Annotated in this window: 51 protein-coding genes (1 of these 51 running past the window's edge); 33 read left to right on the top strand and 18 right to left on the bottom strand. The window is 70.8% G+C overall.

Annotated elements, in window-relative coordinates:
- The 3 genes in view from KY469_08425 to KY469_08415 are tightly spaced (at most 40 nt apart) and all read left to right on the top strand, a layout consistent with a single transcriptional unit that may run on beyond the window.
- On the top strand, positions 1-327 hold the 3' portion of the coding sequence (locus tag KY469_08425; GenBank protein MBW3663110.1) for a VOC family protein. It extends 75 nt beyond the left edge of the window; 327 of the gene's 402 nt are visible here — the last part of the coding sequence; the start codon falls outside the window, past its left edge; it ends in the stop codon at positions 325-327.
- Positions 328-367: 40 nt separating this feature from the next.
- Entirely contained in the window at positions 368-610 is a 243-nt protein-coding gene (locus tag KY469_08420) for a DUF2007 domain-containing protein (protein MBW3663109.1), read from the top strand.
- Positions 607-891, top strand: a complete 285-nt coding sequence (locus tag KY469_08415) for a hypothetical protein (protein MBW3663108.1) — start codon at positions 607-609, stop codon at positions 889-891. Before KY469_08420 ends, KY469_08415 begins: the two co-directional genes overlap by 4 nt.
- Before the next feature lie 143 nt (positions 892-1,034).
- Here KY469_08415 and KY469_08410 read toward each other — a convergent pair whose 3' ends face one another.
- The 5 genes from KY469_08410 to KY469_08390 form a co-directional block, all read right to left on the bottom strand.
- Positions 1,035-2,636, bottom strand: coding sequence for a hydantoinase B/oxoprolinase family protein (locus KY469_08410; protein ID MBW3663107.1), 1,602 nt, complete (start codon positions 2,634-2,636; stop codon positions 1,035-1,037).
- The gene (locus KY469_08405) at positions 2,636-4,615 is read right to left on the bottom strand and encodes a hydantoinase/oxoprolinase family protein (GenBank protein ID MBW3663106.1); all 1,980 of its coding nucleotides are present in this window, start codon (positions 4,613-4,615) and stop codon (positions 2,636-2,638) included. Before KY469_08405 ends, KY469_08410 begins: the two co-directional genes overlap by 1 nt.
- Before the next feature lie 47 nt (positions 4,616-4,662).
- Complete coding sequence (locus KY469_08400; protein MBW3663105.1) at positions 4,663-5,133, bottom strand: DoxX family protein; 471 nt, start codon at positions 5,131-5,133, stop codon at positions 4,663-4,665.
- 395 nt (positions 5,134-5,528) lie between these two features.
- Positions 5,529-6,056: a hypothetical protein gene (locus KY469_08395; GenBank protein ID MBW3663104.1), complete on the bottom strand. Its 528-nt coding sequence runs from the start codon at positions 6,054-6,056 to the stop codon at positions 5,529-5,531.
- A 7-nt stretch (positions 6,057-6,063) separates the two neighbouring features.
- Positions 6,064-8,370: a cell wall-binding repeat-containing protein gene (locus tag KY469_08390; protein ID MBW3663103.1), complete on the bottom strand. Its 2,307-nt coding sequence runs from the start codon at positions 8,368-8,370 to the stop codon at positions 6,064-6,066.
- A gap of 127 nt (positions 8,371-8,497) precedes the next feature.
- Between KY469_08390 and purN the strand changes: the two genes are divergently transcribed.
- From purN to KY469_08375, 3 genes are all read left to right on the top strand, one after another.
- Positions 8,498-9,115 carry a phosphoribosylglycinamide formyltransferase gene (gene purN, locus KY469_08385; protein ID MBW3663102.1) on the top strand — a complete coding sequence of 206 codons (618 nt, stop codon included), beginning with the start codon at positions 8,498-8,500 and terminating at the stop codon, positions 9,113-9,115.
- Positions 9,112-10,650: a bifunctional phosphoribosylaminoimidazolecarboxamide formyltransferase/IMP cyclohydrolase gene (purH, locus tag KY469_08380; protein ID MBW3663101.1), complete on the top strand. Its 1,539-nt coding sequence runs from the start codon at positions 9,112-9,114 to the stop codon at positions 10,648-10,650. Before purN ends, purH begins: the two co-directional genes overlap by 4 nt.
- Positions 10,651-10,797: 147 nt before the next feature.
- On the top strand, positions 10,798-11,010 hold the full coding sequence (locus KY469_08375; protein MBW3663100.1) for a hypothetical protein: 213 nt from the start codon (positions 10,798-10,800) through the stop codon (positions 11,008-11,010).
- A 291-nt stretch (positions 11,011-11,301) separates the two neighbouring features.
- On the opposite strand, the gene KY469_08370 is transcribed toward KY469_08375, so the two are convergent.
- Positions 11,302-11,712, bottom strand: a complete 411-nt coding sequence (locus tag KY469_08370; GenBank protein MBW3663099.1) for an HIT family protein — start codon at positions 11,710-11,712, stop codon at positions 11,302-11,304.
- Positions 11,713-11,871: 159 nt separating this feature from the next.
- On the opposite strand from KY469_08370, the gene folD reads away from it, so the two are divergent.
- From folD to KY469_08350, 4 genes are all read left to right on the top strand, one after another.
- A complete protein-coding gene (gene folD / locus KY469_08365; protein ID MBW3663098.1) occupies positions 11,872-12,744 on the top strand; it encodes a bifunctional methylenetetrahydrofolate dehydrogenase/methenyltetrahydrofolate cyclohydrolase FolD in 873 nt (290 codons plus the stop codon).
- Positions 12,745-12,807: 63 nt separating this feature from the next.
- A complete protein-coding gene (locus KY469_08360) occupies positions 12,808-13,287 on the top strand; it encodes a hypothetical protein (protein ID MBW3663097.1) in 480 nt (159 codons plus the stop codon).
- Positions 13,288-13,759: 472 nt separating this feature from the next.
- Positions 13,760-14,749 (top strand): malate dehydrogenase, encoded by a 990-nt coding sequence (locus KY469_08355; protein MBW3663096.1) that lies wholly within the window; start codon positions 13,760-13,762, stop codon positions 14,747-14,749.
- Between the two features lie 22 nt (positions 14,750-14,771).
- A complete protein-coding gene (locus KY469_08350; protein MBW3663095.1) occupies positions 14,772-16,586 on the top strand; it encodes a DUF2071 domain-containing protein in 1,815 nt (604 codons plus the stop codon).
- Positions 16,587-16,648: 62 nt separating this feature from the next.
- Here the strand turns inward: KY469_08350 and KY469_08345 are convergent, their stop codons facing one another.
- Positions 16,649-17,209 (bottom strand): GNAT family N-acetyltransferase, encoded by a 561-nt coding sequence (locus KY469_08345; GenBank protein MBW3663094.1) that lies wholly within the window; start codon positions 17,207-17,209, stop codon positions 16,649-16,651.
- Positions 17,210-17,296: 87 nt separating this feature from the next.
- Here KY469_08345 and trpS point away from each other — a divergent pair, with 87 nt between their 5' ends.
- Positions 17,297-18,292, top strand: a complete 996-nt coding sequence (gene trpS / locus KY469_08340; protein ID MBW3663093.1) for a tryptophan--tRNA ligase — start codon at positions 17,297-17,299, stop codon at positions 18,290-18,292.
- Here trpS and KY469_08335 read toward each other — a convergent pair.
- Positions 18,283-19,521: a glutamate dehydrogenase gene (locus KY469_08335; GenBank protein ID MBW3663092.1), complete on the bottom strand. Its 1,239-nt coding sequence runs from the start codon at positions 19,519-19,521 to the stop codon at positions 18,283-18,285. The genes trpS and KY469_08335 overlap by 10 nt on opposite strands.
- A gap of 171 nt (positions 19,522-19,692) precedes the next feature.
- On the opposite strand from KY469_08335, the gene KY469_08330 reads away from it, so the two are divergent.
- The 5 genes from KY469_08330 (at position 19,693) to KY469_08310 (ending at position 26,531) form a co-directional block, all read left to right on the top strand.
- Positions 19,693-20,463, top strand: coding sequence for a succinate dehydrogenase cytochrome b subunit (locus tag KY469_08330; protein ID MBW3663091.1), 771 nt, complete (start codon positions 19,693-19,695; stop codon positions 20,461-20,463).
- A gap of 11 nt (positions 20,464-20,474) precedes the next feature.
- Positions 20,475-22,499 carry a fumarate reductase/succinate dehydrogenase flavoprotein subunit gene (locus tag KY469_08325; protein ID MBW3663090.1) on the top strand — a complete coding sequence of 675 codons (2,025 nt, stop codon included), beginning with the start codon at positions 20,475-20,477 and terminating at the stop codon, positions 22,497-22,499.
- Positions 22,500-22,512: 13 nt separating this feature from the next.
- Complete coding sequence (locus KY469_08320; GenBank protein MBW3663089.1) at positions 22,513-23,265, top strand: succinate dehydrogenase/fumarate reductase iron-sulfur subunit; 753 nt, start codon at positions 22,513-22,515, stop codon at positions 23,263-23,265.
- A gap of 130 nt (positions 23,266-23,395) precedes the next feature.
- The gene (locus KY469_08315) at positions 23,396-24,982 is read left to right on the top strand and encodes a methylmalonyl-CoA mutase (GenBank protein ID MBW3663088.1); all 1,587 of its coding nucleotides are present in this window, start codon (positions 23,396-23,398) and stop codon (positions 24,980-24,982) included.
- A gap of 85 nt (positions 24,983-25,067) precedes the next feature.
- Positions 25,068-26,531 carry an NAD(P)H-quinone dehydrogenase gene (locus tag KY469_08310; GenBank protein ID MBW3663087.1) on the top strand — a complete coding sequence of 488 codons (1,464 nt, stop codon included), beginning with the start codon at positions 25,068-25,070 and terminating at the stop codon, positions 26,529-26,531.
- Positions 26,532-26,585: 54 nt separating this feature from the next.
- Here the strand turns inward: KY469_08310 and accC are convergent, their stop codons facing one another.
- Positions 26,586-28,367 (bottom strand): acetyl-CoA carboxylase biotin carboxylase subunit, encoded by a 1,782-nt coding sequence (gene accC, locus KY469_08305; GenBank protein ID MBW3663086.1) that lies wholly within the window; start codon positions 28,365-28,367, stop codon positions 26,586-26,588.
- Between the two features lie 185 nt (positions 28,368-28,552).
- Between accC and KY469_08300 the strand changes: the two genes are divergently transcribed.
- Complete coding sequence (locus tag KY469_08300; protein MBW3663085.1) at positions 28,553-29,098, top strand: hypothetical protein; 546 nt, start codon at positions 28,553-28,555, stop codon at positions 29,096-29,098.
- Between the two features lie 127 nt (positions 29,099-29,225).
- Here KY469_08300 and KY469_08295 read toward each other — a convergent pair whose 3' ends face one another.
- On the bottom strand, positions 29,226-29,438 hold the full coding sequence (locus KY469_08295; protein ID MBW3663084.1) for a hypothetical protein: 213 nt from the start codon (positions 29,436-29,438) through the stop codon (positions 29,226-29,228).
- The gene (locus tag KY469_08290; GenBank protein MBW3663083.1) at positions 29,435-30,994 is read right to left on the bottom strand and encodes an acyl-CoA carboxylase subunit beta; all 1,560 of its coding nucleotides are present in this window, start codon (positions 30,992-30,994) and stop codon (positions 29,435-29,437) included. Before KY469_08290 ends, KY469_08295 begins: the two co-directional genes overlap by 4 nt.
- Before the next feature lie 112 nt (positions 30,995-31,106).
- Between KY469_08290 and KY469_08285 the strand changes: the two genes are divergently transcribed.
- The 6 genes from KY469_08285 (at position 31,107) to KY469_08260 (ending at position 36,670) form a co-directional block, all read left to right on the top strand.
- Positions 31,107-31,847: a biotin--[acetyl-CoA-carboxylase] ligase gene (locus tag KY469_08285; protein MBW3663082.1), complete on the top strand. Its 741-nt coding sequence runs from the start codon at positions 31,107-31,109 to the stop codon at positions 31,845-31,847.
- A 135-nt stretch (positions 31,848-31,982) separates the two neighbouring features.
- The gene (locus tag KY469_08280; protein MBW3663081.1) at positions 31,983-33,131 is read left to right on the top strand and encodes an acyl-CoA dehydrogenase family protein; all 1,149 of its coding nucleotides are present in this window, start codon (positions 31,983-31,985) and stop codon (positions 33,129-33,131) included.
- A gap of 1 nt (position 33,132) precedes the next feature.
- Positions 33,133-33,921, top strand: a complete 789-nt coding sequence (locus KY469_08275) for a hypothetical protein (GenBank protein ID MBW3663080.1) — start codon at positions 33,133-33,135, stop codon at positions 33,919-33,921.
- Positions 33,922-34,032: 111 nt separating this feature from the next.
- Entirely contained in the window at positions 34,033-34,962 is a 930-nt protein-coding gene (locus KY469_08270; GenBank protein ID MBW3663079.1) for a hypothetical protein, read from the top strand.
- Positions 34,959-35,945: a hypothetical protein gene (locus tag KY469_08265; protein MBW3663078.1), complete on the top strand. Its 987-nt coding sequence runs from the start codon at positions 34,959-34,961 to the stop codon at positions 35,943-35,945. The genes KY469_08270 and KY469_08265 overlap by 4 nt, the downstream gene beginning before the upstream one ends.
- The gene (locus tag KY469_08260) at positions 35,942-36,670 is read left to right on the top strand and encodes a hypothetical protein (protein MBW3663077.1); all 729 of its coding nucleotides are present in this window, start codon (positions 35,942-35,944) and stop codon (positions 36,668-36,670) included. Before KY469_08265 ends, KY469_08260 begins: the two co-directional genes overlap by 4 nt.
- An 8-nt stretch (positions 36,671-36,678) precedes the next feature.
- Here KY469_08260 and KY469_08255 read toward each other — a convergent pair whose 3' ends face one another.
- The 3 genes from KY469_08255 to KY469_08245 are packed head-to-tail and all read right to left on the bottom strand — an operon-like array spanning position 36,679 to position 39,936.
- Positions 36,679-37,896, bottom strand: a complete 1,218-nt coding sequence (locus KY469_08255) for a potassium channel protein (GenBank protein MBW3663076.1) — start codon at positions 37,894-37,896, stop codon at positions 36,679-36,681.
- 2 nt (positions 37,897-37,898) lie between these two features.
- Positions 37,899-39,176: a magnesium transporter gene (locus tag KY469_08250; GenBank protein ID MBW3663075.1), complete on the bottom strand. Its 1,278-nt coding sequence runs from the start codon at positions 39,174-39,176 to the stop codon at positions 37,899-37,901.
- 43 nt (positions 39,177-39,219) lie between these two features.
- A complete protein-coding gene (locus tag KY469_08245; protein MBW3663074.1) occupies positions 39,220-39,936 on the bottom strand; it encodes a hypothetical protein in 717 nt (238 codons plus the stop codon).
- Between the two features lie 193 nt (positions 39,937-40,129).
- On the opposite strand from KY469_08245, the gene KY469_08240 reads away from it, so the two are divergent.
- From KY469_08240 to KY469_08200, 9 genes are all read left to right on the top strand, one after another.
- Positions 40,130-41,518 (top strand): LCP family protein, encoded by a 1,389-nt coding sequence (locus tag KY469_08240; protein ID MBW3663073.1) that lies wholly within the window; start codon positions 40,130-40,132, stop codon positions 41,516-41,518.
- Positions 41,519-41,536: 18 nt separating this feature from the next.
- A complete protein-coding gene (locus tag KY469_08235; GenBank protein MBW3663072.1) occupies positions 41,537-42,610 on the top strand; it encodes a glucose-1-phosphate thymidylyltransferase in 1,074 nt (357 codons plus the stop codon).
- A gap of 9 nt (positions 42,611-42,619) precedes the next feature.
- On the top strand, positions 42,620-43,633 hold the full coding sequence (rfbB, locus tag KY469_08230; GenBank protein ID MBW3663071.1) for a dTDP-glucose 4,6-dehydratase: 1,014 nt from the start codon (positions 42,620-42,622) through the stop codon (positions 43,631-43,633).
- Positions 43,630-44,475 (top strand): dTDP-4-dehydrorhamnose reductase, encoded by an 846-nt coding sequence (gene rfbD / locus KY469_08225; GenBank protein MBW3663070.1) that lies wholly within the window; start codon positions 43,630-43,632, stop codon positions 44,473-44,475. The genes rfbB and rfbD overlap by 4 nt, the downstream gene beginning before the upstream one ends.
- Positions 44,475-44,849: an EamA family transporter gene (locus KY469_08220; protein ID MBW3663069.1), complete on the top strand. Its 375-nt coding sequence runs from the start codon at positions 44,475-44,477 to the stop codon at positions 44,847-44,849. Before rfbD ends, KY469_08220 begins: the two co-directional genes overlap by 1 nt.
- Entirely contained in the window at positions 44,849-45,736 is an 888-nt protein-coding gene (locus KY469_08215) for a glycosyltransferase family 2 protein (protein MBW3663068.1), read from the top strand. Before KY469_08220 ends, KY469_08215 begins: the two co-directional genes overlap by 1 nt.
- A complete protein-coding gene (locus tag KY469_08210) occupies positions 45,729-46,850 on the top strand; it encodes an NDP-sugar synthase (protein ID MBW3663067.1) in 1,122 nt (373 codons plus the stop codon). The genes KY469_08215 and KY469_08210 overlap by 8 nt, the downstream gene beginning before the upstream one ends.
- Before the next feature lie 84 nt (positions 46,851-46,934).
- Positions 46,935-49,427 (top strand): cell wall-binding repeat-containing protein, encoded by a 2,493-nt coding sequence (locus tag KY469_08205; protein ID MBW3663066.1) that lies wholly within the window; start codon positions 46,935-46,937, stop codon positions 49,425-49,427.
- Positions 49,414-50,835 (top strand): hypothetical protein, encoded by a 1,422-nt coding sequence (locus tag KY469_08200; GenBank protein ID MBW3663065.1) that lies wholly within the window; start codon positions 49,414-49,416, stop codon positions 50,833-50,835. Before KY469_08205 ends, KY469_08200 begins: the two co-directional genes overlap by 14 nt.
- Here the strand turns inward: KY469_08200 and KY469_08195 are convergent.
- Genes KY469_08195 through KY469_08180 form a run of 4 tightly spaced genes read right to left on the bottom strand, consistent with a single transcriptional unit; the run spans position 50,783 to position 56,174 of the window.
- Positions 50,783-52,408 carry a hypothetical protein gene (locus tag KY469_08195; GenBank protein ID MBW3663064.1) on the bottom strand — a complete coding sequence of 542 codons (1,626 nt, stop codon included), beginning with the start codon at positions 52,406-52,408 and terminating at the stop codon, positions 50,783-50,785. The genes KY469_08200 and KY469_08195 overlap by 53 nt on opposite strands.
- Positions 52,405-53,586, bottom strand: a complete 1,182-nt coding sequence (locus KY469_08190; protein ID MBW3663063.1) for a glycosyltransferase — start codon at positions 53,584-53,586, stop codon at positions 52,405-52,407. Before KY469_08190 ends, KY469_08195 begins: the two co-directional genes overlap by 4 nt.
- Positions 53,579-55,210, bottom strand: coding sequence for a hypothetical protein (locus KY469_08185; protein MBW3663062.1), 1,632 nt, complete (start codon positions 55,208-55,210; stop codon positions 53,579-53,581). Before KY469_08185 ends, KY469_08190 begins: the two co-directional genes overlap by 8 nt.
- Entirely contained in the window at positions 55,197-56,174 is a 978-nt protein-coding gene (locus KY469_08180; protein ID MBW3663061.1) for a glycosyltransferase family 2 protein, read from the bottom strand. Before KY469_08180 ends, KY469_08185 begins: the two co-directional genes overlap by 14 nt.
- Before the next feature lie 83 nt (positions 56,175-56,257).
- Between KY469_08180 and KY469_08175 the strand changes: the two genes are divergently transcribed.
- A complete protein-coding gene (locus tag KY469_08175; GenBank protein ID MBW3663060.1) occupies positions 56,258-57,496 on the top strand; it encodes a hypothetical protein in 1,239 nt (412 codons plus the stop codon).
- Positions 57,497-57,671 lie beyond the last annotated feature (175 nt).

The following is a 57,671-nucleotide window of genomic DNA, read 5'->3' as shown; positions in this document are numbered from 1 at the left end:
GCGCAGCCCGCCAAGCGCCGCCCCGGCTACGCCAACTTCGCCATCACCGACCCGCCGCTCAAGCTGGTGCTCATCGAGAAGCCCGATGCCGACGAGCGCCTGAACCACCTCGGTGTGGAGGTCGAGGACACCGACCTCGTTCGGGCGGCGACCGATCGGCTCGCCCAGAAGGGGCTGCCCACGCTGGTCGAGGACCAGGTCTCGTGCTGCTACGCCTTCCAGGACAAGGTCTGGGTCAACGACCCCGACGGAGCCGAGTGGGAGGTCTACACGGTGACCGGCGACGTCCCCGCCGAGGCCGGCACGTCCGTGGCCGCCTGCTGCTGAGCACGCATCTGGCATCCTCGTCCTCGGACCGGGAGCCACCGTGACCGCACCACGCAGCACCTACCTCGGCCAGTACGAGCACGCCAACGCCGAGCGCATCGCCGAGGAGCTCGAGAAGGCCGGCATCGGCTGGTACTACAAGCAGTCGGGGCGGCTGGCACAGTTCCTGTTCGCTGGCGACTGGGGAGTGCGGCTGTTCGTCGAGGAGCTCCGCCTCGACGACGCGAAGCAGATCGCCGAGCGGGTGACGGCCGTTGACGACGCGGGATCGGAGGGGGAGTGACGAGCGGGTCGGTCGGGCAGCACGAGCAGGTCGAGGTGGCGCTGATCGAGGAACGTGCGAACGCGCTGGGGCGCGTGGGAGACCGGCTCGAGGAGGCGCTCTCCGCCTGGCGCGTCGCGGTCGACGGCGACCCGGCGGAGCGTGAGGCCGCGCTCGTGCGGGTCCGCGATGCCGCGTGGGCGCTCATCGTCCAGCGTGAGTGCGTCGGCTTCCGCTGCGACAACCTCCGCTGGATCCGCCGCCACTACGACATCCCCCCCGAGGCCTTCCGCATGATCTGATGGCGGCGTCACGACGTCGGCGGTAGCGCTGGCCGTCTCTCAGAAACCCGCGTGACGCGGTGGTTTCCGGAAGTCGCGGAAACCACCGCCCGCACGCGGGTTTCTGAAGAACCCTCGGCGCAACCGCAGACGCCGGTCACCTGTTACGGCGCCCCGAAGCCGCCGCCGCCGGGGGTCTCGACGACGATCCGATCGCCCCGCTGCAGCCGCAGCGTGACCTTGCCCGGCAGCTCGCGTTCCTCGCCGTCGCGGATGAGCGCGTTACGACCCGGCGCCCCATCCTGCCCACCCTCGCGACCCCACGGTCCGCGCCGGCGCCGTTCGGTCAGCAGCGACAGGGTGGCGCGGTCGGCGAGCACCTCGAGCACCCGACGGATCCCGTCACCGCCCCGGTGCGCCCCGACCCCACCGGAGCCGTCGCGGAGCCGGTACTCGAGCACGCGCATCGGGTAAGCGAGCTCGAACGCCTCGACCGGCGTGTTCTTGGTGTTGGTCATGTGGGTGTGCACCCCGTTCATCCCGGGCGCGTCGGGGCGTGCACCCTGGCCACCGGCGAGCGTCTCGTAGTAGCTGAAGGGCTCCGCGGTCTGCGGATCGATCCCGCCGATCAGGGTGTTGTTCATCGTTCCCTGGGACGCCGCGGGGACGCGGTCGGGGAGCGCCTGCGCGAACGCCCCGAGGAGCACGTCGACGATGCGCTGTGACGTCTCGACGTTGCCGGCCGCGACCGCGGCGGGCGCCACGGGGCTGACGACGCAACCGGCTGGCGCGACCACCTCCAGCGGCCGGTACGCCCCGGCGTTCGCGGGGATCGTGGGGTCGGTCACGGCGCGGAGGACGAAGTAGCAGCACGACAGCGTCACGGCGAACGGGGCGTTCACGCTGCCCTCGACCTGGGGGGCGGAGCCGGCGAAGTCGATGTGCAGCGTGTCGGAGTCGACCGTGATGCTCACCCGGATCGGTACCGGCTCGTCCGTGAAGCCGTCGCCGTCGAGGAAGTCCTCGAAGCTGTAGCGGCCATCGGGGATGCCGAGGATGGCGGCGCGCACGGCTCGCTCGGCGTGATCCTGCGTCGCGGCCATCACCTCCGCGAGGCGATCAGCTCCCAACCGGTCACACAGCTCCGTCAGGCGCCGCTGTGCGAGGTGGTTGGCGCCGGCCTGAGCCCGCAGATCACCGATGCGTTCGCGAGGCGTACGCGTGTTGTGCATCAACATGCGCAGGAGGTCGGGATCCTCGCTGCCGTCGCGCCACAGCCGAACCGGGGGGATGCGCAGTCCCTCGGCGAAGATCTCGGTCGCATCGGCGGGCATCGAGCCGGGGGCGGATCCGCCCACGTCGGCGTGGTGGGCGCGGTTGGCGGCGTAGCCGACGAGCGCCCCGTCGAGGTGGACCGGTGCGACCAGGGTCCAGTCCGGTAGGTGCGTTCCACCGGCGTACGGGTCGGACACGAGCACCTGGTCGCCAGGTGCCAGCGCGCCGAACACGTCCAACGCGGCAGCCACCGACGCGGGCATCGATCCCAGGTGCACCGGGATGTGCTCGGCCTGAGCCACCAGCTGCGCATCGGCATCGAACAGCGCGGTCGAGCAGTCGATGCGCTCCTTGATGTTGGGTGAGTACGCCGTGCGGCGCAGCGCTGCCCCGGCCTCCTCCGCGATGCCGACCAGGGCGTTCCTGGTCACCTCGAGCGTGATGGGGTCGACACCGCGCACATCGAGGTCAGGATCGCCGCGCGGGTCCATCACTGCTCCTCGATGAGCAGGCTGCCGAGGTCGTCCACCGTCGCGGCCTGTCCCGGTGCGATCAGCACGGTCGCATCGATCCCCTCGACGACGGCAGGACCTTCGATGGCGTCGCCCGCGCCGAGCCGGTCGCGTCGGTAGCGCGCGGCATCCACCGCACCGTCATCCTCCCAGAGACGGACCGTCCCCGTCCGAGCCTCCGCGGCGCCCCGCCCCGGCGCTACAGGAGGCAGGACGACGTCGGGGCGGGGGCCCTCGCCCCGTGCGCGCAGGTTGACGATCTCGACCTCCTCGCCGGGTTGGTCGTACCCGTAGCGCTCGCGGTGCGCCTCGTGGAACAACGCGGAGAGGTGATCGGGACTGGCGTCCTCAGCTGGGATCTCGAGTTCGAACGCCTGTCCGCGGTACCGCAGGTCCGCCGTGCGCGTGATGGTGGGGTCAGCCACGCCCTGTTCCGCCAGCAGCCGCTGGCACTCGTCGGCCAGCTCGCTCCACATCTTCTCGATCTCGGACCTCGCGACGCTCGCGGCGTCCACGAGGTGGGTCCGCACCGCGTCGACCGTGAGCGGCGCGGTGAGCAGACCCAGAGCGGACAACACGCCGGGGTTCGGCGGCACGAGCACCCGACGACAGCCCAGTTGCCGGGCGAGAGCCGCCTGGTGCAGCGCCCCGGCTCCGCCGAAGGGGACGAGCGTGAAGTCGCGCGGATCCTTGCCGCGCTCGACCGACACGACCCGCAGCGCCTTCACCATGTGCGCCTCGACGACCTGCACGATCCCGAGAGCGGTCTGCGTGAGCCCGAGACCCACGTCGTCGGCCAGCCGTCCGACCGCATCCGTGCCGGCCTGATGATCGAGCGCGAGGTGACCGCCGAGGAGCACGTCCGACGGCAGACGCCCCAGCACGACGTTGGCATCCGTGACCGTGGGCTCCGTACCGCCCCGGCCGTAGCAAGCCGGCCCCGGATCGGCCCCGGCCGAGCGCGGGCCCACCCGTAGCGCCCCGCCCGCGTCGCGCCACGCGATGCTGCCGCCGCCGGCACCGACCGTGTGGATGTCGGTGGTCCGGACCGCGAACGGCAGTCCGTCGATCGTGCCCTCGGCCGTGGTCGCGGGCACGCCGCCCTCCACGAGGGTGACGTCGGTGGAGGTGCCCCCCATGTCGAAGGCGATGACGTCGTCGAACCCCGTAGCGCGTCCCACCGCCGCTGCGCCCCAGGCCCCGGCTGCAGGTCCCGACAGCAGCGTGTGGACCGGGTAGCGCGCCCCGACCTGGCCGGTGAACGTGCCGCCACCCGAGCGCATCACCTCCACCGGGACCGACAGTCCGATGTCGTGGAGACGGCCGTCGAGGCTGCCGAGGTAGCGGCGCATCTCGGGTGCCAGTGCGGCGTTGAGCGTGGTGGTCGAGGCGCGTTCGTACTCGCGGAAGACCGGCAGCACGTCGCTCGAGCGCGATACCGGGACGTCGTCGAGCAGATCCGCGATGGCGCGCTCGTGGCGGTCGTCGACGAACGCGAACAGCAGGCAGATCGCGACCGCTTCCGGCCGCAGGTCCCGGACCGCCGCGGCGACGGCTCCGGGGTCATCGAGCGCGACGAGCACGGTCCCGTCGGCGCTGATCCGTTCTTGCACCTCGACCACGAGGTCGCGGGTGACGAGCGGGGCGGGGCGGTCGACGGTCAGGTCGTAGAGGTCGGGGCGATCCTGCCGACCGATCTCGAGCAGGTCACGGAAGCCTCGGGTCGTGACGAGGACCGTCCGGGCGAGACGCCGTTCGAGCACCGCGTTGGTGGCGGCGGTCGTGCCGTGCGCGAAGCGCGTGATGGCCGCGGCATCGACGTCGAGCCGCGCCAGGCCCGCGAGGACGCCCTCCGACTGGTTCCCCGGCGTGGAGGGCACCTTGGCGACGCGGACCTCGTCGCCATCGATCAGCACGAGGTCGGTGAAGGTGCCGCCGACGTCGCAACCGAGCCGTATGGCGCCGCCTTCCCTCGAGCCGCGACGACCCTAACCGCGGGACGGCGCTAGTCCTCGGCTGCCTCCGGCTCCGGGGGGCGCCAGAAGACCAGGAGCAGCCCGGCAGCCCCGCCGACCCCGACCACGAGGAAGATCACCGCGCCGACCCAGCCGCTGAGGTCCCCGCCGAGGTCGAGCGCCCGGTCCAGCGACCACTCGCCCGCACCGAGCACGGCTCCGACGAAGGTCATCGCGATCAGCGACATCACGTACTCGTAGCCCTCGGTGGGCCGGTTGTAGACGAAGAACCCCGCGTCCCGGTGGTTGGTGATCCACGCGACGATGAGCAGCCCCGCGGTGGCTGCCATCGCGACCGGCGTCAGCAACCCCAGCGCGAGGAGTGGCGCCACGCCGACCTCGGTGAGGCTCGCGAGCCACGCGTGGAGCCGGCCGGGCCGCATGCCGAGGCTCTCGAACCACTTGGCGACGCCCGGGATGCGTCCCCCGCTGAAGAGGTGCGCCCAGCCGTGCGCGAACATCACGACGGCGAGCGTCAGGCGCAGGACGAGCAGCGCGAGGTTGACGGCGTCGGTGTCCCCCACGGTCGATCCCTCCCCATCGATCGGGTCGCCAGCGGCGCCAACCCTAGGACGCCGGCGCGCCCCGACGGGAACGCGCGTCCACGCGCGTCTCCGTCACGGGCGACGCGAGCGGAGCTGCCGGCCTGACCACAACGCGCGTCCACGCGCGTTTCCGTCACGGGCGACGCGGAGCGGAGCTGCCGGCCTGACCACAACGCGCGTCCACGCGCGTTTCCGTCACGGGCGACGCGAGCGGAGCTGCCGGCCTGACCACAACACGCGTCCACGCGCGTTTCCGTCACCGGTGCCCGCCTCGGGGATGCGAGGACCACGGTCGTCGCGCGAGGCGCTGATCACAGCTGGCGTTCAGCCAGCCCCGAGGCCACGAGCAGCGCGGCTGCGGCGAGCATGACCCACAGCCCGGCGGCGGTGGTCGTCGTGAACGTCATCTCGACGTCGCTGGGCAGCCGCTCCGCGAGGCCGGCGAGCTCCCGTAACCGGCTCCCGGCCACGTCGAAGCGGGAGACCGGCGGGAGCACGAGCGCCCCGAGCGCCGCGATCAGGGCCAGGACGCTGCCGCACGCGAGCTGGATGCGTCCTGCCGAGCGTGCGGGGCGGTCGATGGCGACCCCGATCGCGGCGATGATCGCCACGATCGAGACGGCCGGGGCGAGCCAGCCCCAGGGGTGCGCCTGCCAGCCGGCGAGCGATGCCACCGCGGTGTCCTGGCTCGAGCCCAGCATGGCGACATCGGCCCGGACCTCGTACCACGCCAGGTAAGTGGCTGCCAGGGCACTCGCCGCTGCCGTGGTCCCCACGAGCCCGATGATGCCCCGCGGCCGCAGCAGCAGCCGTGCGTGGATCGCGAGGTCCCCTCGCATCGGCGGTCTACGGCGCCGGAGCGGGAGCGGCGAAGCGGCCGGCGCGGAGGTGACCGAGCAGCGACCCGATCGGGTCGACCGACGAGCACACGACGTCCGATGCCGGCTGGCACGTGTCCTGCTGGTAGCTGAACAGCACCGCTCCCGAGGTCGCGGCGAGACCTGCCTCGAGCTGGGCCATCGACTCCGCCACGTTGTTGAGGTACGCGGCGTGACCGTAGGCGACCTCTCCCGGCCCGTCGACCAACCCATCCGCGAAGCCGATCCAGTCCCGGTGCCAGGCGCGGTGGTCGGAGTGGTTCTCGCGGAAGTAGATCATCGGCATCACGTCGTCGATCCACCCGCGCTGCAGCCACATCGGCCAGTCCTGGAACTTCTCGGCGTACGCCCTTGTCCTGGCGAAGCCGCCGAGCTCCGTTGGGCCACGCCCCTGAGCGATCGCCGCCATGCTGATGCGGATGTCCGGGTCGATCGCGTCGACGGCATCGTGGATGCGTTGCGCGAGCTCGCTCATCAGGCCCCGTCGGAAGTCGCTCCACTGGCCATCGGTGGTGGCGGGGCGGTCGCTGCGGCCGGTGGCGTCGCGGAAGCGAGCCAGCACGGCAGGGTGGTAGCCCCACGCGGTGCCGTCGTAGCGCAGGTAGTCGAGGTGGATGGCGGCGACGTCGTAGCGCGACGCTACCTCGGTGATCATCGCGACGACGTGGTCCTGTACGGCGGGCACCCCGAGGTCGAGGTAGTCGCTGGTCCTGCCGTCGTGGGAGACGGTGGTCCACGGGTCGGAGCTGGCCGGGCCGTGGTCGCGGTAGACGTGACCGGGGGGTAGTCCCACCTCGTCGTAGGCGCCGTGGTAGGCCGGCGCGAGCACGAACCAGGCGTGGACGTCGAGCCCGCGCGCCTTGGCCGCCGGGATCAGGCGCCCCAGCAGGTCGAGGTCGCGTGGCATCGCCGGGTCGGAGGTACGGGGCAGCACGTCGCTGGCGTAGTAGGCGTCGTGACGTCGCACGACCTGCACGACCACGGTGTTGAGGTTCGCACGTGTCGCCGCGTCGAGCACGCGATCGATCCCGGCTGGCGACTTGAGCGCCGAGTCGAACAGGTGGACCCAGAAGGCTCGCAGCTCGGGCTGCGGGCCGCCCGCCGTGGCCTCGTCGTAGCGTTGCTCGAGGGTCGCGACGAGGTCGTCGCTCAGCACGCTCGTGCCTCCGAGGAGACGCGCAGGAGGACGGTCGGCAAGCCCACCGAGGCGCAGGTAGCGGTCGCTGCCGTGTCCGGGCGCGTCCCGCTCGGCGTAGAGCACCGGCCCACCGCCGGGGAGCGCAGCGAGCCACCCGGCTGCGATCGCGTCGACGAGGCTGCGGTCGGCTCCGGCCACGACGTGGAGCGTGGCGTCCGCGGGGAACGTGCGCGCGACCGAGGCGGCGGTCTCGTCGCGGCTGGCTCCCGAGACGCGCCGGACCTTCGGCACGAGCCCGACGAGTGCCGCCTCCGCTGACTCGCTGACGACGCCGTAGCCACCGATGATCACCACCTCGCCGACGCCCTCCAGGGCAGCTGCCGTGCTGGGGGGCACGCGATCGTCGTCCACCAGCAGCAGGGCGGCGCCAGCCCGGGCCGCGACCGCGCCGGCGACGAGCGCATCGGGAGGACGGAAGCCGTTGACGACGAACGCGGTGCCGCTCGCACCGACCCGGTCCGCGATCGCCGCCGCAGTGCCGGCGCGGTCGTCGCCGGCCACACGCTCGGCCGTGACGCCGAGTCCCTCGACCTGACGCACGACCGCGTTGCTCACCGCCTTCGTTCCGCCGAGCACCAGCACGCGTTCGGGGTCGAGCCTCTCGAGCTCGGTCCGGGTGGCCGAGGGCAGCTCGTCGGGGCGGGTCATCAGCACCGGCGCGGACTCGGCGTGCGCGAGCACCGTCCCCGCGAGCGCGTCGGCGTACCCGCCTGCCTCGTCGCCCCGGGCGAGCAGGACCGTGGCGGCGCCCTCGGGGTAAGTGAGCTGCGAGGCACAGGCTGCGGTCGCGAAGCGGTCGTCCCCGGACAGGCGCACGATGTCGTGCTTCTGCGAGGCCGTTGTGACGCAGGCGGGCGGCTGACCGGGGACCTCGACCGGGTCAGGCGTGACCGCAGCCGCGGTCGGCTCATCTCCGGCGGGGGTCGTCGCGGACTCCACGGCGACTGCCGACGCGGTCGTCTCGGCGGCTGGGACGGCTGCGAGCGTCTCCGTGCCCGGACCCGCGCCCTGCAGCGTCAGCGGCACCCCGGCGACGAGCATGGCGGCGGTCGCAGCCCCGATGAACCTGATCCTCACGTCGTGATCCCCCGCTGTGGTCGGCGTCGAGGAGGGGTGAGGTTGCCACGCTGGCCGCCGTTCCGCGCGCTACCCCCTCGACTAGCCTCCTCGTACCGCTGGCTCAGGTCGATGTCGAGGAGGACGCGTGCGGCTCGCCGTCCTGATCTCGGGTTCCGGCACCAACCTGCAGGCGCTGCTCGACGCCATCGATGCCGACCCCGACTTCGGCGGCGAGGTCGTGGTCGTCGGCAGCGACAAACGCGACGCCTACGGCCTCGAACGGGCACGTCAGCGCGGCATCGCCACCGTCGCCGTCGATCTGGCCGACCACCCCGACCGTCCGACCTGGGAGAAGTCCCTCGTCGCGGCACTCCAGGAGCACCAGCCCGAGGCGGTCGTCCTCGCCGGGTTCATGAAGCTGGTCTCGGGCGAGTTCCTGGGGACTTGGCCGGGCCGCGTCGTGAACACCCACCCGTCGCTGCTGCCGGCGTTCCGGGGCGCCCACGCGGTCCGGGACGCCCTGGACTACGGGGTCAAGGTGACCGGCTGCACGGTCCACCTCGTCGACGAACAGGTCGACCACGGGCCGATCATCGGTCAGCGAGCGGTCGAGATCCGCGAGGACGACACCGAGGGGTCGCTCCACGAGCGGGTGAAGGCGGTCGAGCACGAGCTGCTGCCCCGGTGCGTGAAGCTTCTGTGCCACGGTCGTCTCCGGGTCGAGGGACGCCATGTTCACATCACCGAGGAGTCCACGTCGTGAGTGACGTCGTCGAGGTCCGTCGTGCTCTGGTGAGCACGTACGACAAGTCCGGGGTCGAGGATCTGGCCCGATCGCTGCACGAGCTCGGCATCGAGATCGTCTCGACCGGGTCGACCGCCGCGTTGATCGCCACTTCGGGGACACCGGTCACCGAGGTGGCTGATCTCACCGGGTTCCCCGAGGGCCTCGACGGGCGGGTCAAGACGCTGCACCCGAAGGTGCATGCGGGCATCCTCGCCGACCGTGCCAAGGCGGAGCACCTCGAGCAGCTCGACGAGCTCGACGTCGCGCCGATCGATCTCGTCGTCGTCAACCTCTACCCGTTCCGCCAGACCGTGCACAGCGGGGCGTCCGAGGACGAGATAGTCGAGATGATCGACATCGGGGGACCGACGATGATCCGCGCTGCCGCGAAGAACCACGCCGGCGTCGGGGTCGTCGTCGACCCCGGCGACTACGAGATCATCGTCGCCGAGCTGCGCGAGCACGGGGGCCTAACCCGCGACCTTCGCGTCACGCTCGCGACGACGGCGTTCAAGCACACGGCGGCCTACGACGCCGATGTCGCGGCGTGGTTCCAGCGCGAGGAACCGTGGCCGAGCCAGCTTGGCATGGCGCTCCCGCTGGAGCAGGAGCTGCGGTACGGCGAGAACCCCCACCAGGCCGCGGTGCTGTACGGCGGCCCAGGGGGCCGGGGGGGACTGCTGGCTGCCGAGCAGCTGCACGGCAAAGAGATGTCGTACAACAACTGGCTCGACACCGACGCCGCCTGGGGGATGGCGATCGACTTCGACGAGCCGTGCGTCGCGATCATCAAGCACACCAACCCGGCCGGCCTCGCCATCGCCTACGACCTGCCGACGGCGTACGCACGGGCGCTCGAAGGCGACCCCGTCTCCGCGTTCGGTGGCATCGTCGCGGCGAACCGGCCCGTCGACGCCGAGACCGCCTCGCGGATCATCGACGTCTTCACCGAGGTGGTCATCGCGCCGGGCTACGACGATGGGGCGCTCGAGACCCTGCGAGGGAAGAAGAACCTGCGCATCCTGCAGATGCCGGATGCGCCCCGACCCCAGTTCGGGTGGTCCCTGCGATCCGTCGCGGGCGGCCTGCTGGTCCAGCACAGCGACGTCGGGGACGAGCCCTTCGACGAGTGGAAGGTCGTCACGTCGGCGCAGCCGGACGACGACCTGATGGCCGAGCTCCGATTCGGGTGGATCGTCGCCAAGCACGTCAAATCCAACGCCATCGTCCTGACCCGCGACCGGCAGATCGTGGGAGTCGGGGCGGGACAGATGAGTCGTGTCGACTCAGTCGAGCTCGCGGTGAAGAAGTCCGACGGTCGCTGCGACGGGGCGGTGCTCGCCTCCGACGCGTTCTTCCCCTTCCGCGACGGCCCCGACGCGGCGGCCGCCGCGGGTGTCCGCGCCATCGTGCAGCCGGGCGGTTCCGTGCGAGACGACGAGGTCGTCGCCGCCGCCGACGAGCACGGACTGGTCATGGTGATGACGGGGCGCCGCCACTTCCGCCACTGACCCGCTGGCATCGCGAACTCGGATACTCGGGGTCGTTCTCGTGCCCCCAAGTATCCAAGTTCGCACCGAGGCGGGGCGGGCGTCGACGACACCGGCGACGGCGAGGTAGCCGTACGTCAGCGGCGTATCTGGACCGCAGTTCTGGTCGTGGAACCGGAACGCGATCGTGTCACCGTCACGCACGACCTCCTGGAAGATGGGCGGACAGAACTGCGGGTTGACGAGACCGAAGCCAACCGCGATCACGTCATCCGTGTCGATGCGCGGTCCGTCCGAGAAGCCGAGGGCGATCGCGACGCGGTCGAGTTCCTCGGGATCGGTCGCGACGAGGATATCGCTCAGGAAGCGATCGTCCGATAGCAGCTCCTCCGCGTCCAGGAGCCGCTGCTCGAGGTCGGACATCGCGAGGATGCGGGGCGTGGAGTCGGAGTTGGCACTACACGCCGCCCGACCACCGCGGCGAGGCAGATGGCGGCGACACGGACTGCACTCCGCCGCAACCTCATCCCCCGTTCTCACGCCCCCGCCCTCTCGGCGCGGACAACAACCACCGTATCCGGTGGAACCACCGCGGGTTCCAGAGGCTCGAAGGCCTGACGCGGCGCGCTCGTGCGCGGTAACCACCGCATCCGGTGGTTACCGGGATCGGGGTCAGGGGAGGGCGGCACGGATGCGCCCCGCGACCTCCTCGGCGTGCTCGGGGCCGTCGTAGGGGTGACGCGGCCAGAAGAACCCGCGGAGCCCGTCGCCCTTCGTGCGTGGGACCACGTGCGCGTGGAGGTGCGCCACCGACTGGCTGACCGTGTTGTTGATCGCGATGAGCGTGCCCTGCGCCCCGCAGCCCTCCTTCACCGCGATCGACAGTCGCTGGACACGCTCGAAGAAGGGGCCCACGAGGTTTCCGTCGAGCTCGGGCAGCGTCACCACGTGCTCGCGCGGCACCACCAGCGTGTGGCCGTGGAACAGCGGGCGGATGTCGAGGAACGCCACGGTCGTGTCGTCGTCGAGGACGACGTGGGCGGGGGACTCGCCCGCGACGATGTCGCAGAACACACACGGCACGCAGCCACCTCCGGCACGCTCGGACGGTCCGGGTTGTCCTACCGCCCTCCGGGCTACTTGAGGACGGGTCAGGTTGTCCTACCGCCCTCCGGGCTACTTGAGGACGGGTCGGGTGCACAACCTAAGCTGAACCGAGCCGCCGACGAGCGAGGGAGTCGAGTGACCGCACGCATCCTGGACGGCAAAGCGCTCGCGCAGCAGGTGCGGGGGCGCATCGCCGAGGACGTCGCCAAGCTCCGGTCCGAGCACGGGATCATCCCCGGACTGGCGGCGGTGCTCGTCGGCGAGGACCCGGCGTCCGAGGTCTACGTCAACATGAAGCACAAGGCGTGCGAGGCGGCGGGGATGTACTCGCGCCAGCACAAGCTCCCCGCCGACACCGGCCAGGATCACCTCGAGGCGCTCATCCGCGACCTCAACGAGGATGACACCATCGACGGGATCCTCGTGCAGCTCCCGCTCCCCGAGGGTCTCGATCCCCAGCCTGTCCAGGAGCTGATCGCGCCCTCGAAGGACGTCGACGCGCTCAACCCCTACACCGCAGGTCGCCTCGCGGTGGGCGACCCCACGTTCCGAGCCGCGACGCCCTACGGGGTCCTCGAGATCCTCGAGGCCCACGATATCGACGTCTCGGGTGCCGAGGTCGTCATCGTCGGACGATCCAACCTCGTCGGTCGGCCGCTCAGCAACCTCCTCAGCCTGAAGGGGATCGACGCCACGGTCACCGTGGCTCACTCGCGGACCCGCGACCTCGCCGCGGTGTGCCGACGTGCCGACGTCCTCGTGGTCGCGGCGGGGCGCCGTGGCCTGGTCACCGCGGACATGGTCCGGCCGGGGTCGGTAGTGATCGACGTGGGCACCAACCGGGACGAGGACGGCAAGCTGGTCGGCGACGTCGACTTCGAGTCCACGAAGGAGGTCGCCGGCGCCATCACGCCGGTACCGGGCGGAGTGGGACCCATGACCGTGACCATGCTGCTGCAGAACGCCCTCGAGGCCGCACGGGTCCGCCACGGCCTGCCGCGGCTCTGAGCTGGAACCGACCGGGGCGCGCCGGCGTCAGACCTCGAGCCGCAACCGACCGAGGAACCAACCGTGACCCGCAAGCTCGCTGCCGTGCTCGCCGTTGCCGCCATCGCGTTGGCCTCGTGTGGAGGCGACGTCGCCAACGATGTCGTCGATGAGCCCACCCCCGCCCCGACCGCGGTGCCAGCGCCCACGGACCGCGATGCACCGCCGACGGGGAACGGCGAGACCGTGACCGACACCAACGGCATGGCCGCGCGCCTGGTGAAGCCCGAGGGTGGCACGACCGACGCTCGGCCCAGTACCTACGACCACGTCGAGGTCTCTGATCGCAGCGCGACGGTCTTCTACTACGCAGGCGTCGAGCCGTGTTCGGTCCTCGACCGGGTCGAGGTCGAGGAAGGTGCGGACCAGGTGGTCATCACGCTCTTCATCGGGTCGAAGGCCGGCCCGGAGACCGCCTGCATCGCCCTGGCGGAGTACAAGGCGGTCCAGGTCGAGCTCGACCGCGAACTCGGTGATCGTCAGATCGTGGACGGCGCCGCGTGAGCCGCGGGACCGCACGAGCGCCGGTTCGGGACCTTCGCCGGTGGTGACGCCCTGCCAAACGGCCAGGTCGGGCGTCTTGCGCATCCGCGACATCAGGGGTTGCCTGGACCACGCTGCTCGCTGATCCCCCCACCAGCGACGGCAGAGCTGCCCCGCGGAACGCCCCCCACGGCTACCGCAGCCCGATCCCCCGGAGTCGGGGCAGCTCGGCCGGCGGCCCGGGACCGCACTCCGTGCGGCCGAGCACCCTCTCGCATCTCCCGGGCCGCCGGCTCCTTCCTTTCCTTCTGCGACGCCCCGGATGCGGCGTCGCCAGATGGGAGAGAACGCCACTGACCCCCTGCGACGCAGCGGCCGAGACCGCGCTCTCGGCCGCGGGTGGACCGCGATCGCGTGGATCGACGACGCGGATGCGGCGTCGCCAAAGGTACGCTCGGTCGTGCCGTCCTCGACCTCGCGCTGGAGCCTGCTGATGGCGAACCCCGTGCGCATCGCCGTGACCGGACCTGCCGGACAGATCGGGTACGCGCTGCTGCCTCGCATCGCGTCGGGAGCCATGCTCGGGCCCGACACCCCGGTGATCCTGCAGTTGCTCGAGATCCCTCCCGCGATGGACGCCCTCCGCGGTGTGGCGATGGAACTCGAGGACTGCGCCTTCCCGTTGCTCGCGGACATGGTGCTGACCGACGACCCCAAGGTCGGGTTCCGGGACGCGAACATCGCGTGCCTCGTCGGCGCGAAGCCACGCGGACCCGGCCAGGAACGCGCGGACCTCATCAAGGAGAACGGCCCGATCTTCACCGGACAGGGTGCCGCTATCGGTGAGGTCGCCGCAGATGACGTGCGCATCGTGGTCGTCGGCAATCCGGCCAACACCAACGCGCTGATCGCGATGGCCAACGCCTCGGGCGTGCCTCACGAGCGCTTCACGGCCATGACCCGGCTCGACGAGAACCGGGCGAAGAGCCAGCTCGCCACCCGGGCGGGCGTGCCCGTCACGGACGTGACCAGGCTCGCGATCTGGGGCAACCACAGCCCGACGATGTTCCCCGACTTCGAACACGCCCTCATCGGAGGCAAGCCCGCCGCCGATGTGGTCGACCGCGACTGGCTCGAGGGGGAGTTCCTCACGATCGTGCAACAACGAGGGAAGGCGATCATCGATGCCCGCGGTCAGTCGTCCGCGGCTTCGGCCGCCAACGCGCTTATCGACCACGTCCACGACTGGCTCGGGGTGAAGCCGACGCCCGAGGACGGTTGGGTCTCGATGGCGGTCCCCAGCGACGGCTCGTACGGTGTCCCCGAGGGCATCATCAGCAGCTTCCCGGTCCGCACCGACGGGGCCGGGAACCACCGGATCGTCGCAGACCTCGAGCTCAGCGACTACGCGCGCGGCATGATCGACACGAGCGCGCAGGAGCTGATCGAGGAACGCGAGGTCATCGCCGACCTGCTCGACTGACCTGGATCACCACGGAGGCGTCGTGACCGGAACTCGCGTCCGTTCGAGCTTGTGGTGGCTCGCGGCTGGAACGGTCGGGATGTGTCTGGCGCTCCTCGTGGGGGCTGCCGCGGCCCCCGATGCCACCGACCTGCGCTGGAGTGGGGTCGGTCTCGTCGCGGCACTCGGTGGCATCGCGACCGCGACCGTCGGTCCGGCGCTGCTTCCGCTGGCGCGGCGCACCGCCTCCGGCGCCGTGGCGCGCGGCCGACGCCTCCGCCCCGTCACCTCCGGGGCGGTCACCGGCCTTATCGCGACGATCATCGCCTTCATGGGTGTCAGCCTCTTCCCGGACGTCCTGGCGCCCATCCACGTGAACGTCGGCCGTGGCATCCCCGAGCTGCTGCTCGACGAGCTCGTGTGGGTGCTGCCGTCAGCGGCGGTCGCTGGGGGTGTCCTGGGCCTGGTGGGGTGGGCGTCGGTGCGGCACCCGGACGCGGCCACGGCCTTCGGCCGACTCGTGCGCTACGCCGGCTGGCCCGCGCACATCGCCTGGTTGGCGGCACTCGTCACCGTCGTCGCCGCCACCGTAGGCGGACTCACGCTGGCTGCCGGGGCACCCGGTGGTGGGTCCGTCGCCGAACGGGGCGCGGCGATCGTCGACGCCGGGGCATCCTGGACCGTGGGTTGGGCGCTGTGGGGGTTGGCCAGCCTCGGTCTGCTCGCCGTCCTCGTCCTGCTCATCGAGCGTGCCGGACCAGCGTGGCGCACCCTCGCGGTCACCGTCGCCGCGGTCGCCATCGCGGCTGACCTCCTGGCCACCGCGCTGTTCGCGGCCGCCCTCCCGGCAGCCGCCCCCATCACCGCCCCGGCGAGCGAGATGCTGTTCGTGAGCCTGGAGCGGCTCGCGCTGGCACTGTCTGGGCCCGTGGCGAACACGCTCTACGGCGTCCTCGGAGTGGCACTCGTCGGAGCTGCGGGACGTGCGTTGCACCCGCTGCTGCGCGTCATCGGCCGGATCGCGTTCGGGCTCGTGCTCGTCAACGCGGTGCTGCTGCCACTCGCCCCGAGCGCGGTGGCGCCCACCGTCGCCCTGAGCGTCCTGGCGTTCACGCTCTTCGCGTTGGGCCTCGGCTGGCAGCTCGCCGTCTCCCGGCGGCTGCAGCCGGCACTCGAGGCGTCGGTGCGGCAGGCGGCCCGTGCGCTGGTGCCCGTCCACCCCGCCCCGATGACCGCCCGCGCCACCGACGTCGCCGCGATCGACCTCGCGCTCGATCCGAGCGCGTTGGCCCCGCTCCTCCCGCCGGGAACGCGACCCCAGCTGGTCGATGGGCGGGCACACGTCGTCGTCATCGGAGCCCGCATCGGAGCGGCTCGGTTCGCCTTCGTCCCCCGCGCGCTCGGTCTGCCGACGACCCCGATCGTCAGCCTCCGCGTCCCGATCCTCGACCGCGACGGCGAGCCTGCCGTCGCGTTCCTACGCGGCTGGTCCGAGTCGACGCTCACCGCCGCGTGCGTGCACTGGACGACCGGCTTCGAGCTGTCCCGGGTCGAGCTCGAGCTCGCCAGCACCGCCGATCGCTGGAGCGTGCGGGGCGCTGCGGGGTCCGTTGAGGTGGACCTCGTCGCCGATGCCGACGCCGTCCCACCCACGGCGGATCTGGGGACGGGGCGCGCGATCCTCGACCGTGCCGGTCAGCTCGCGCAGGTCCGCTTCGAGGACGATGCGACGGTCGTCACGCCGGCTCGGCTGCTCCACGCACGCATCCCATTCCTGCAGCGGCTAGGAGCCGAGGTCGTCGGTGCCGCCTTCCTCGCCCCGACCGACTACCGGGCGGGGCGCGCGCGCTGGCGCTGACCAACCCGCAACCCGCCACAGCGATGTGTGGTTGACACGGCATGCCGCGTCAACCACATCGATCAGAGGTCAGAGGGGATGAGGGAGTAGACGACGGTGTCGAACGGGGCGCCGGAGCGGTCACGCGCCCCGTTGCGCAGGACGCCCTCGCGGGTCGCCCCGAGCGCCGCGGCCACGCGGTGCGACGGGGCGTTGTCGGGGTGGATGCGTAGCTCGACGCGGACCAACCCGAGCACCTCGAAGCCCCACGTCGCCACCAGCCGGCACGCCCGTACGACGTACCCGCGGCCTCGGTGTGAAGCTGCGCCCCAGTAGCCGATCTCGCCGAAGCCGCGGTCCCACCCGAACTGCACGAACCCGTTGGATCCGACCAGCTCACCGGTCCTGACCTCCACGACCGCCAGGGGCGCCTCGATGCCCTGTTCGAACCAGTCGTCGTGGCGTGCCAGGAACTCGTCGCGGAACGATCCCTCGGAGGGTTCCAGCGGGACCCGTGTCCAGCGTGCGATGTCGGCGTCGCGGATCGCCTCGACGGCAGAGGCGACGTCGTCGTCGCGGTAACGACGGACGACGACCACCCCGTCGGTGAGCTCGCCGGGGTCCGGTACGGGCGGGATCGTCACGGGTCGTCTCGGTGAAGTGTCGGGGGCGCTCGACGGTAGCCTCGGCGGCCAGGCGCACCGAACGTCCCTACTGCAGGAGAACGCGTCGTGACCCGTGTGCTGTCCGGCATCCAGCCATCTGGCGAGGTGCACCTCGGCAACTACCTCGGGGCGATCCGGCGTTGGGCCGATGAGCAGGACCGGGTCGACGGCTACTTCTGCATCGTCGACCTGCACGCCATCACGCTCCCGCAGGTTCCGGCCGAGCTGCGGCAGCGCACCTTGGAGCTCGCGACCACCCTCTTCGCCGCCGGTATCGATCCCGACCGCTCGACCCTGTTCGTCCAGAGCCACGTCCACGAGCACAGCGAGCTGGCCTGGATCCTGAACTGCGTGGCTTCGATGGGTGAGCTAAACCGCATGGTGCAGTGGAAGGAGAAGTCCGCCGACAAGGGCGAGCACGTCAGCGTCGGCCTGTTCGACTACCCCGTCCTGCAGGCCGCCGACATCCTGCTCTACCAGGCCGATGAGGTCCCGGTCGGCGAGGACCAGCGACAGCACGTCGAACTGACCCGCGACATCGCACAGCGCTTCAACCATCGCTTCGGCGAGACCTTCAACCTGCCGGAGGCGACCCACCCGCCCGTCGCGGCGAGGGTCATGGACCTGCAGTCGCCGACCAGCAAGATGAGCAAGTCGATCGACTCACCGAAGGGCACGGTGCTGCTCCTCGACGACCCCGACCGCATCGCCAAGAAGATCAAGTCGGCCGTCACCGACAGCGGGACCGAGGTCGCGGCCGACCGCGAGACCAAGGCCGGGATCACCAACCTGATCGAGTTGCTCGCCGCCGTGACCGGTGACGAGATCGACACCATCGAGGCTCGCTACGCCGGCCAGATGTACGGCACGTTCAAGGCCGATGTCGCCGAGGCCGTCGTCGAGTTCGTCCGGCCGGTCCAGGAGCGCTACCACGAGCTCGCGGCCGACCCCGGGGCGGTGTCGGAGTTGCTCGCCAAGGGTGCCGACAAGGCGGCCGCGGTCGCCTCGGTCACGCTCGCCAGGGCCAAGGACGCCGTCGGCTTCCTCCCCGGCTACAGGTAGCCGCGGAGGGTGGCGGCCTCGACGACGCGCTTGACCGCGAGCGCGAACGCCGCCTCGCGCAGCGAGATGTCGCCGTTGTCGCCCTGGAACCCGCGGCACTGGCTGTAGGCCGTCTGCAAGCGCGCGGCGAGGCGCGAGTTCACATCCGCCTCGTCCCAGGCGATCTCCTGGTTGTTCTGGACCCACTCGAAGTAGCTGACCGTCACCCCGCCCGCGTTCGCGAGGATGTCGGGGACGACCACCACACCCCGCTCGAACAGCGCCGCGTCGGCGACGGGGGTCACCGGGTGGTTGGCTGCCTCGATGACGATCCGCGTGTCGATCTGGTCGACGTTGCGGTGCGTGATGACCTCTCCGAGCGCGGCCGGCATCAGCACGTCGCACTTCAGCGCCAGTAGCTGATCGTTGGTGATGGTCTCGGAGCCCGGGAAGTCCACGACGGTGCCGGACTCGTCGACGTACTCGAGGAGCGCGGGCAGGTCCAAGCCGCGCTCGTCGACGATGCCGCCCTTGACGTCCGACACCGCGATCACCTTGTAGCCCTGCTCGGCGGCGATGCGGGCAGCCCACGATCCGACGTTGCCGAAGCCCTGGATCACGACCGACAGCTCCTCCGGTGGCGGCAGGCCGGCGTCGCGACACGCCTCGTTCATCACATCGACGCACCCCCGCCCTGTCGCGGCCTCGCGCCCCAACGAGCCCCCCAGCGCGATCGGCTTGCCGGTGACGATCTGGGTGGTGTGCCCGTGACGGCTCCCGTACTCGTCCATGAACCACGACATGATCTGGGCGTTGGTGTTCATGTCCGGGGCGGGGATGTCGCGGTTGGGGCCGATGATGTGGCCGATCTGGCCGAAGTAGCGCCGCGACATCCGCTCCAGCTCCGCCTTCGACATGTCGGAGGGGTCGACCTGGATGCCGCCCTTGGCGCCTCCGAACGGGATGTTCACGAGCGCGGTCTTCCACGTCATCAGCGACGCGAGCGCGCGGACCTCGTCGAGATCGGCCGCGGGGTGGTAGCGGATGCCCCCCTTGTAGGGGCCTCGCGCCCCGTTGTGCTGCACGCGGTAGCCGATATAGACGTCGAGGCCGCCGTCGTCGCGGCGGACGGGCACCTGGACCCGCAGCTCGCGGTAGGTGCCGGACAGCACCGCGATCGCCGCGTCGCTGAGGTCGTCGATGTCGGCGGCCTTGAGGAAGAAGTAGTTGACCGCCTCGAAGGGCGACAGATCATCGCGCAGCTCCACCGTCTGATCCTCGCTCGCTCGGGGCGCATCCAAGCACCCGCTCCGGCGGTGTGCGCGGCTGTGCGGGACGGAGGAACGGGGAGACGCCGCTGCTAGGGTCGCGTTCCCGGACGCTGCGAGCCGGGTCGCCGCGGATCCCAGGGAGCACTCCTGATGTCCACGCAGACGCCAGCGCCCTCCGACATCGAGGAGCGGCCGGAACCGGAACGCATCGCGCCCACGCCGGTGACCCGCCGACGCAAGCCGTGGCTGCTCGAGCTGTACTCCACCGCGGTGGGCAAGAAGTACGTGATGGCCATCACCGGCATCATCGGACTGGGCTACATCTTCGCCCACATGATCGGCAACCTGAAGGCGTTCTTCGGCCCGACGGCACTGGACGAGTACGGCCACTGGCTGCGCGAGAGCCTGCTCTACCCGATCCTGCCGCACACGTGGGCACTGTGGGGGACGCGCATCGTCCTCATCGTCGCCGTCGTCCTGCACATCCACTCCGCGTACGGCCTGACCCGGATCAACATGGCCGCGCGCCCCGAGCGCTACCAGTCCAAGCGCGACTACCTGGCCGCGAACTTCGCCGCACGGACGATGAGGTGGACCGGCGTCATCGTGTTCGCGTTCATCATCTACCACCTCGCCGACTTCACCTGGGGCGTCGCCAACCCCGGGTTCCAGCGCGGCGAGGTCTACCGCAACCTGGTGGCGAGCTTCGAGCAGTGGCCGGTCTCGCTCACCTACATCGTCGCCAACGTCCTGCTCGGCGTGCACCTCTACCACGGCATCTGGAGCATGTTCCAGAGCCTGGGCATCAACAACCGCCGCTTCAACCACCTCCGCAAGGCACTCGCGATCGGGTTCACCGTCGTCGTGATCGGCGGCTTCATCGCCGTCCCGATCGCGGCGCTCGCCGGCATCATCGACTGACGGAGCCCCCGATGGCCGAGAAGAAGAAGACGACGAGCCCCGTCCGCAAGGCACGCGCCAAGGCGACCAGTGCCCGCGAGCAGGCCGAGGTGGCCGAGCAGCGTTCCAACCCGAGCTCACCCGCGCTCGACAGCCGCATCCCGGGCGGTGACCTGGCGACCCTGTGGACGCAGTACAAGGACGATCTCCGGCTGGTCGCGCCCAACAACAAGCGCAAGTTCAAGATCATCGTCATCGGCACCGGGCTCGCGGGCGGTTCCGCCGCCGCGACGCTCGGCGAGCTCGGCTACGACGTCGAGGTGTTCACCTTCCACGACTCGCCCCGCCGTGCCCACTCCATCGCCGCCCAGGGAGGCATCAACGCCGCGAAGAACTACAAGGGCGACGGCGACTCGATCCACCGGCTGTTCTACGACACGATCAAGGGTGGCGACTACCGCTCGCGCGAGGCCAACGTCTACCGCCTCGCCGAGGTCTCGGTGAACATCATCGACCAGGCAGCCGCCCAGGGTGTGCCGTTCGCACGCGAGTACGGGGGGCTGCTGGACAACCGCAGCTTCGGCGGTGTGCAGGTCAGTCGCACCTTCTACGCGCGCGGCCAGACCGGGCAGCAGCTGCTCCTCGGTGCCTACCAGGCGCTCATGCGACAGGTGCACCTGGGGACGGTCAAGCTCCACACCCGCGCCGAGATGCTCGACGTCGTGCTCGTCGACGGTCACGCCCGTGGCGTCGTCGTCCGTGACCTGCTCACCGGCGAGGTCAGCTCGCACAGCGCCCACGCGGTCGTGCTCGCGACCGGCGGCTACTCCAACGTCTTCTACCTGTCCACCAACGCGGTGGCGTGCAACGTGACGGCCGCTTGGCGCGCCTACAAGAAGGGGGCGTTCTTCGCCAACGCCTGCTACACCCAGATCCACCCTACCGCGATCCCGCAGTCCGAGGAGTTCCAGTCCAAGCTCACCCTGATGTCGGAGTCGCTGCGCAACGACGGCCGCATCTGGGTACCGGAGGATCCGGCGGACAAGCGCGCACCGGACGAGATCCCCGAGGGTGACCGCGACTACTACCTCGAGCGCATGTACCCCGCGTTCGGCAACCTCGTTCCCCGCGACGTGGCGTCGCGCGCCGCGAAGCGGATGGTCGACTCCGGCCAGGGTGTGGGACCGCTCGAGAACGGCGTCTACCTCGACTTCAGGCACGCCGTGGACCGCCTCGGGGCGGACGTCATCGAGGACCGTTACGGCAACCTGTTCGACATGTACGAGCGCATCACGGGCGAGAACCCCTACAAGGTCCCGATGCGCATCTACCCCGCACCGCACTACACGATGGGCGGCACCTGGGTGGACTACAACCTGATGACGACCATCCCCGGGCTGTACTGCATCGGGGAGGCGAACTTCAGCGACCACGGCGCCAACCGGCTCGGCGCCTCCGCGCTCATGCAGGGCCTGGCGGACGGCTACTTCGTCCTGCCGTACACGATCGGCGACTACCTCGCCGATCACCTCGGTTCCAAGCCACCAGCGACCGAACACCCCGCGTTCCGCCACGCCGAGCGGGGCGTGCGCGACCAGGTCAGCATGCTGCTCAACATCCGCGGGACGCGCTCGGTCGACTGGTTCCACCGCGAACTGGGCAAGATCGTCTGGGACAACTGCGGCATGTCACGCAGCCAGGCCAGCCTCGAGAAGGCGCTGAGCGAGATCCCGGCCTTGCGTGAGGAGTACTACAAGGACGTGCGCATCCTCGGCACCGGCGACACCCTCAACCAGTCGCTCGAGAAGGCGGGGCGTGTGGCCGATTTCTTCGAGCTCGCCGAGCTGATGTGCCAGGACGCGCTCCACCGCGAGGAGTCCTGCGGTGGTCACTTCCGTGAGGAACACCAGACCGAAGAGGGCGAGGCGATGCGTGACGACGAGGGCTTCGCCTACGTCGCGGCGTGGGAGTTCCAGGGCGAGGGTGAGCCCGCCACGCTCCACCGTGAGCAACTCACGTTCGACAACGTCGAGCTCAAGACCCGCAGCTACAAGTGACCGGAGTCGACGGATGAACCTGACGCTGCACATCTGGCGCCAGCCCCGCCCCCAGGCCAGAGGCGAGTTCCGCACCTACGTGGTCGAAGACGTCAACCCCGACATGTCGTTCCTCGAGATGCTCGACCAGCTCAACGAGAAGCTCATCAACGATGGCGAGGAGCCGGTCGCCTTCGACTCCGACTGCCGTGAGGGGATCTGCGGTACCTGCGGTGTGATGATCAACGGCATCCCGCACGGGCCGCAGAAGGGCACCGCGACGTGCCAGCTCCACATGCGCAAGTTCAGCGACGGTGACGTCATCACCATCGAGCCGTTCCGCGCTGCAGGGTTCCCGATCGTCAAGGACCTCGTGGTCAACCGCACCGCGTTCGACGACATCATCGCGGCTGGCGGGTACATCTCGGTGGACACCGGTGGGGCGCCGGACGCCAACCTCATCCCGATCCCGAAGGAGACCGCCGACCTCGCGATGGACGCGGCCGCGTGCATCGGTTGCGGCGCGTGCGTGGCGGCCTGCCCCAACGGCGCGGCGCAGCTCTTCACCGCTGCCAAGATCGCCCACCTCAACCTGCTCCCCCAGGGTGTGGCCGAGCGCTCCGACCGCGCCGAGGCCATGGTCGAGACGATGGAGAACTACTTCGGCTCGTGCACCAACTACGCCGAGTGCGAGGCGGCGTGCCCGAAGGAGATCTCGATCGACTTCATCGCGCTGATGAACCGCGACTACCTCAAGGCCAAGCTGCGCAACCGTCGGGGCGGGTGAGCAGGGCCGCCCTCGGACATCTTGGACGGTGCTATCGCTTCGCTACTTGAGCACTTTGGAGGGTGCTATCGCTTCGCTACTTGAGCACTCGGACCGCGAGCCGGCCGCAGCCAGGTCGTAGCCTGCGCCCATGAGCGAACCCGAGTTCCGTACCGTGAGCGGCGAGGCCATCGCCCCCGTCTACGGCCCTGACACCACCACGGTCGATCCCGAGCGTGACCTCGGGGCGCCGGGCGACTACCCCTACACGCGCGGGGTCTACCCGACGATGTACCGGGGTCGGCTGTGGACCATGCGTCAGTACGCGGGTATGGCGACCGCCGACGAATCCAACGAACGCTACAAGCATCTGCTAGCTCAGGGCTCGACCGGCCTGTCGGTCGCGTTCGATCTCCCGACCCAGATGGGCTACGACAGCTCGGCCGAGCTCGCCGAGGGCGAGGTGGGCAAGGTCGGCGTCGCGATCGACACCGTCGAGGACATGAAGCGGTTGTTCGACGGCATCCCCCTCGACCAGGTGTCGACGTCGATGACGATCAACGCTCCGGCATCGCTCCTGCTGCTCATGTACCAGCTCGTCGGCGAGGAGCAGGGGGTCGACCCCTCCAGGCTCCGTGGCACGATCCAGAACGACGTGCTCAAGGAGTACATCGCCCGCGGCACCTACATCTACCCGCCGGGTCCGAGCCTGCGCATCGTCAGCGACACGTTCGCCTACTGCGCCGAGCACCTGCCCAACTTCAACACCATCTCGATCTCCGGCTACCACATGGGGGAGGCTGGGGCGACGCCGGTCGAGGAGGTCGCGTTCACCCTCGCCAACGGCATCTCCTACGTCGAGGCCGCCGTGGACGCGGGGCTCGACGTCGACAGCTTCGCGCCACGTCTCAGCTTCTTCTTCGTGGCGCGCTCCACGCTGCTCGAGGAGGTGGCCAAGTTCCGTGCAGCCCGACGGATGTGGGCGCGCATCATGAAGGAGAGGTTCGGGGCGCAGGACCCCAAGTCGATGATGATGCGCTTCCACACCCAGACCGCGGGCGTCCAGCTCACGGCGCAGCAGCCCGAGGTCAACCTCGTCCGCGTGACGATCCAGGCGCTCGCCGCCGTCCTGGGAGGGACGCAGTCGCTGCACACCAACAGCTTCGACGAGGCGCTCGCGCTCCCGACCGAGCACTCCGCGACCCTGGCGCTCCGGACCCAGCAGGTGATCGCGCACGAGACCGACGTGCCCCGCACGGCCGATCCGCTGGCCGGTAGCTACTTCGTCGAGTCGCTGACGGAGCAGATCGAGCGTGATGTGACGGCCTATATCGAGCGGATCGACGAGATGGGCGGGGCGGTCTCCGCCATCGAACAGGGGTTGCAGAAGGGCGAGATCGAGCGATCCAGTTACGATTTCGCTCGGCGGGTCGAGTCCGGCGACGAGGTCGTCGTCGGCGTGAACCGGTTCACCACCGATGAGGAGCAACCGGTCGAGCTGCAGCGTGTGGACGAGGCGGTACGCGATCAGCAGATGGCGCGCATCGACCAGGTCAAGGCGGCGCGGGACCAGGAGGCCGTGGAGGCGACGCTCTCCGAGGTCCGCGCTGCCGCGGAAGGCGACACGAACCTGCTCGTGCCGATGCGTGAGGCGCTGCGCGCTCGCGCCACGCTGCAGGAGGTCTGCGACGTCCTCCGCCAGGTCTTCGGCACCTACGTCGCGCCCGAGACGATGTAGCGGTCAGCTGGTAGCGAGCCCGGGCACGGGTCGCGTCCCCTGGAACTAGGGCTCCACCCGCGTCCAGAGCCTTCGCGCCGTGTCCATGAGCCGCCTCCCGCGCTGGGTCAGACCAGGCCCGGCCAGTACCGTCCGAGGTCCCGGCACCGGAGGAGAGCAGGTGGACCAGCGCGTCGTCATCCTCGGCGGCGGGCCGGCCGGCTACGAGGCGGCGCTCGTCGCCGCGGAACTCGGCGCCGATGTCACGCTCGTCACCGACGAGGGGCTGGGCGGCAACTGCGTGCTGTGGGACTGTGTGCCCTCGAAGGCGCTCATCGTGGCCGCCGAGGCGATGGGGTGGGTCCACACGGCCAACGACCTGGGCGTTCGCATCCCCGACCTCGAACACCTCGACCGCACCGTCGTGGACTTCCCCGCGGTCGCGCGGCGGGTCCTCGAACTCGGGCGCAACCAGTCCGCGGACATCGAGCGCAAGGTCACGGCCGCCGGCGTCCGTCTGCTCCGTGGTCGAGGACGCATCTCCGGTTACCACGAGGTGACGACCGACCTACTCGACGGTGGATCGGAGACCCTCGCCGCCGACTACGTGCTGGTGGCCACGGGATCGGCGCCCCGGGTGCTGCCGTTCTTCGAGCCCGACGGCGAGCGCGTCCTGCTCGGCAAGCACGTCTACGACCTCTCCGAGGTGCCGGAGCGACTGGTCGTCGTGGGATCTGGTGCCACCGGTGCCGAGTTCGCCCACGCGTTCGTTCGCTTCGGATCCGACGTCACGCTCGTCAGCTCCCGTGAGCTGATCCTGCCCACCGAGGACCCCGACGCCGCGAGCCTGCTCGAGGAGGTCTTCGAGCGCCGCGGCATGACCATCCTCCGCAAGGTCCGCGCGGTCTCGTGTGAGCGCACGGACGCCGGCGTGGCCGTGGGCCTGAACGACGGCTCCACCGTCGAGGGCACCCACGTGCTCTTCACGGTCGGCCAGGTCCCACAGGGCACCGGGATCGGGCTGGAGCTCGCGGACGTCGAGCTGAACGAGTGGGGCGGCATCGACGTCGACGGCGTCGGACGGACGGCGTGTCGTTGGATCTACGCCGCCGGTGACGTCGTCGGACGCATGATGCTGGCCAACATCGCCGCGATGCAGGGACGTACCGCGATGTGGCACGCCCTCGGTCGCGCGGTCACCCCGATCAACTGGGACGCCGTGGCCGCGACCATCTTCACCGACCCCGAGGTCGCGACGGTGGGGATGTCGGCGCAGGACGCCGAGACGCTGGGCATGCCCGTGCAGACCGTCCGCCTCGACTTCAAGGGCAACCCTCGGGCCAAGATGCGCGCTGCCCAAGACGGGTTCGTCAAGGTCCACGCCATGCCCGGCAGCGGCATCGTCCTCGGCGGCGTGATCGTCTCGAGCCAGGCCTCCGACCTCATCCAACCGCTCGCGGTCGCGGTGCAGAACCGCCTGTCCGTGACCCAGATGGCCCAGACCTTGACCGTCTACCCCTCGATGGCCGGCTCGGTCACCGAGGCGACCCGCCTGCTCATGCCGCGGTAGCCACGTCCGCCACATCCGTGTAGGTGGAAGTAGACCGGTGAGGTCAACATCCGCCTACGCCGATCCCTCCGCGCCGCCCTCCTCGATGTGGGCGAGGACGGCACCGGATTCGACGACGTCGCCTGGCTCGTGATGGATCGTCGTGACCACGCCGTCGCGGTGGGCGTTGATGTGGTTCTCCATCTTCATCGCTTCGAGGACCACGACGAGGTCGCCGGCCCGAACGCTGTCGCCCTCGGCCACCGCGTACTTGACCACCGTCCCCTGCATCGGCGCGACGAGGTCCTCGGAGGCGGCACCTTTGTGCGCCTTGGGCTCGGCGGTGGCGCGGGTGCGGCGAACGAGCTCGCCTCCGCCCGCGCTGGGGGCGCTGGCGAGCTCGCCGAACACCCGTACCTCGAGGCGGCGCCCGTCGATCTCGACCGTGACCTCCCGTGAGGGTCCTGGGGCGCCCTCACCGGGTGTGGGGGGGGCCTGGGGCTGGAGTGGGCTGAGGTCCCACTCGTGCTCGACCGAGTTGGTGCAGTGGGCGGCGGCGGCGAACTGCTCGTGCTGCATGGCGAGCACGTGGAACGTGGCCGTGGTGGGGATGCCCTCGATGACCAGTTCGTCCAGCGCGCGGCTCATCCGGTGACGGGCCTGGTCGCGGTCCTCGCCCCAAACGATGAGCTTGCCGATCAGCGAGTCGTAGGCGCGTGGGACCTCCCAGCCCGACTCGGCCGCTGCATCCATCCGCACCCACGGACCCTGGGGCGGCTCGAACCGCTCGATCAGTCCCGGGCTGGGCACGAAACCGTGGGCCGGCTCCTCGGCGTTGAGGCGCACCTCGATCGCGTGTCCCCGCAGTTCGATGTCGTCCTGGGCCAGCCACAGCTCCTCGCCGAAGGCCACGCGCAGCTGGGCGTGCACGAGGTCGATGCCGGTGACGAACTCGGTGACGGGGTGCTCGACCTGCAGACGCGTGTTCATCTCGAGGAAGTAGAACGTCTCGCCGTCCTCGTCGAGCAGGAACTCGCACGTCCCGGCGTTGTGGTAGCCGACCTCGCGGGCGATGCGAGTAGCGGCGGCCCCCATGCGCTGGCGGACCTCCTCCGTCACGCCTGGTGCCGGTGCCTCCTCTACGAGCTTCTGGTGGCGCCGCTGGAGTGAGCAGTCGCGCTCGCCGAGGTGGATGACGTTGCCGTGGCGGTCGGCGAGGACCTGGATCTCGACGTGGCGCGGTCGCTCGAGGTAGCGCTCGACGTAGCACTCGCCCCGGCCGAAGGCGGCCTCGGCCTCACGTCGCGCGGACGCGAGGGCGTCGCTGACCTCGTCGGCGGACCGCACCACCTTCATCCCCCGACCGCCCCCACCGAAGGCGGCCTTGATCGCGAGGGGGTAGCCGTGCTCCGAACCGAACGCGATGATCTCGTCGGGGTCCTCGGCCGCTTCGGTGGTGCCGGGAACGATGGGTGCCTCGGCGGCTAGTGCGGCCTCGCGTGCCGAGAGCTTGTCACCCATCTTGCGGATCGCCTCGGCAGGTGGACCGACGAAGGTGAACCCCGCGTCGCGTACCGCCTCGGCGAAGTCGGCGTTCTCGCTGAGGAAGCCGTAGCCGGGGTGGATCGCGTCGACACCCGCGGCGCGTGCGACGTCGAGGACGCGTGGGGTGTTGAGGTACGACTCGGCGGCCGGTGCCGGTCCCAGCAGGTACGCCTCGTCGGCGTGGCGGACGTGCGGGGCGTCGCGATCGGCCTCGCTGTACACGGCGACACCGCGGATACCCAGCTCACGACACGCACGGAGGACACGGGTCGCGATCTCACCACGGTTGGCGACCAGGACGGCGTCGAACACGGGGCGGTGGCCTTCCGGATGTGGGCGGCTGGCAGCGTAGTCGGCGGATGTGAGCCCCCCGTCGGCGTCGAGTAGCCTTCGCCTCTGTGCTACCGCTTCGCTACTAGAGCACTCGCCTCTGTGCTACCGCTTCGCTACTAGAGCACTCGTCCGCCTCAGCCCCCATCCGACAGGAGAACCGCTCGATGCGACCACGCGTGGGCACGGCGCTCGTCATCCTCGCGCTCGTCCTCGGCGCCTGCCAGACGGCCAACCAGGACGCGATCGAAGCGGAGGGCCTCGCCGCGGACACGCTGTCCGACGAGCCCGTCCCCGTCGGTCCGGGTGGCAGCATCGAGATCGAGACGGGCGACCTGTTCTTCGTCTACCAGGGCACCAGCACCCAGAACGAAGAGATCACCATCGAGACGGCCGAGGGCGAGATCGAGGTCACGGTCGAGAACATCGGCGCAGCGCTACACAACTTCCGCGTGGACGCGGCCATGGGCGAGACCAAGAAGGTCGAGGCATCGGGCGGCAACACCGAGACCGGGACGCTGGCCCTGTTCTCAGGGGACTACGTCTTCTACTGCGACATCCCCGGGCACCGTGCTGCCGGCATGGAGGGCAGCCTGATCGTGGTGCCTGCGGCCGAGGCCGATCAGCTCGAGGAGGGGGGAGCCGGGACCGAGTCGCCGACCGAGCCCACGAGCACCGAGACCGCGGAGCCGACCCCCACCGAGACGGCCTAGACGCCTAAGATCGGGTCGATGTACGCACTTCGGTGCCAGTTGGCACCGGAACGCGTACACGGACGGGCGGATCGGTGGCCGGTCGTGGCCTGGACGAGCGCAGCCAGCCACGACGGTGTTCCACTCGTCAAAGCAGCTCGACGTCGGCACGGCAGCTGACGGGGCGCGCCCCGACCCCCTCGTGGAGCGCGGCGCGCTGCCACCCGGACGCGTGCGACCGCGGCAGCTCCGGGACCCCGACGGGCGTGAGCGCGATGGCCAGCGCCGCGACCTGCTCGGCGGTGGGCTCGCCGCCGCCAACCACCTCGATCCGGGCGTGTTCTTGGGAGGTCCCCGTCACAGCGGGATGTTCCCGTGCTTGCGCGCCGGGCCCTTCTCGCGCTTCGTACGCGTCAGGTGCAGCGCGCGGATCAGCTCCCTTCGGGTCTGGGCCGGCTCGATGACGTCGTCGATGTAGCCGCGTTCGGCGGCACGCCAGGGGTTGGCGAGATCGCGCAGGTAGCGCTCCTCGAACTCAGCGTGGAGCGCCTCCTGGTCCTCCGCCTCTGCCAGCTCGCGCCGGTAGAGGATGTTGACCGCCCCGCTCGCCCCCATCACGGCGATCTCGGCGGTCGGCCACGCCAGGTTCACGTCCGCTCCGAGGTGCTTGGAGCCCATGACGTCGTAGGCCCCGCCGTAGGCCTTGCGGGTGATGACGGTCAGCTTCGGGACGGTCGCCTCGGCGTAGGCGTACAGCAGCTTGGCTCCGTGGCGGATGATGCCACCGAACTCCTGATCGGTGCCCGGCAGGAACCCGGGCACGTCGACGAAGGTCAGCAGCGGGACGTTGAACGCGTCGCACGTGCGGACGAAGCGCGCCGCCTTCTCGGCTGAGTGGATGTCGAGCACGCCCGCGAGGTACTGCGGCTGGTTCCCGACGACACCGACGGGATGCCCATCGAGCCGTGCGAAGCCGCAGACGATGTTCTCGGCGTAGTGCTCGTGCACCTCGAAGAACTCGGCCGCGTCGACGACGTGACGCATGACATCACGCATGTCGTAGGGCACGTTGCTGGAGTCGGGGATGAACGTGTCCAGCTCCGGCACGGTCCGGTCAGGGTCGTCGCCGACGTCGACGTGGGGCGGCTGCTCGAGGTTGTTCGGGGGCAGGAAGCTGAGCAGGTACTTGATGTCGTCCAGGCACGCCTTCTCGTCCTCGGCGGCGAAGTGCGCGACACCGGACTTGCCGGCGTGCGTCATGGCCCCGCCGAGCTGCTCGAAGGTCACATCCTCACCGGTGACGGTCTTGATCACGTTGGGTCCCGTGATGAACATGTGCGACGTGTCCTTGACCATGAACACGAAGTCGGTGATGGCGGGGGAGTAGACGGCACCGCCGGCGCACGGTCCCATGATCGCGCTGATCTGAGGGATCACCCCGGACGAGCGCACGTTGCGAAGGAAGATGTCGCCGTAGCCTCCCAACGAGACCACACCTTCCTGGATGCGGGCCCCACCCGAGTCGTTCAGGCCGATCACCGGCACGCCGACCTTGGCGGCCATGTCCATGATCTTGACGACCTTCTCGGCGAACACCTCCCCGAGCGACCCGCCGAAGACGGTGAAGTCCTGGCTGAACACGCACACCTGGCGGCCGTCGATCGTGCCGTAACCGGTCACGACCCCGTCACCGAGGACCTTCTTCTCGTCGAGTCCGAAACCGGTCGCGCGGTGCACGGCGTAGCGGTCGGTCTCCACGAACGAGTCGTCGTCGAGCAGTTCCGCGAGACGCTCCCGGGCGGTCAGCTTGCCCTTCTCGTGCTGCTTGTCGATGGCCTCGTCTCCGCCGCCCGCGAGCGCCTCCTCGCGCCGGCGCTGCAGCTCGGCGAGGTTCTCCTCAGTCGTAGGTTGGGCCACGGTGCACCTCTCGTCCGGGAAAGGGAGCACTAGCGTGTGCGGGGCGCGAGCCTAGCGGTGGGCCGAGGAGCGCCTCCGCGTGGCGCCAGGCGCGTCGGACGGAGGAGCTGGCTTGCCCACGCCCCGCCTTCAGGCCCTGCTCGAGGGGCCCTCGCCGTGGTACCGCGTCGATCACCGCGAGGAGGTCGCGTCCACCAACGACGTGGCCGCCGAGCTCGCGGCCACAGGTGCCGCGCCGGGCCTGGTCGTCGTCGCCGACCGGCAGACCGCGGGGCGCGGGCGTGCGGGGCGGACGTGGGTGGATCGGCCCGGGGGGTCGTTGCTCTGCAGCTGCCTCGTCGAGACGCCGAGCGTCCCCACGCTGGTCCCGCTCGCCGCGGGGCTCGCTGTGCACCATGCCGTCCGCCGCCAGGGCAGTCGCGCCGAGCTCAAGTGGCCCAACGACGTCCTCATCGACGGCGCCAAGTGCGGTGGCGTGTTGGTCGAGAACCCCGGAGGTGGCGTGCTGGTCGTGGGTACCGGGATCGACCTCGACTGGCGTGGCGAGGACCGGTCCGGCGAGGCTTCAGGGTGGACGAGCATCGCCGAGCACACCGGTAGGGACGTCGATCGTTGGGAGGTGCTGGCTGACGTGTTGGCCGCGTTCTCGTCGTGGCTCCTCGACGTCGGCCGCGACCCCCGCATCCTGCTCGCCTCCTACGAGGCTCGGTGCGTGACCTTGCGGAACCAGGTCCGGGTCGAGACCGGCAGCGACGTGGTCGAGGGTGTGGCTCGATCGGTCGACCCCGACGGGGCGCTGGTCGTACAGACACCTGACGGGCTCGTGCGCGTGACATCAGGCGACGTCAGTTGATCACGACCGCGCACGACTGATCCTTGTCTTCGCGGGTCAGCTCGTCCTGACAGGTAGTGGTAGGCGCGAAGGTCCGTGCTCCGGAGGACCAACTCGTCGCCACTACCATCGCTCCCCCATCCCCGAGGAGCATCGGTGAGTCTGTCCTTCGCGCTGGCTCCGGAACAGGACGAGTTCCGCAAGGTCGTGCGCGCGTTCGCGGACGACGTGATCGCGCCTGCCGCCGATGAGTTCAACGCCGCCGAGCGTTTCCCGGTGCAGATCGTGCGCCAGATGGGCGCCATGGGACTGTTCGGGATCCCCTACCCCGAGGAGTACGGGGGGATGGGCGGCGATTTCCTCACGCTGTGCCTCGCGATCGAGGAGATCGGACGGGTCGATCAGTCGCTGGGTATCACGCTCGAGGCGGCGGTCGGGCTCGGTTCCGAGCCCATCTACCGCTTCGGCACCGAGGAGCAGAAGCAGACCTGGCTCCCCGAGCTGTGCAAGGGCGAACGGCTCGCCGCGTTCGGGCTGACCGAGCCAGGCGGTGGCAGCGACGTGTGGGGGGGCACGCGGACGCGCGCGAAGGAGGAGGGCGGCGAGTTCGTCATCGACGGTGGCAAGGTGTTCATCACCAACGTCGGCACCGAGATGACCTCGGTGTGCACGCTGACGGCGTGGACCGGCGAGAACGAGATGAGCTCGATCATCGTCCCGGTCGACACCCCAGGCTTCACCGTCGCCCCGCCGTACCGCAAGGTCGGCTGGCACGGCTCCGATACCCGCGAGCTGAGCTTCGACGGGGTCCGTGTCCCGACCGCGAACCTGCTCGGCGAGCGTGGCAAGGGCTTCCACCAGTTCCTGTCGATCCTCGATGATGGCCGCATCGCGATCAGTGCGCTCGCCGTCGGCCTGATCCAGGGCTGCGTCGACGAGTGCGTGCGCTACGCCAACGAGCGTGAGGCGTTCGGCGAGCCGATCTCGGCCAAGCAGGCGGTGGCGTTCAAGATCGCCGATCTCGAGGTGTCGGCCCAGACCGCACGGTTCATGTACTACGACGCCGCCTGGCGCAAGAGAGAGGGCCTGCCGTACAAGAAGGAAGCAGCGATCGCCAAGCTGTACTCCTCCGAGCGCGCCGTCGAGGCTGCACGGCAGGCGACGCAGGTCTTCGGTGGCTACGGCTTCATGACCGAGTTCCGGGTCTCGCGCTTCTACCAGGACGCCAAGATCCTCGAGATCGGCGAGGGCACATCGGAGGTGCAGCGCATCCTCATCGCTCGTGAACTCGGGCTGAGCATCTGACGTGGCTGATCGCTACACGAGTCGGATCGCCCTCGTCCTCGACCGTGCCGTCGAGGATGTCGCGGAGGTGATCCGCGCCGCGGTCCAGGCGGGCGATCTGGACCGTCACGCACCGGTCGGCACCGAGGGTGCGCAAGCCCAGGAGGTGAACTGGGGCGGGAGGATGCAGAAGGCGGTCGTGCGCAACGTCGTCGACGCCATCGACGAGGCTCCGTTGCTGCGCACCGAGACCTACATCGGTGGGGACGGGCTGAAGCAGGGCATGAAGCGACAGGCCCAGCTCGTTCAGGCGCTGGCCAGACAGCTCGAGGGCCGCGTACGTGCGGTGCGGGACCTGTCCGCGCAGGTCGACCGCGACCTCGCGTGGCTCAACCGCATCGCGGTCGGGGCGGTGGAGCAGCCCGATGCGATCAGCAGCAACGCCGAGGGTGAGGGGACCTGGTGGGTCTACACCCACGGGGCGGCCCGGTTCGATGTCCCCGACCTCGAGCTGTACGGGCTGTCGAAGGGCAAGGTCGAGCCCGCCCAGGAAGCGCTGCGCCACATCCACAGCCAGCTGCTCGACAAGGGGCTGAAGACGGACCTGTCGCTGCCCGACGGGACCCCGCTCTACCTCGTCCCCGTCCTCGATGCGTGGCAGCATGTGCCGCTCGACTGGCCCGGCGTGGGCAAGGCCGGCGTCGATCGCGGCCGTGGCCTCGACGGCCCCCGCGCGACCCTGTCCGTGCTCCACAAGCCACGCTTCGGCCGCTACAAGAAGGACCTCGAAGGCGTCCTCGACGCGCTCTGACGGTGCGGGTTCGGACCGTTCCCACCTTCGGCTTCGCGGCGGGGCCCTCGCGCGCCCCAGACTGGTCCCGCGGCGTACCGACGTCGGCCACGAGGAGGGGACGTGCCACGGATGCTGCTGTTGCTCGCCGTGCTCGCGATCGGCGCGGCGCCTTCGCTCCCGCCTCTCCCGGAGTTGCCCGAGTCACGGGACCGTGCTGATGCCGGAGCGGCCGCCACCGCGCAGTCCGGGAGCCCGGCGCTCGAGGGGGTCTTCGGCATCGCCGCGGGCGAGTGTGCGGGCGGGGCGGTGACGTCCGGGTCGTACTTCCGGATGGTCAACCCCGGCGGCAGCCCCGAGTCGGGGCCGTACGTCAGCAACGGCGACTCGGACTGCGGGGACGATACCTACACACCGTTGACGCCGGGGAGCGATGGTGGGCTCCTCACCGGCACCTACCAGCCGCACCCCCAGCCGGCGTTCGGTACCAACGGTGGCGGTCTGGCCGACCGCATCACGCGCCCCGAAGGTTTCTTCGGGGTCGACTTCTCCACCGCCACGAACCCGACCGATCCGCAGACCGGAGTGGACGTGCCGGCGCCGACCGTCACGTTCGACTGCGATGCGTCGCTGACCGGCGACGTCCGTGCCTTCGCGGCGGCATGGAACCGCCAGCACTTCAACCAGGGCGCGCCCAAGCCCGACGGCTCGACGCCGTCCGGCACGTCGGGACCCACAGGGACCTTCCACCCCGCCACCGGCGCGTACACGCTCACCTGGAGCAGCCGCATCCAGGGTGGCCCGTTCGACAACTTCACGGGGGTGTGGCACCTGGAGGGGACCTTCCGTGGCACGGGCCCTGACGCCTGCACCACCTCGACGACCGCCCCGACCACCTCCTCGACGTCGGACGCCCCGCCGTCCACGGCTGCGACACCGAACGAGGCCGCGACCTCGCGCCAGGCCGACTCGATGCCCGACACCGGTGCCCCGCTGCTCATCGCCCCGCTGGCGCTGGCCCTGGCGCTGCTCGGCGCGTGGCGGCGTGGCGGTGCCGCGTGACCTCCAGGCGGGATCGGGGCGGGACCGACCGCCGACGCCGTTCGGCCCTCGCCGTCATCGTCGCGATCGGTCTGGGCCTCGTGGCCGCGCCGGTCGTGTTCCAGATGTTCACACGCGCCCCGGGCGGTGGGCGCATGCTCGCCGACTTCGCGCCCTTCATGACCGAGCAGCGCCTCGACGGGTTCAGCGGCCACCTCGATCGGATCGGCCGCGCGACCGGCGAGATCAACGCGTTGGCGCAGACCGCGTCGCAGCCGCTGCCCGCGACCGACGCGATGGTGCAGCGGTGGCCGGACATCGAGTCCGACATGGCTGCGATGATCGCCGACATCGAGGCCAACGTCGACAACTACGCGGCCGTGGCTGCGCTGCCGCCGTTCGCCCTGTTCCCCTGGTTCTTCGTCCTGCCGGGCCTCGCCATCGCCGTGGTCGGCTGGATCGCGCTGCGTCGTGTGCGTGCGGGATCCTCCGCTCGTGGTCCGGTCCTGGGACTCGTCGGTCTCGGCGTCGCGCTCGTCGCCGCTCCGGCGACCTTCCAGATGTTCACGCGCGCCCCGCTCGGCGGCGAGATGATCGACGACCTCCGGCCGCTCATGACGAGCGATCGCGTCGCGTCGATCCAGGGCTACTTCGTCACCATCGGTTCGTTCGAGGGCGAGGTGCGCACGTGCTTGCTCCCCGAGGCGGGCTACGTGCCGGGATCGACCGCCCTGGCCGCAGATCTGCCCGCGACCGACGACTTCCTGGCAGCCTGGCCGGCTATCGCCGCCGACATGGCACCCATGATCGGGGCGATGGCCGACAACGTGGAGGAGTTCGCGGGCATCGACGCGCTGCCGCCGTTCCCCCTGTTCCCGTGGTTCTTCGTCGTGCCCGGCGTCCTCGTCGCCGCTCTGGCGTGGTGGTCGCGGGGCGGGGGGGAGACGGGCACGGAGCCCGCCCGAACGCCGCGCCGCTCCGCCGAGCAGGAGACCGTCCCGTGATCCGCCGTCTCGCCGCCTTCCTCACCGCCCTCGTCCTGGCAGCCGTGGCCTGTGGTGGGGATGACGTCACGCCCGCCGCGGGTGGACAGACGGACGCACCGACCGCAGCCGCCGCCGGTGGTGAGCTCGTCGGCGTCTTCGCGATCGATCCCGGGGTGTGCGCCGACGCCGGGGTCACGGCCGGGTCGTACTTCCGCATGGTGCAGTCCGGCGGCAACCCCGCTGACGGCCCGTTCGTACCCAACGGCGATTCACCGTGCGGTGACCAGACCTGGGTGCCGCTCGAGCCGGGCAGCGACGGCGGCCTCGCTACCGGTCGGCACCAGCCCTTCCCCGACCCCGTGTTCGACGATGCCGGCAACGCGGTGGCCGCCGCCCTCACCGCACCCGCGAGGTGGTTCGCGGTCGACTTCGCGGTCGGCACCAACCCGGTCGATCCCCAGACCGGCATCGAGGTACCGCCGCCGACGCTCTCGGTGAGCGCTGACGGCCACCTGGAGGGCGACCTCAGCGCGCTGTCGGCGGCGTGGAACGGACAGTTCTTCAACCAGGGCAGCCCCAAGCCGGGAGGCGACCTGCCCGGCAACACCACACCAGTGATCGGTGACTACGACACCGCCATGGGCGCGTACACCCTCAACTGGACCAGCCAGATCGTCGGTGGCCCGTTCGACAACTTCACCGGCGTGTGGCACCTCGAGGGCACGTTCACCCCCGCAGGCTGACAGGCCTCCTAATCGGGGTCAGGGTCGGTCCAGCCCTCCTCGCCCTGGGGGCGGGGATCGCCGCAGAGCTGGCGCAGCCGCGGGGCGCCCTCCTCGGGGCCGATGGCGAGCAGCCGATCGCCGGTCTGGAGCTTGCGTGTGGACCGCGGGCGGTAGACCCACTTGTCGGCCTTCTCGATCGCCAGGATCTCCATGCCGGTCTCCGTGTGGATGCGCAGCTCCCCGAGCGAGTGGCCCTCGACCTCCGACCCCGCGTGGACGATGGCGTCGGCGACGATCTCGTCGGCCTGGCTCAGGGCCTGGGCGATGATCGGGTGGGGCTCCTCGTCGCCCTCGATGATCCGCGTCATCGACTGCGCCGAGTCGACGATGCGCTCGGAGGCCGAGGAGATGTGGATCAGGCCGCGGAGGACCTCGGGATCGTCGACCTCAGCCGCCGCCCGCAGCACCCACCCTTCGAGCTCGTGGTAGAGGTCGTCGCTCTTGTCCTCGATGACGCTCACCTCGGCGGCGAGGTTGGGGTCACGCAGGAGGATCGACGAGTACGCCAGACCGACGGCAACCTCGCTCGCGTTCTTGAGCTCGACGAGCAGGTCGACGGCACGGTCGAGGTTCGACAGCTTCGAGGACTCCGAAGGTGGCGGGAGCTCGTGGGGGGTCCCGCCAGCGAGCTGGCGGACGAGGTCGATGCCCTCGGAAGGCCCTTGCAGGAACAGCACGTCACCCTCGCGGAGGGTCTCGTCGCCGCCGGGGCCGTAGACCCAGTCGACGTCGCGGCGGATCGCGATGACCCACATGCCGGTGTGGGCCGGGAGCTCCAGCTCCCGCAGCGGCCGACCTTCGAGCTGGTTCTCCTCCCGGATCTTCACGCGAGCGACCGTCTCCGCCGCGTGACGGAGGTCGTCGCGGAGCTCGGGCGGGACCCCGAGCTTCTTGAGCACCACCCGGGCGATGTCCTCGGCGGCGTCCGCGATGCCCTCGATGCTGACCGCCATCGAGAGCACGCCGGCGAGCGACTCGGCGTCCTCCGGCGTCCGGGCGGCGAGCATGCACACGTGGCGCAGCTCCACCAGCTCCTCGTCGACCCTCTCCTCGAGGCGCAGCACCTCGGAGGCGAGGTCGTCGTCGCCGAAGAAGACAGCCGCGTACGCGAGGTCGACCATCAACTCGGCGGCGTCCTTCGCCCCGACGAGCAGTTCCTTGACGGTGCGTCGTGGTGTTCGCATGGTCATCCGACTCCCAGCATCGCCATCGCGGCGACGAGACACAACATGCCCAGGAAATCCATCACCGATGTCACGATCGGGATGGCGTGGTTGTCCGGATCGAGGCCGAACCGGAACGTCGCGGTGGCGGCCGTGTACGCGACCGCCGACAGCAGGGTGGTCCCGAAGAACCCACCGACCAGTGAGACCCCCACGAGCTGTCCCAGCGACGGTGCATCGAGACCGAGGACCGATGCCAGGACCCACGTCGCCGCCCCGACGAAGGCGAAGATCACGGCGGTGAACAGGTACGTCACGGAGAAGTCCAGCGCCGCGATCTTGCCCGGGAAGGTCCGGGGTGAGAGCAGGCCGAGGTGCAGCTTGCTCGTGAGCCGACTCGACAGGATCCCGCCAAGCGATCCGAACATCGCGACGAACGGCGGGAACAGCACGAGGAGGGCGGGGATGGCGGTGAACAGCTCGCTCCGCGACTCGAGCACGATCCCGGCCAACACCGATACGGCTGCCGCGAAAGTCAGGACGATGAACGACTCCCTGACGATGCGGCGGACATCCGCGGCTCGGTGTCGCCATCCGTAGGCGGTGCCGACGACGCCGGCCACGACCAGGCCGATCCCGACGGCCAGGGTGATCGCGCCCCGCTGGGCCAGGACGGTGGCGACGAGCAGGGCGGGCACCGCGAACAGATCGCCGGTCGCGGTGATCGCGGGGGCCCCGACGTCGTCCATGTTCCAGCCGCGCCGCTGCGCTGCGCGCGCGAGGCTGATCGTCACGACGACGAGCACGAGCGACGCCAGCACGCCGCCGATGACGGACACCGCGACGAGGTCCCAGACCGTCACGGACTCGAGTCCGGTAGCGACGCTCAGCGCCTTGGCCAACAGGGCCGCTTCGACCGATGTCACGAGCGTGAGGACCGCGATCGCTTCGAGCTGGCGCCACAGGTAGCCGCCCCGCTCGAGGTCCGGCTCGAACTCGCCGGTGTGGATGGCGGTGCCGAGGCGCGCCCCGAGCGCCCCGAAGGTCGCGCCGCGCATGGCGATCGCGGCGGGGATCAGCACGAGCAGACCGGGCAGATCCTCCACCTGGGACTCGGCCTTCCCGAGCACGATCCCCGCGGCGAGGTCGGCGTTGGCGGCGAGGAACAGCGCGAGCAACCCACGCCCCAGGGCGACCCGTTCCTGCCGCCAGTACCTCGTGACCTCGGTGACGGGCAGTCCGAAGGCCCGCACCAGGCCGAGCACAGGTGCGGGGAGACGGGTCGGGATCCGGCGGGCCACGGAGCCGGAGCCTAGGGGCCGGGACGACGCAGGTCCTCTGGACTCACGCCCAGTCGGTCACACCCTCACCGCTCGCGGCGGATGTGTCCACGCCCCGCACGAGCACCGACGGGTTGCCGGTCGCCAGCGGTCGGACCGCCATCGCCACGACCAGGTCGAGCGGGTCGAGGTTGGCGGTGACGCCGAGCGGGCCCGGCTGGTCCCAGCGCCCCGCGGCCGCGATCAGCTCCGCGTGCGACCACGTCCGGTCCCCGACCTGCAGCGCGAGCACGTCGGAACCGGCGCGCGCCGGTGGCGGCTGATCGGGGAAGGCCTGCACGGCCACGGACCACGGTTCGCCAGTCGTGTCCGACACCGGCGTGCCATCGACCGCGTCGCCGATCCACAGCACGTCGGAGCCGTCCGGCACGGGATGGTCGAGGTGTGCGACCACGAGATCGCCGGGCCCGTCGAACACGACCGTCACGCCCGACCACCAGCACGCGAGGCACACCGCGACGAGCGGCCAGCCGGGCGCGGGGGCCAGGGCGACGCGCGCACCCACGTCGAACCCGAACTCGTACTCCAGGAGGTGCGCGCCCTTGGACGCCCACTGCGCCAGCGACGTGAAGCCCTGCTCCTCACGACGGTCGGGCGTTAGCACGGTGACGGCGGGGCGGTGTCCCAGCTGTGCGGCTGCCGCCCGCAGCGCGGCAGCGAGGTCGGCGGCGGCATCGAGCTGTCCGGGGCGGGTTCCGAGACGCAGGGGATTGCCTTCCATGACAGTAAGGGAAGTGCTCAAGTAGCGAAGCGGTAGCACAGAGGAAGGGTCGAAGCGCGATGCTACGCTCCGGCCTCGGTCCCTCCGTCACCGCCGGCGCGACGGGACCGCTCCCGGGGCACGATCAGGACCCGTCCCGCCCGCACCACCTCCAACCCCGAGGCCGGGGACGCCGACCCGGAGCCACCGACCTGTGACCGGACCGAGCGCGCCGCTGTTCAAGTCCGTCCGCGTCGCCAAGAAGCGCGACTGGGGGCGGACCGTGCGCGTGGTCGCGATCGCCGTCGCCGCGCTCAGCATCCTGCTCGTCGCCGTCGGGCTGGGACTCTGGAAGTACGCCAACAGCCGGATCAAGACGGTCGAACTCCCTGCGCTCGAGGACGACCTCGCGGGCCAGCCGCTGCAGGGCACGCTGACGGTGCTGCTGGTCGGCGCCGACAGCCGCGAGGGCCTGACCGACGAGCAGCTCGAACGCCTGGGCACCGAGGACGTCGGCACCGACCTCACCGACACCATCATGATCGTCCAGGTCAGTCCAGCTCGCGAGCAGGTCGCGATCGTGTCGTTCCCGCGCGACCTGCGCGTGGCCTACGAGGGCGAGCCCGTCAAGCTCAACTCGATCAAGTCACGCGGGGGTGCGGACGCGCTCGTCGCGACGGTGCAGGACTACACGGGGGTCGAGATCGACCACTACGTCGAGGTCGACCTCGCCGGCTTCCTCCGCCTGACCGACGCCATCGGCGGTGTGGAGGTGTGCACCGAGAACGGCCTCGTCGACGCCTACGCGGGTGCCAACATCCCGCCCGGCTGCCACGAGCTGGACGGCGAGCAAGCGGTCGGCTTCGTCCGTGCCCGGCAGGCAAGTGACGAGTTCGGCAGCGGGGACTTCGGACGCATCGCGCGGCAGCAGTACTTCATCCGCCAGGCGATGGACAAGCTCACGTCCGCCGGCACCCTGCTGAACCCGTTCAAGCTGAAGGGGCTCATCGATGCGGTCGCGGCTGCCATCACGACCGATCGCGATCTCGGCGCCCGCGACATGCTGCGCTTGGCCAACTCCCTCCGTGATCTGACGCCGGAGCAGCTCGAGACACGCTCGGTCCCGGGGTACTGGCAGAGCCCGTTCGTGTACGCCCACCCCGAACGAGCGGAGGCGCTGTTCCAGGCACTCCGCGAGGGCGGCCCGATGCCCGATGTCGGCCAGGACGAGGTCGAAGACCTCGCTCCCGCAGATGTCGAGCTCGAGATCCTCAACGGTGTCGGTACCAGCGGGCTCGCGGCGGAGGTCGAGCAGTGGCTCGAGGACCGGGGCTTCGTCGTCTCGAGCGTGGGCAACGCTGACAGCTTCGACGTCGCCACGACCGTGATCCGTCACGCCGCCGGCGAGCGAGCGAAGGCCGATCTCGTTGCCGGGGCGTTCCCCGGCGCCAGCGTGGAGGAAGGCGAGGTCCCTCCCGGAGTCGACGTGGTCGTCGTCGTCGGGGCCGATTGGGTGGACGCACACGGCAGCGGTCAGGATGCGTCGGCGCGGGACCGTGCCACCGAGCCCGCCGGCGGAGCTGCGCCCGCGGCTGTCGACTGAGGACCCGAGGAGTTCGATGTGAAGGCACTCGTCCTGGCTGGTGGCGCAGGGACGCGCCTGCGCCCCATCACGCACACGAGCGCCAAGCAGCTCGTGCCCGTGGCCAACAAGCCGATCCTCTTCTACGGTCTCGAACAGATCCGCGATGCGGGCATCACCGACGTGGGGATCATCGTCGGTGACACCGCGGACGAGATCCGCTCGGCGGTCGGGGACGGCTCCGACCTGGGCATCAAGGCGACCTTCATCCCCCAGGACGCCCCCTTGGGGCTCGCGCACGCGCTCCTGACCGGCGCGGACTTCCTGGGCGACGATGACTTCGTCATGTTCCTGGGGGACAACCTCATCGAGGGCGGGATCGCCCCGCTCGTCGCCGACTTCGAGGAGCGACGCCCCGACGCGCAGATCCTGCTCAAGCACGTCGGCGACCCGGAGCGCTTCGGGGTCGCGGAGCTCGACGACGAGGGCAACATCGTGCGTCTGGTCGAGAAGCCCGAGCGCCCGCCCAGCGACCTCGCGCTCATCGGCGTCTACCTGTTCACCCCCGCCATCTTCGATGCCGCCAAGCGCATCGAGCCGTCCGCGCGCGGCGAGCTCGAGATCACGGACGCGATCCAGCAGCTCATCGACGACGGCAGCACCGTGCGGGCCTCGATCGTGACCGGGTGGTGGCTGGACACCGGCAAGAAGGACGAGCTGCTCGAGGCCAACCGCATCGTCCTCGGGACGCTGCCCCGGCGCATCGACGGCGACGTCGACAGCTCGTCCGAGGTCGTGGGCGAGGTCGTCATCGAGCAAGGCGCCCGCCTGATCAACTCACGTGTGCGTGGCCCCGCGGCGATCGGGCGGGGGACGATCCTCGAGGACAGCTACGTCGGGCCCTTCACCTCGATCGGAGCCGACTGCTACCTCCTCCACACCGAGATCGAGCACTCGGTGTTGCTCGAACGCTGTGTGGTGCGCCACATCCCCCGGATCGAGGGGTCGTTGCTCGGGCGCGAGGTCGCGATCGAGCGAGGCGCGCGCAAGCCGGCGGCATACCGGTTCATGCTCGGCGATCACAGCCAGGTCGAGGTCCCGGGTCAGAGCTAGGAGGTCCGCGTGCGCGTCTTCGTCACTGGTGGTGCTGGCTTCATCGGCGCCAACTTCATCCGCCACGTCCTCGCCACCACCGACGACGTGCGGATCACGAACTTCGACAAACTGACCTACGCCGGCAACCTCGCCTCGCTGCAGGACCACAGCGACGACCCGCGGTACGCGTTCGTTCAGGGGGACATCTGCGATCTCGATCACGTGACCGACGCGATGGAGGGTCACGACGCGGTCGTGAACTTCGCCGCCGAGTCGCACGTCGACCGCTCGATCGAGGGTCCGGTCGAGTTCCTGCACACCAACGTGACCGGGGCAGGTGTCGTGTTCGAGGTGGCGCGCCGCCACCAGGTCGACCGTGTGCTGCACATCAGCACCGACGAGGTGTACGGCTCGATCGACGACGGCTCCTTCCACGAGAACGACGGCCTCTTCCCCAACAGCCCCTATTCGTCGTCCAAGGCCGGTGCCGACCTGCTGGCCCGCGCGTACTTCGAGACCTACGGGTTCCCGATCACCGTCACGCGCACGACGAACAACTTCGGGCCCTACCACTACCCCGAGAAGGTCATCCCGCTGTTCGTGACCAACCTCATCGACGGGTTGAAGGTCCCCCTCTACGGCGACGGTCGCAACGTGCGTGACTGGACCTACGTGGTCGACAACGCCGCGGCACAGTGGCTCGTTCTCACCGACGGTGAGCCGGGCGCGATCTACAACGTCGGGGCGGGCAACGAGCTCAGCAACCGCGAGCTCACGCTCACCATCCTCGATCGCTTCGGGCTCGGCGAGGAGATGATCGAGTTCGTCCCGGACCGCCCCGGTCACGACCTGCGGTACTCGGTCGACGCCACCAGGATCCGCGAGCTGGGGTGGAAGCCGGAACAGGGCTTCGAGGAGGCGCTCGACCGGACCATCGCCTGGTACCGCGACAACGAGTGGTGGTGGCGTCCCCTGAAGCAGCACGGCGCGTCAGCTCGGCGCGGCCTCGCGCCCTCTGCCAACGGCGAGGATGCCGAGTGAGGGTGCTCGTCACCGGAGCCGGCGGCCAGCTCGGCCTGGACGTGGTCGATGCGTTCGACGATCACGATGTCGCGCCCCTCACACACGCCGACCTCGACATCGCGGTCGAACCGGATGTGGTCGCTGCGGTCCGCGACCTCCGCCCCGAGCTGATCGTGAACTGCGCGGCGTGGACCGACGTGGACGGCTGTGAGTCCGACCCCGACCGCGCCCACCGTGACAACGCGCTCGGCCCGTGGTGGCTCGCCCGTGCGGCCGACCTGATGGACGCTGCGATGGTGCACCTGTCCACCGACTACGTCTTCGGTGGGGTCGCTGATCGGCCGTACCGCGAGATCGACGCTCCTTGTCCGGCCAGCGAGTACGGGCGCTCCAAGGCGGCCGGGGAGATGCTCGTGCGCCAGACCCTGCCGGCGCACTACATCGTTCGGACGTCGTGGGTGTGCGGGGCGCGCGGCAACAACTTCGTCCGGACCATGCTCCGTGTCGGACGGGATCGGGGGGAGGCCCGTGTCGTCGACGACCAGACCGGTTCCCCCACCTTCACCCGCGACCTCGCGGCGGCGATCCGCGAGCTGTCGGTCAGTGGCCGCTACGGCACCTACCACCGCACCAACAGCGGCACGTGCAGCTGGTTCGAGCTCGCCGCCGCGACCTTCGAGCTCGCGGGGCTCGACGTCGCTCTGTCTCCGATGAAGTCCGACGAGCTTGATCGTCCCGCTCCCCGCCCCGCGTACTCCGTGCTCGACAACCGCCACGCGATCGGCTCGGGGTTGGCGCAGCTGCCCCACTGGCGCGACGGCCTCGCCGCGCTGGTGGACGAGTTGGGGGAGGCCGCCTGATGGGCACGGTGGCGATCCTGCTCACCTCGGTCGCGCTCGCCACGGCGGGTCAGCTGTTCCTGAAGGCGGGGATGGAGCGCATCGGCCGCATCGACGAGCTGGGAGCCGGTGCACTCGGGACGTTGATCGGCAAGGTCATCGTCACGTGGCAGGTCCCGTTCGGTCTGATCGCGTTCGCGCTGTCGGCGGTGTTCTGGTTGATCACCCTGTCGCGACTGCCCCTGTCCACCGCGTACCCGGTGGTCAGCCTCAGCTACGTGTTGATCCTGCTGTTCAGCGTCATCGTCCTCGGTGAGCGCCCCGGCGTGACCGTCTGGGTCGGCGGCGTGCTGATCATGGCCGGCATCGCGCTCATCGGCATCGGTCAGTCCTAGTGCCTCCTCCCGAGCCGCGGATCGCCGTCGTCATCGTCTCGCACGAGACGCGGGACGAGGCGCTCGCGTGCCTGGCGACCCTGACCGACGCCGGCGCGGACGAGGTCGTCCTCGTCGACACCGGCTCGACGGACGACACCGCCGAAGCGGTCCGCTCCCGCTACCCCGAAGCCACGGTGCTCGCGCTCGACAACATCGGCTACGGACGGGCAGCCAACGCCGGGGTGGCACGGACGCGGGCCCCCGTGGTCGTCGTCGCGAACGCCGACACGCGCTTCACCGCGGGGTCGCTGTCGGCGCTGGCCGACGTCCTCGAGTCCGATCCGGGCGTCGGCGCGGTGGGTCCGCTCGTGCGCTACCCCGATGGACGGCGACAGGCGAGCGCCCGCCGCTTCCCGTCGCTGGGCCAGGCGGCTGGCCACGCGCTCCTCGGGCTGTGGTGGCCCGACAACCGCTGGACCCGCACGTACCGCATGACCGACGAGGACCCGTCGGCCCCGAAGGAGGTGGACTGGCTGTCCGGCTGCGCGGTCGCGCTCCGACGCGCCGCTTTCGAACAGGTCGGCGGGTTCGACCCTGCCTACTTCATGTACGTCGAGGACGTCGACCTCGGGTACCGCCTGCGCCAGGAGGGTTGGCGGGTCCGCTGGGAGCCCAGCGCCGAGGTCGTGCACTCGGTGGGCGCGTCCACCCAAGGACGACGCGCGAAGATGGTCGTGGAACACGCCAAGAGCCTGGATCGGTTCTACGGCCGTGCGTACGCCCGGGGCGTTGGTCGGGTGTTGCGTCCGTTGATCCGGCTGGGACTGGGCGCGTGGATCGTCCTCGTCCTCGCCTGGGACGCCTTCGTCCGGGTTCGGACGGGACGGAGCACGACCGGTGAGTGACGCGGGCTCGAGCCACCTTCCGAGGGTCGCGCTCATCGTCGCTGGCGGGCGTGGTACCCGCCTGCAGCCGCTGACCTACGACACCCCGAAGCCGCTGCTCGACTTCTGCGGCGAGCCGTTCCTGCTCGGCGTGCTGCGGCGACTGTCAGCGGCGAGCGTCGCCCGGGTCCTGCTGGTCGTCGGCGCGATCACCGAGCCGTTCGACCGCCTCCGCGGGCCGGCCGCGCAGCTCGGCATCGAGCTCTCCTCGGTCCCCGAGCCCGAACCGCTGGATACCGCCGGGGGCGTCCGCAGCGTCATCGACCAGTTCGATGACCGCTTCCTCGTGCTCAACGGGGACATCCTCACGGACGTCGACCTCGCCAGCGTCGCTGCGGCGCACGCGCGCTCCGGTGCCGACGCGACCATGGTCCTCACCCGCGTCGAGGACACCTCGAGCTACGGCGTGGCCGTTCGCGACGGCACGCGTATCACGCGGTTCGTCGAGAAGCCGCCAGAGGGGACGCTGCCGGGTCAGGACGCCATCAACGCGGGCACGTACCTGCTGGAACCGCACGTCCTGCAGCCCCACCCCGAAGGTCCGCTCAGCTTCGAGCGCGACGTGTTCCCTGGCCTGATCCGACGAGGTGGCCACCTCGAGGGAGTGGTGTGGGAGGGGGTGTGGGCCGACCTCGGCACGCCCCGGCGCTACCGCGAGGGGCACCGGCTCGCCCTCAACGGTGAGCTCCGCTGGCCGTCGGTGACCCGCGTGCCAGAGCGGGAGCCCGGTCTGCGGATCGCCGACGGCGCCGACGTGGCGCCGGAGGCCACGCTCCACGCCCCCGCTCTGGTGCTGGAGCAGGCGCGCATCCGCCCGGGTGCCGTGGTCGGTCCAGGCACGGTGGTCGGCCGAGCCTGCGACGTCGGTGAGCGCGTCCGTCTCGGGTCGTGCATCCTGCACGAGGACGTGCACGTCGGTCCGGCGGTCGTCGCCGAGGGCCTGATCGCGGGCCGCGGGTGCCGGATCGAGTCGGGTGCCCGGCTGGGGACCAACGTGGTCCTCGGATCAGGGCAGACCGTCGCCGCCGGCGAGCGCCTCGACGACGGGGCGCGACACCCGCCCGCTGCCGGCTGAGCGCGCCCCCGGAACCGCAGCGATGGGTTCCAGCGTTACCCTAGGCGGGTGGTGGTTGTCAACTCCTGTGAGGTACTGAGGCTTGTGAGCACTCCCCGGCACCCCGCGTGGCCGATGTTGGCGGCCCTGCTGGCGCTCGTGCTCGTACCGGTTGGGGTCCCGACACCGGTCGCCGCGGCTCCCGCCGACGGCCCCGACTGCCTCCCCGCCGGCGGGATGGATCTCGCCTTCCTCACCAGCGAGGCCGTAGCGGCCGAGGATCCCGACGTGGTGCTCAACGGGGGTGGCTTCGGCCACGGCGTCGGGATGAGCCAGTACGCGACGCAGGGAGCGGCGCTCCTGGGTTGCACCCACGGCACCATCCTCGCGACGTCCTACCCCGGTAGCCGGATCGACTCCGCCGCGATGCCAGCGGTTATCCGCATCGGCCTGCGCGCGACCACCGACCTCACCACGGTCTACCGCACGACCGCCGCCGGTTCCGGTGGCGCCGATGTCCCGATCCACCTCTGCAACGAGCAAGCAACCTCGTGCTCGCCTACCGAGGTCGTGATCCCCGCCGGCGAGGAGTGGATCGTCGAGGCGGATGGTGACTCGACGGACTTCGTCCTGCGCGACGGCAACGGGAACGAGCGCTGGCGCGGCGGCGATGTGATCTACGACCGGCTGCGTGCCATGCACGACGGCACGGTCGTGCGTATCGTCGAGTCGGGGCGACGGGTCAAGTGGGGCTTCACCGAGTTCGACTACACGTCGGAGGGCGGTGGGACGGTCTTCGTCGTGCAGCACATCACCCCCACGGATGACCACGAGGCGATGGACCGCTACCTGTGGGGACTCGCCGAGGTGCCGTCTTCCTGGGAGCCCGCTGCCCTGCGGGCGCAGGCGATCGCGGCGCGCAGCTACGCGCTGGCGCAGATCGATCAACGCGCGGCGGTCTACGGCCCCAACGGCGTGCCCTCCTGCCGCTGCGACCTGCGCCCCGACACGACCGACCAGTACTACGCCGGCTTCGACAAGGAGGAGGCCGACACGGAGCGGCGGTGGGGGGATGCGGTCGACGCGACCGCCGGTCAGGTCCTGACCTACACCGATCCGGAGACGGATACGACCAGCACCGTTTCGGCGTTCTACTCCTCGAGCCACGGCGGCTGGAGCGAGAACGTCCAGCACGTCTGGGGCAGCGCGATCCCCTACCTCCAGGCGGTCGACGTCTCCCGCTGGGAGATCGCCGCCGATCCCGAGGACCCCCTGAACCCCTACCAGCGCTGGTCCCGTGGCTTCAGCCACGCCGAACTCGCCGAGGCGTTCGGCCTGGAGACGTTCACCTCCATCGAGGTCGACCGTCGAGGACCCGGCGGACGACCCTCAGCCCTCGACGGCGGTGGTGTGCTCGCCGTCGGCACGGATGGGTCCGGGCAACGGGTCGAGAAGCGCTACTCGGGCGAGCGCATCCGGTCGGTCCTCGGTCTGCGGTCGGGACTCGTCCACGTCGGTGAGTACATCCCCGATGCCCACCTCGTCCCCCAGCGCCTCGCGGGAGATGAGCGGGTCGCGACGAGCGTCGCGCTGTCACAGCGAGGTTGGTCCGACGCGGCGACTGTCGTCGTGGCGCGCTCTGACAACCCGGCCGACGCGCTGGCCGGCAGCACGTTGGCTGGCACGTTCGACGCCCCACTGCTGATCACGCCCTCCGACGCGTTGGCCGCCGCGACCGCGGCCGAGATCGACCGGCTCGGCGCCACGCAGGTCGTGATGCTGGGCGGAGAGGCGGCGCTGTCGCAGCAGGTCGAGGAGGCGCTCGAGGAGCTGTCCGACGTCGCCGAGGTGCGACGGCTGGATGGCGCCAACCGCTTCGAGACCGCGGCGCTCATCGCCGAGCTGCTGCCTCGCCCCGCGGAGGGCGAGACGGGTGCGCTCATCGTGCGTGGTCAGTTCCCCGAGCACCCCACCCGCGAGTGGGCCGATGCGCTGGCGGTGGCGAGCCTGGCCGCGCGCAGCGGCGGCTCGGGCGCCCCGCTCCCGGTCTTCATCGTGACCGACGTGGTCCCTGCGGAGACCTGGGCCGCACTCGAGGCCTGGCAGCCCGCCAACGTCGCCATCGTCGGCGGCCCGGCGACTATCCCTCCGTCGGTCGAGGAGGAGCTCGCATCCGCTGGTTACACGACCTCCCGTCTCGCCGGCGATGACCGCTACGGCACGAGCCGCCAGGTGGCGTCGATCGACGCGTCCGAGGAGCAGATCGTCGTCCTCGCGACCGGCACGAACTACCCCGACGGGTTGTCGGCCGGACCGCTGGCGGCCCGGCTGGGAGGTCGGCTCCTGCTCGTACCCAGCGAGTACGACGGCGCCCGCTCCCCGTGGGACTCGGGCCAACACCCCGACTGGCTCGTGCAACTCGGCTGGGAGCACCCGCAGCTGCTCGTCTCCGGCGGGCCGGTCGCGATCCGTGACACGGTCGTGGACGCGGTCCGGGTCGCGATGGTCGAGGGTGCCGCTGCCGCGCGTGATGCGGCCGCGGAGGAGGCAGAGCCGACGGCGTCCCCGGAGCCCAGCCCGACCGATGCCGGGGGCTGACCTCCGGCGTCCGGTCACACTCGCCGTCGTCCTCGTGTTCGCGATCGCGGCCACCTCGCTCATCGCGATAGGTGCGCCGCTGGAGTGGGACGAGACCGTCTACGCCCTCCGCGGTCGCGGGTTGCTGGCCGACTTCCCGCAGACCGGTTGGGGTCTGCACCGTCCGCCGGGCCTGCCGCTCCTGTCCGCGCCGCTCACGGTGACCGGTGTGGCCGCCGCCGTCCGGGTCGTCGGGCTGCTCGGAGGCGTGGCGCTGCTCCTGGTCGTTGCAGGCTTCACGGCGACGGTCACCAACTCGTCACCGTGGCGTGGGCGAGCGGCGGCCCTTGCCGCCGCGCTCGTCGCGGCATCGCCATCCGTTCTCGTGCGCTCGTCGCAGCTGCTGACCGACGTCCCGGCGGCGGCGCTGCTGCTCGCGGGCGCGTGGGTGCTGTGGCGAGAGCTCGAGGTTCGCGCGACCCCCGGATGGGGGCTCCTGGCCGCCCCGCTGCTGCTGACGAGCGCGTTCGTCGTGCGCTACGGCGCGCTCGTCTACATCCTCGTGACCGTCGCCACGGCCGCCGCCCTCTGGTGGCGGCGTCTGGTCGGCGCCCCCGCCGTGACCGCAGCCGCCGCCGCGTTGGGACTGGTGGGCTTCGGCGCGCACCTTCTGTGGTCCCGTGCCCGGACGGGTGAGGCACTCGGTGTGCTCCGTCTCGCCGACCAGCTCGCCCCGCCCTCGGTGCCAGGGGAGACACTCGCGACGTACCTGGGCTGGATCCCGTGGACGCTCGCGGGGATCGCCGGGCTCGTGGCGGTGCTCGTCGGCGCCGCTGCGGCGGTCAGCTGGATCGGCTGGGCCGGTGGGGCGCGCCGCCGGTTGGCGCTGTTCCTCCTCGTGCCGGCGGTCGGCGGGGCGGTCCTCGTCGCGTTCGCGAGCGGACCCGATCCCCGCTTCCTGATCCACACGGTGACGCTGCTCAGCATCGCGACCGCCGTCGCCTTCGCCGAGGCGACGTCCGGTCGCCGGGTCGTCGCGGTGGCTGTGGCGCTGCTGGTGGTCGGTGCAGCCGGAACCGGCTACCTGCAGGCGCGGCACCGGGTGATCGTTGTGGCCCAGGACCGCACCGCGATCGTGGCTGCGGCTGAGGCGGTGGCCGCCGACGCGGACGACGAGCCCTGCGGCGTCCTCGCCTGGCCGGTGCCCATCGTCACGTGGTACTCGGGGTGCACGACCGAGCACTTCGGCGCCCCGCCTGCACCGGACCGCCAGGACGTGTTACCGGCGGGGCGCCGCTACCTGCTGCTCGTCGAGGGCGGTCGTGACCAGCCGCAGGGGGCGCTGCTCAGCTCTTACCTCGAGGCGTCGGAGCACCTCACGCTCGTCGAGGTGGGTGAGCACCGGGTGGAGGTCCGTCGCTTCCACTGATGGCCTCCCGGGTCGTGACGAGCACGTCGCGCGCCACGCCGACGGCGAGCGCGACCAGGACCAGCCAGGACAGCACGATCAGCTCCGGTTCCCACGGCGACCACGCCAGCAGCGAGCGCAGGTTGGCCAGAAGGTCGTCACCAGCCCAGTAGCCCGACACCACCGTCACCGCTCCGGCGGTCTGGAGGGTCGCGACCAGGACCAGCAGCGCGAGGGGCGTCCAACGTGCCGCTAGCCGGTCCCAGCCGACGGCGACGGCGACGGCCGCACCCGGCAAGGCGGTGAACAGGTAGCGGCCCTGCACGCCGGTGGTGAACCCGGTGGTCGCGTAGCCGTCCCAGGCTCCGTACACGACGATGGCCAGGGTGGTGACGAACGGCGTCAGCAGCAGCAGCGGCTCCGCCCAACGCCACCGCTGCACCACCCACCGGCCGCCGAACGAGGCCGCGACGCCGACCACGACGACCGCGACACCCAGCAGGATGAGCGCCCACGGGATCTGGAACTGCTCGATGCCGAAGTAGCCCCAGAACTTGCGCGTCATCTGGCGGACGAAGAACCACGCCCACCAGCCCTCGTCGGGGTCGAAGCCCTGCGCGACGGCGTCAAGCCGCAATCTGGGCACCGGCGTGCCCTCGGTGATCAGCTGCACGACGTACCACCAGCCCCCCGCCACCAGCGTCACGACCCCGGCGACGCTCAGCGCCCCGGCGCCCTGGGCCGTCGACGTCGCGCCTCGCACCCGGGCCCGGTAGGTCCCGACGTGGTAGGCCAGTGCGACCCAGACCAGGAACCCCAGCGCGAACGCCTTGGCGAGCAACGCGACGCCGGCCACTAGGCCGACCCACCCTGCTGTCCGGCGGGTCAGGTCGCCCGTCCACACGTAGCTCAGGGTGAACAGCAGGGCCGCGGTCGCGAGGTTGAGCAGGTTGTCGTTGTTCACCGACGCCGTGATGTGGTGGAACATCGGGACCGCGAGCGTCACGACCGCCGCCGAGACCGCGATGCGACGGCGCTCGGTCAGGCGCATCGCCGTCCCCCACACCAGCAGCGGCAGCGGCAGCACGAGCAGCGTGTTCAGCAGGCGGAGCCAGCTCACCTGCTGATCCCAGGACCATCCCCCGGAACCGGGCACGAGCGACGCCGTCACGGTGGCGACCGCGGACAGCCCTCCGTAGTACAGGGGCGGGTGGTTCACGACGTGGTTCGGTGTGCCGGAGGGTCCGTCCGGGGCGAGCTCGTCGAACGACGGCCGCGCCGACCGTGGCAGGGCGTCGTCGGCTGCCAGCCCCGTCCACGGATCCTCGAAGGCGACACGCCACTCGACCGGCACGAGCGCGACGATCGGCAGCGACGCCAGGATCTGGCGGTTGACTTGCAGCCCGTCGTGCTCGGGGAACCCCAGGTCCTCTCCGACGGTGCGGACCAGGTCGACGTGCCCCTGCTCGTCGGGGGCGTGCCACAGCGGCACAGCGAACGCGTAGAACACCGCGATGAAGACGTGCAAGGCGCCGAGCAGCCAGATGACGCGCGGGGCGCCTCGGACCAGCTCGCGCCACGACAGCGGCGTCACGGAAGCGTCCCGTCCGCGAGGTCGCGATACAGCTGTGACATCTGGCGGCGGACGTGGGCCGGGTCGAACCCTTCGTCTTCGAGCGTGCGCCGCGCCCCGGCCGCGATGCGCTGCGCGAGACCGGGATCGGTCAGCAGCCTGGCGAACGCCGCCCCGACGGCCTCGGGGTTGCCGACAGGGACCAGCAGCGCGTCCTCCCCGTCGTGCAGCGCCTCGGCCGTCGCGCCCGCCGTCGTGGCCACCACCGGGACGCCGGCGACCATCGCCTCGACCATCGCGGTGACCCACGCGTTGTTGCGATCGCTGAGCGCCCCGAACGCCGTCGCCGCGCGCAGGAAGCTCCACACGTCGGGCCGGTGGCCGAACACCGTGACCGCGTCCCCGAGGTCGAGGCGGGCGATCTCGGCCTCGACGGCGGGGCGCTCCGGTCCCTCGCCGACCACCGCGAACCGAGCCGCGGGGACCGCGTCGAGCACGTGTCGGGCGGCACGGACGAACGTGACCGGATCACGCTCGGGAGACAGCCGCGCCACGAACAGCACGATGGGGCCATCGCCGAGGACGGCGCGCACCGCCTCCGGGTCGGCCTCCTGTGGCTCGACGAGGTGGCGGATGCGGAGCCGCGGTGTCCTCGGGGCCAGCCGCTCCGCCTCGGCGAGCAGGTCGTCGTGGGCCGATACGACCACGTCCACGCGTCGCAGCGACCACGCGACGATGCGGTCGGGGAACTGGGTGACGTCGGTGCCGTGGAGGGTGACGACCAGAGGAACCCCGCGCAGCTTGGCGGCGGGCCAGGCGAGCACCGCGACCGGGAGCCAGTGCGCGTGGATCAGATCGGTGCCCTGGGAGCGGCGTAGCGTCGTGACGATCGTGGCGAGGACCAGCCCGATCAGCTGCACCCACGCCAGCCGGCTCTGTCGGAGGTTGCTCGGGATGCCGTCACCGTGAGCCAGCCGCTGGCTGCGACGCGGCCACCAGTAGCCGAACCGGTGGACGGCCACGGTCCCGTCCCGCTCGGACCGCGCCGCGACCTGGGCGTCGAGCGGCATCACGACGGTGAAGTCGACCTCGTCCTCGAGCGCCTTGACGGGGTCGTACACGAACACGCCGGTGCGGTCGCCGCGCCGGCGCAGCGGCCAGTTCGTGGTGACGACCAGCACCCGTGGTCGATCAGCCACGCACGACCTCCCACGCCGGGGCGTCGTTGACGCCCTCGAGTTGGGGCGGTTCGAAGGTGCGACGCAGCGTCAGCCCGTGCGGCGTGAGGAGTTCCATCAGCACCTGGGGTTCGTCGCCGATCAGCTCGAGGACGACGGGACGGTAGCCCGCGGCCTCGGCGGCGAGCAGGGATGCGATGACGCGAGCGGTCGCGATGCGGCCGGGAGCGGCGGGGCGTTCGACCTGGAGCAGGCCGACGGGGCGTACGCCCCACAGGTGCTTGTCCGCTCGCAGCGAGTACACGAACGCATCGGCCGGTGCCTCCACGTCGACGGCGTGGGCGAGCCGGTCGGCTCCACGCAGGTGACCTCGCAGCCACGCCAGCCCCTCCTCGTTCGGTGGTGCGGTCACGGCGTACCCGGCGCCGAGCAGCGCCAGGATCGCCACCGCTGCAGCGGCGATCCCACGTGCGGTGCGGTGACGGACGAGCGCGACCCCCGTGACGGCGAGGACGGCGACCGCGAGGAACACGAGGGCGGTGTACCGGGGGTAGGTGTGCGACAACCCCGGATCGGGGAACGCGGCGCCGTAGTCGGTCGCGCTCACGCGCGAGATCGCGAACCACAGCAGCAGCGCCCCGCCCGCGATGGCGAGCAGCAGACCTCGACGGTCCCGGCGCAGGCGTCGCAGTCCCAGCCCCGCGGCCACGATGGCGGCGACGGTGACGCCGGCCATGGGTCCGAACGCCAGGCCGTACTTGCCGAACTGGGTGGCGACGTTGGACCAGTCGGGCCAGCCGCGGGGCGCGACGATCAGCGCGAGCTCGGCCCACGGCGTCGGCAGACCCAGAGCGGCAGGCTGGATGTTGGTGGGGAAGTCGAGGAAGGCGATCGGCGTGGTCAACGGGTCACCGGTCACGGCGACGTTGCCGAGCATCACCAGGCCGAACGCGAGCGCAGCGGCGCCGAGGTGGATCAGGGTCCACCGCGCCGCGCGGCGGCGATCGGTGACACCGGCGAGCGTGGCGAGCAGCGCGATGCCGAACCAGACGTGGATCTGGTCGGGGCGCACCACGCTCGCGAGGATCGCCGCGGCGACCGTCGCCCACGACCAGCGCGTCCGGTTCCGGCGCCACGCCCAGGTGGCGGCCAGGAGCCCCAGACCCGTCAGGGCGATCGCCGCCGAGACGTTGTGCCAAGGGCGGAGCACCCAGTAGGTGCCGGGGAACGCGAGGAGCGGCACGAGTGCGGCGAGCCAGCGTGACCGCGGCAGCACGAGAGCGGTGCCGGCTGCGTACGCCGCCAACCCGGCGGCGGGCAGCAGGAAAAGTAGCCACGCCCCGCCGGGCACGACCCGCGGCAGTCCGTAGAGGTAGAAGGCGCCGGCCGGGTACGCCGGGGTGTACGCGCCGTCGATCCGCACCCACAGCCGCTGGTGGCTGAGCCCCCCGGGGTCATCGAACGGAACCGCCAGCAGGGGACGGCCGGTGTCGGCGACGAGCTGCATCGCGTGAGCGGCAGCGGCCTCGTCGGGGGACTGGTGCGGGAGGCGCCAAGGTGAGCCCCACACCACGATCAGCGCGACGAAGGCGACGACGAACCAGAGCAGGCCCACCCACAGGGCGGTGCGCTCAGCTGTCGGCACGCACGCCCACCCCGTCGGCAGCCGGCTCGGACACGTACGTCGCCGCGGGAAGGATCTTGGTCGGGGGCTTGGTCAGCTGGACCACGAGGTCGCTGAGGAACGCGACGACGAGGGTCACCACCGCAACGAGCAGCAGCACCACGGTGTTGATCGCGATCGTGACCGGGTCGGAGACGACGTCGTAGATGGTCTTGCCGATCCCGACCAGGAGGAGCAGGACACCGACCGGCGCGAAGATCCGCAGTGGGTTGAACATCAGCGACATGCGCACGACCTGGACGAGGTAGCGGCGCGTGTCCTTCCACCAGTGGAACTTCGACTCGCCCGCACGGGGGAAGTAGTCGATGTCCACGAACCGCACCGAGTACCCGTTCGTCAGGAAGGCCAGCGTGATCGTCGTCACGCAACTGAAGCCCTCCGGCAGCAGGTGCAGGTACTGCATGGCCACGTCACGGCGGAAGGCGCGGAACCCGGAGTTGAGGTCCGGGATGCGCGAGTCCGTCAGCAGCATCGCGAGACGCCGGATCAACCACTTGGCCGGGGTCCGCAGCAGCTTGTGGCTGCCCTGCTCCGTCCGGCGCGCCCCGACGACGTGGTCGTAGCCCTCGACCGCGTCGACGAGCTCGGGGATGCGCTCGTTGGGGTAGGTCATGTCGACGTCGGTCCAGACGACGACCTCGCCCCGCGCGCTCGCCGTGCCGATCCTCCGGGCTGCGCCCGAGCCCCGGTTCTGCTTCATCTGGATGACCCGGACGCCCTCGAGCTCGTGGACGAGATGCTCGCTGCCGTCGCTCGATCCGTCGTCCACCACGATGACCTCGTAGGTGTACGACGATCCGTCCAGGGCGGTGCGGATGCGTTCCACTTCGGCCACGAGGTGGCCGGCCTCGTTGTGGACCGGCAGCACGACGGTGACGTCGAGCTCGGCCTCCGGGAGGGCGTCGAGAGTGGGACTCACAGGCATCGCAGGTCAGGACCGGTCGCGGGGGCGGGAGTGGGCGGCAGGCTACCCTCCGCCCCGCCCGCGCCGTCGTCGGGAGCTCCCGGGTGGAACGTCCTTCGCCCACGCCTTCACCCGCCGGTCGCGTGGATGCCCTGCGACGTCTCGCCGGACGAGCGGGCTGGAGCGTCACGTCACAGGCGGTCGTCAGCGCGGGCAACTTCCTCTTCGCCGTCGTCACCGCGCGCGAGACCTCGGCGGCGGGCTTCGGCGAGATCAGCCTCGTGTTCGCGGTCTACCTGCTGTCCGTCGGCGTGGCACGGGGGCTCCTCGGCGAGCCGCTGCTGGTCCTGGGACCGGCCGAGACTGCCAGGTCCGTGCTGGGGCTGTCACTCACGATCGGCGCCGCCATCGGGGCGGCGTTCGCCGCGGTCGGTCTGGCCGTCGGCGGCTTCGTCGGGCCGATCGTGCTCGCGTTCGCGGCGACCCTGCCGTTCCTGCTCCTCGAGGACGCCCTGCGCCACGTGCACGTGGCGCGTGGTCGGCCGCGGTCGGCGGCGATGCTCGACCTCGCGTGGCTCACCGGACAAGGCGTCGCGGTCGTGGTTATGGTGGTGGCCGACCTGGCCATCGTCTGGTTCGTCCTCGGCTGGGGGACCGCCGCGGCGGTAGCGGTCGCCGGGGAGCTGCTGCGCCTGCGTGTCATCCCATCCCTCCGGGGCGCCGCGCAGTGGTGGCGATCGCACGGGGGACACGGGTGGCGCTTCGCCGCGGAGTTCCTGGCCCACTCCTCCGGCACCCACCTGGCCTTATTCGGAATCGCCATCGTCTCCACGACGGTCGCGGTCGCGGCGGTCCGGGGCGTGCAGGTCATCATGGGCCCCTTCCACGTGCTCGTCATGGGTGCGGGCCTCTTCGCCGTCCCCGAGGGTGTTCGCATCGTGCGGGATTCCCCCCAGCGCCTCGTGCGCGCGACGGCGGGGCTGGCGGCGGGCCTCGCCGCGCTCGGTATCGCCCTCGGTGTCATCGTGTGGATCCTGCCGGAGACGATCGGCGAGGCGCTGTTGGGGGACACGTGGAGCGATGCCCAGCCGGTCGCCATGCCCGTCGCGATCGGCATGGCGCTGAACGGGGCGGCGTTCGCCACCGGCTACGGCCTGCGCGCGCTCAACGTCCCGCAGCGCAACCTGCGCGCGCGGCTGCTCGCCTTGGTCCCGTTCCTCGGCCTCACCGTCGCCGGGGCGGCGTGGGACGACGCGACCGGCGCCGCGTGGGGCTTCGCCGCCGGTGCCGCCATCGCCCTGCTCCTGTGGTGGCGCGAGTTCCGCGCCGCCGTCCCCCGTTGAGGGCAGCGCCTCCCCGGATGTGGGGACGGGTGCGTCGGTCGGCGGGGTGCTGGGTGACCGACGTCGGCGGGGCGGATGCCGGCGGCGTGTTCGTTCGTCGTCGGGACACGCGCCCCGTCGGCGTCGGTCGGTCGCTGTGCAGTTGTCATGGATCGGGATGGCCCTGGCTTCAGCC

Source organism: Actinomycetota bacterium (genome assembly GCA_019347575.1).
Lineage (GTDB): Bacteria > Actinomycetota > Nitriliruptoria > Nitriliruptorales > Nitriliruptoraceae > JAHWKY01.
The sequence above is the reverse complement of the archived record's forward strand: the minus strand, read 5'-3'. Positions and strand labels throughout refer to the sequence as shown.

Coding starts and splice junctions, on each gene's coding strand:
- KY469_08310 (MBW3663087.1), top strand. CDS start 25,068: ATGAGCCGCCTCCCGCGCTGGGTCAGACCAGGCCCGGCCAGTACCGTC.
- KY469_08320 (MBW3663089.1), top strand. CDS start 22,513: ATGAACCTGACGCTGCACATCTGGCGCCAGCCCCGCCCCCAGGCCAGA.
- KY469_08325 (MBW3663090.1), top strand. CDS start 20,475: ATGGCCGAGAAGAAGAAGACGACGAGCCCCGTCCGCAAGGCACGCGCC.
- KY469_08330 (MBW3663091.1), top strand. CDS start 19,693: ATGTCCACGCAGACGCCAGCGCCCTCCGACATCGAGGAGCGGCCGGAA.
- KY469_08410 (MBW3663107.1), bottom strand. CDS start 2,636: ATGGACCCGCGCGGCGATCCTGACCTCGATGTGCGCGGTGTCGACCCC.
- KY469_08180 (MBW3663061.1), bottom strand. CDS start 56,174: ATGCCTGTGAGTCCCACTCTCGACGCCCTCCCGGAGGCCGAGCTCGAC.
- KY469_08300 (MBW3663085.1), top strand. CDS start 28,553: ATGCGACCACGCGTGGGCACGGCGCTCGTCATCCTCGCGCTCGTCCTC.
- KY469_08200 (MBW3663065.1), top strand. CDS start 49,414: ATGCCGGGGGCTGACCTCCGGCGTCCGGTCACACTCGCCGTCGTCCTC.
- KY469_08400 (MBW3663105.1), bottom strand. CDS start 5,133: ATGTTCGCGCACGGCTGGGCGCACCTCTTCAGCGGGGGACGCATCCCG.
- KY469_08220 (MBW3663069.1), top strand. CDS start 44,475: ATGGGCACGGTGGCGATCCTGCTCACCTCGGTCGCGCTCGCCACGGCG.
- KY469_08315 (MBW3663088.1), top strand. CDS start 23,396: ATGAGCGAACCCGAGTTCCGTACCGTGAGCGGCGAGGCCATCGCCCCC.
- KY469_08355 (MBW3663096.1), top strand. CDS start 13,760: ATGGCGAACCCCGTGCGCATCGCCGTGACCGGACCTGCCGGACAGATC.
- KY469_08395 (MBW3663104.1), bottom strand. CDS start 6,056: ATGCGAGGGGACCTCGCGATCCACGCACGGCTGCTGCTGCGGCCGCGG.
- KY469_08245 (MBW3663074.1), bottom strand. CDS start 39,936: ATGGAAGGCAATCCCCTGCGTCTCGGAACCCGCCCCGGACAGCTCGAT.
- KY469_08255 (MBW3663076.1), bottom strand. CDS start 37,896: ATGCGAACACCACGACGCACCGTCAAGGAACTGCTCGTCGGGGCGAAG.
- KY469_08270 (MBW3663079.1), top strand. CDS start 34,033: ATGCTGCTGTTGCTCGCCGTGCTCGCGATCGGCGCGGCGCCTTCGCTC.